The sequence below is a fragment of the Bifidobacterium santillanense genome, from assembly GCF_018555385.1.
Lineage (GTDB): Bacteria > Actinomycetota > Actinomycetes > Actinomycetales > Bifidobacteriaceae > Bifidobacterium > Bifidobacterium santillanense.
This window is the reverse complement of record NZ_JAFEJS010000015.1, coordinates 1-51,154: the sequence shown is the minus strand read 5'-3', so window position 1 is coordinate 51,154 and position 51,154 is coordinate 1. Positions and strand designations below refer to the sequence as shown.

At 67.8% G+C, this 51,154-nt stretch carries 42 protein-coding genes and 1 rRNA gene; 21 read left to right on the top strand and 22 right to left on the bottom strand.

The window, feature by feature from the left end:
* A partial coding sequence (locus JS528_RS10815) for a tetratricopeptide repeat protein (RefSeq protein ID WP_214359049.1) occupies positions 1 to 1,906 on the top strand: 1,906 nt, incomplete at its 5' end.
* On the opposite strand, the gene JS528_RS10810 is transcribed toward JS528_RS10815, so the two are convergent.
* Complete coding sequence (locus JS528_RS10810) at positions 1,860 to 2,444, bottom strand: hypothetical protein (RefSeq protein WP_214359048.1); 585 nt, start codon at positions 2,442 to 2,444, stop codon at positions 1,860 to 1,862. The two genes, JS528_RS10815 and JS528_RS10810, sit on opposite strands and share 47 nt — an antisense overlap.
* An 11-nt stretch (positions 2,445 to 2,455) precedes the next feature.
* The gene (locus JS528_RS10805; RefSeq protein WP_214359047.1) at positions 2,456 to 3,556 is read right to left on the bottom strand and encodes a caspase family protein; all 1,101 of its coding nucleotides are present in this window, start codon (positions 3,554 to 3,556) and stop codon (positions 2,456 to 2,458) included.
* 119 nt (positions 3,557 to 3,675) lie between these two features.
* Here JS528_RS10805 and JS528_RS10800 point away from each other — a divergent pair, with 119 nt between their 5' ends.
* From JS528_RS10800 to JS528_RS10765, 8 genes are all read left to right on the top strand, one after another.
* Positions 3,676 to 5,862, top strand: a complete 2,187-nt coding sequence (locus tag JS528_RS10800) for a hypothetical protein (protein WP_214359046.1) — start codon at positions 3,676 to 3,678, stop codon at positions 5,860 to 5,862.
* The gene (locus JS528_RS10795) at positions 5,859 to 6,593 is read left to right on the top strand and encodes a hypothetical protein (protein ID WP_214359045.1); all 735 of its coding nucleotides are present in this window, start codon (positions 5,859 to 5,861) and stop codon (positions 6,591 to 6,593) included. Before JS528_RS10800 ends, JS528_RS10795 begins: the two co-directional genes overlap by 4 nt.
* 113 nt (positions 6,594 to 6,706) lie before the next feature.
* Positions 6,707 to 7,195 (top strand): hypothetical protein, encoded by a 489-nt coding sequence (locus JS528_RS10790; protein WP_214359044.1) that lies wholly within the window; start codon positions 6,707 to 6,709, stop codon positions 7,193 to 7,195.
* A 13-nt stretch (positions 7,196 to 7,208) separates the two neighbouring features.
* Positions 7,209 to 7,946, top strand: a complete 738-nt coding sequence (locus JS528_RS10785) for a toxin glutamine deamidase domain-containing protein (RefSeq protein ID WP_214359043.1) — start codon at positions 7,209 to 7,211, stop codon at positions 7,944 to 7,946.
* Between the two features lie 44 nt (positions 7,947 to 7,990).
* Positions 7,991 to 10,999: an ATP-binding protein gene (locus JS528_RS10780; RefSeq protein ID WP_214359042.1), complete on the top strand. Its 3,009-nt coding sequence runs from the start codon at positions 7,991 to 7,993 to the stop codon at positions 10,997 to 10,999.
* A complete protein-coding gene (locus JS528_RS10775) occupies positions 10,983 to 11,894 on the top strand; it encodes a hypothetical protein (protein ID WP_214359041.1) in 912 nt (303 codons plus the stop codon). The genes JS528_RS10780 and JS528_RS10775 overlap by 17 nt, the downstream gene beginning before the upstream one ends.
* Positions 11,895 to 12,010: 116 nt before the next feature.
* Positions 12,011 to 12,559, top strand: coding sequence for a YbjN domain-containing protein (locus tag JS528_RS10770; RefSeq protein ID WP_214359040.1), 549 nt, complete (start codon positions 12,011 to 12,013; stop codon positions 12,557 to 12,559).
* A 310-nt stretch (positions 12,560 to 12,869) separates the two neighbouring features.
* The gene (locus JS528_RS10765) at positions 12,870 to 13,067 is read left to right on the top strand and encodes a hypothetical protein (protein ID WP_214359039.1); all 198 of its coding nucleotides are present in this window, start codon (positions 12,870 to 12,872) and stop codon (positions 13,065 to 13,067) included.
* Between the two features lie 69 nt (positions 13,068 to 13,136).
* On the opposite strand, the gene JS528_RS10760 is transcribed toward JS528_RS10765, so the two are convergent.
* Positions 13,137 to 15,410, bottom strand: a complete 2,274-nt coding sequence (locus tag JS528_RS10760; RefSeq protein ID WP_214359038.1) for an ABC-F family ATP-binding cassette domain-containing protein — start codon at positions 15,408 to 15,410, stop codon at positions 13,137 to 13,139.
* Positions 15,411 to 15,615: 205 nt separating this feature from the next.
* Positions 15,616 to 16,380, bottom strand: coding sequence for a type 1 glutamine amidotransferase (locus JS528_RS10755; protein WP_214359037.1), 765 nt, complete (start codon positions 16,378 to 16,380; stop codon positions 15,616 to 15,618).
* 575 nt (positions 16,381 to 16,955) lie between these two features.
* Between JS528_RS10755 and cysS the strand changes: the two genes are divergently transcribed.
* Positions 16,956 to 18,605 (top strand): cysteine--tRNA ligase, encoded by a 1,650-nt coding sequence (gene cysS / locus JS528_RS10750; RefSeq protein WP_214359036.1) that lies wholly within the window; start codon positions 16,956 to 16,958, stop codon positions 18,603 to 18,605.
* A 272-nt stretch (positions 18,606 to 18,877) separates the two neighbouring features.
* Here cysS and JS528_RS10745 read toward each other — a convergent pair whose 3' ends face one another.
* Positions 18,878 to 19,942 carry a cation transporter gene (locus tag JS528_RS10745; RefSeq protein WP_214359035.1) on the bottom strand — a complete coding sequence of 355 codons (1,065 nt, stop codon included), beginning with the start codon at positions 19,940 to 19,942 and terminating at the stop codon, positions 18,878 to 18,880.
* A gap of 483 nt (positions 19,943 to 20,425) precedes the next feature.
* Between JS528_RS10745 and ffh the strand changes: the two genes are divergently transcribed.
* The 5 genes from ffh to rimM all read left to right on the top strand — a co-directional run bounded on the left by ffh (position 20,426) and on the right by rimM (position 24,823).
* Positions 20,426 to 22,066, top strand: a complete 1,641-nt coding sequence (gene ffh, locus JS528_RS10740) for a signal recognition particle protein (RefSeq protein ID WP_214359034.1) — start codon at positions 20,426 to 20,428, stop codon at positions 22,064 to 22,066.
* Positions 22,067 to 22,146: 80 nt separating this feature from the next.
* Positions 22,147 to 23,226 carry an endonuclease/exonuclease/phosphatase family protein gene (locus tag JS528_RS10735; protein WP_420838217.1) on the top strand — a complete coding sequence of 360 codons (1,080 nt, stop codon included), beginning with the start codon at positions 22,147 to 22,149 and terminating at the stop codon, positions 23,224 to 23,226.
* 182 nt (positions 23,227 to 23,408) lie between these two features.
* Positions 23,409 to 23,861: a 30S ribosomal protein S16 gene (gene rpsP / locus JS528_RS10730; RefSeq protein WP_214359033.1), complete on the top strand. Its 453-nt coding sequence runs from the start codon at positions 23,409 to 23,411 to the stop codon at positions 23,859 to 23,861.
* 42 nt (positions 23,862 to 23,903) lie between these two features.
* Positions 23,904 to 24,137 (top strand): RNA-binding protein, encoded by a 234-nt coding sequence (locus JS528_RS10725; protein WP_214359032.1) that lies wholly within the window; start codon positions 23,904 to 23,906, stop codon positions 24,135 to 24,137.
* 68 nt (positions 24,138 to 24,205) lie between these two features.
* Positions 24,206 to 24,823 carry a ribosome maturation factor RimM gene (gene rimM / locus JS528_RS10720; RefSeq protein ID WP_214359031.1) on the top strand — a complete coding sequence of 206 codons (618 nt, stop codon included), beginning with the start codon at positions 24,206 to 24,208 and terminating at the stop codon, positions 24,821 to 24,823.
* A 190-nt stretch (positions 24,824 to 25,013) separates the two neighbouring features.
* Here rimM and JS528_RS11665 read toward each other — a convergent pair whose 3' ends face one another.
* The 5 genes from JS528_RS11665 to JS528_RS10690 all read right to left on the bottom strand — a co-directional run bounded on the left by JS528_RS11665 (position 25,014) and on the right by JS528_RS10690 (position 32,130).
* Positions 25,014 to 26,963 carry a dipeptide ABC transporter ATP-binding protein gene (locus tag JS528_RS11665; RefSeq protein WP_240541463.1) on the bottom strand — a complete coding sequence of 650 codons (1,950 nt, stop codon included), beginning with the start codon at positions 26,961 to 26,963 and terminating at the stop codon, positions 25,014 to 25,016.
* Between the two features lie 249 nt (positions 26,964 to 27,212).
* Positions 27,213 to 28,883 carry an ABC transporter substrate-binding protein gene (locus tag JS528_RS10705; protein ID WP_214359030.1) on the bottom strand — a complete coding sequence of 557 codons (1,671 nt, stop codon included), beginning with the start codon at positions 28,881 to 28,883 and terminating at the stop codon, positions 27,213 to 27,215.
* Between the two features lie 86 nt (positions 28,884 to 28,969).
* Positions 28,970 to 29,971 (bottom strand): ABC transporter permease, encoded by a 1,002-nt coding sequence (locus JS528_RS10700; RefSeq protein WP_214359029.1) that lies wholly within the window; start codon positions 29,969 to 29,971, stop codon positions 28,970 to 28,972.
* Positions 29,968 to 30,924: an ABC transporter permease gene (locus JS528_RS10695; RefSeq protein WP_214359028.1), complete on the bottom strand. Its 957-nt coding sequence runs from the start codon at positions 30,922 to 30,924 to the stop codon at positions 29,968 to 29,970. The genes JS528_RS10700 and JS528_RS10695 overlap by 4 nt, the downstream gene beginning before the upstream one ends.
* Before the next feature lie 225 nt (positions 30,925 to 31,149).
* Positions 31,150 to 32,130 carry a nucleoside hydrolase gene (locus tag JS528_RS10690; RefSeq protein WP_214359027.1) on the bottom strand — a complete coding sequence of 327 codons (981 nt, stop codon included), beginning with the start codon at positions 32,128 to 32,130 and terminating at the stop codon, positions 31,150 to 31,152.
* A gap of 211 nt (positions 32,131 to 32,341) precedes the next feature.
* On the opposite strand from JS528_RS10690, the gene trmD reads away from it, so the two are divergent.
* On the top strand, positions 32,342 to 33,259 hold the full coding sequence (gene trmD, locus JS528_RS10685; protein WP_214359026.1) for a tRNA (guanosine(37)-N1)-methyltransferase TrmD: 918 nt from the start codon (positions 32,342 to 32,344) through the stop codon (positions 33,257 to 33,259).
* 173 nt (positions 33,260 to 33,432) lie between these two features.
* Here trmD and JS528_RS10680 read toward each other — a convergent pair whose 3' ends face one another.
* From JS528_RS10680 to rpmB, 4 genes are all read right to left on the bottom strand, one after another.
* A complete protein-coding gene (locus tag JS528_RS10680; protein WP_214359025.1) occupies positions 33,433 to 34,035 on the bottom strand; it encodes a nitroreductase family protein in 603 nt (200 codons plus the stop codon).
* 277 nt (positions 34,036 to 34,312) lie between these two features.
* Complete coding sequence (gene rsmD, locus JS528_RS10675; protein WP_214359024.1) at positions 34,313 to 34,906, bottom strand: 16S rRNA (guanine(966)-N(2))-methyltransferase RsmD; 594 nt, start codon at positions 34,904 to 34,906, stop codon at positions 34,313 to 34,315.
* Between the two features lie 11 nt (positions 34,907 to 34,917).
* Positions 34,918 to 37,497: an ATP-dependent DNA helicase RecG gene (locus JS528_RS10670; RefSeq protein WP_240541462.1), complete on the bottom strand. Its 2,580-nt coding sequence runs from the start codon at positions 37,495 to 37,497 to the stop codon at positions 34,918 to 34,920.
* 119 nt (positions 37,498 to 37,616) lie between these two features.
* Entirely contained in the window at positions 37,617 to 37,811 is a 195-nt protein-coding gene (gene rpmB / locus JS528_RS10665) for a 50S ribosomal protein L28 (RefSeq protein WP_214359023.1), read from the bottom strand.
* A gap of 423 nt (positions 37,812 to 38,234) precedes the next feature.
* Here rpmB and JS528_RS10660 point away from each other — a divergent pair, with 423 nt between their 5' ends.
* The 3 genes from JS528_RS10660 to JS528_RS10650 all read left to right on the top strand — a co-directional run bounded on the left by JS528_RS10660 (position 38,235) and on the right by JS528_RS10650 (position 41,659).
* Positions 38,235 to 39,425 carry a PfkB family carbohydrate kinase gene (locus JS528_RS10660; protein WP_240541461.1) on the top strand — a complete coding sequence of 397 codons (1,191 nt, stop codon included), beginning with the start codon at positions 38,235 to 38,237 and terminating at the stop codon, positions 39,423 to 39,425.
* A 272-nt stretch (positions 39,426 to 39,697) separates the two neighbouring features.
* Entirely contained in the window at positions 39,698 to 40,978 is a 1,281-nt protein-coding gene (locus JS528_RS10655; protein ID WP_214359022.1) for an MFS transporter, read from the top strand.
* A 126-nt stretch (positions 40,979 to 41,104) separates the two neighbouring features.
* Positions 41,105 to 41,659 (top strand): hypothetical protein, encoded by a 555-nt coding sequence (locus JS528_RS10650; protein WP_214359021.1) that lies wholly within the window; start codon positions 41,105 to 41,107, stop codon positions 41,657 to 41,659.
* Between the two features lie 183 nt (positions 41,660 to 41,842).
* Here JS528_RS10650 and JS528_RS10645 read toward each other — a convergent pair whose 3' ends face one another.
* The 3 genes from JS528_RS10645 to JS528_RS11660 form a co-directional block, all read right to left on the bottom strand.
* Positions 41,843 to 42,904, bottom strand: coding sequence for a helix-turn-helix transcriptional regulator (locus JS528_RS10645; RefSeq protein ID WP_214359020.1), 1,062 nt, complete (start codon positions 42,902 to 42,904; stop codon positions 41,843 to 41,845).
* Positions 42,905 to 43,283: 379 nt separating this feature from the next.
* The gene (locus JS528_RS10640; protein ID WP_214359019.1) at positions 43,284 to 44,303 is read right to left on the bottom strand and encodes a CPBP family intramembrane glutamic endopeptidase; all 1,020 of its coding nucleotides are present in this window, start codon (positions 44,301 to 44,303) and stop codon (positions 43,284 to 43,286) included.
* A 273-nt stretch (positions 44,304 to 44,576) separates the two neighbouring features.
* Positions 44,577 to 45,011, bottom strand: coding sequence for a hypothetical protein (locus tag JS528_RS11660; RefSeq protein WP_240541460.1), 435 nt, complete (start codon positions 45,009 to 45,011; stop codon positions 44,577 to 44,579).
* 229 nt (positions 45,012 to 45,240) lie between these two features.
* On the opposite strand from JS528_RS11660, the gene JS528_RS10625 reads away from it, so the two are divergent.
* Positions 45,241 to 45,606, top strand: coding sequence for a VOC family protein (locus JS528_RS10625; RefSeq protein WP_214359018.1), 366 nt, complete (start codon positions 45,241 to 45,243; stop codon positions 45,604 to 45,606).
* A 51-nt stretch (positions 45,607 to 45,657) separates the two neighbouring features.
* On the opposite strand, the gene JS528_RS10620 is transcribed toward JS528_RS10625, so the two are convergent.
* A complete protein-coding gene (locus JS528_RS10620) occupies positions 45,658 to 46,206 on the bottom strand; it encodes a GNAT family N-acetyltransferase (RefSeq protein ID WP_214359017.1) in 549 nt (182 codons plus the stop codon).
* 67 nt (positions 46,207 to 46,273) lie between these two features.
* The gene (locus JS528_RS10615; protein ID WP_214359016.1) at positions 46,274 to 47,056 is read right to left on the bottom strand and encodes an HAD-IA family hydrolase; all 783 of its coding nucleotides are present in this window, start codon (positions 47,054 to 47,056) and stop codon (positions 46,274 to 46,276) included.
* Positions 47,057 to 47,388: 332 nt separating this feature from the next.
* Between JS528_RS10615 and JS528_RS10610 the strand changes: the two genes are divergently transcribed.
* The gene (locus JS528_RS10610) at positions 47,389 to 48,348 is read left to right on the top strand and encodes a ketopantoate reductase family protein (RefSeq protein ID WP_214359015.1); all 960 of its coding nucleotides are present in this window, start codon (positions 47,389 to 47,391) and stop codon (positions 48,346 to 48,348) included.
* 232 nt (positions 48,349 to 48,580) lie between these two features.
* Here the strand turns inward: JS528_RS10610 and JS528_RS10605 are convergent, their stop codons facing one another.
* The 3 genes from JS528_RS10605 to rrf form a co-directional block, all read right to left on the bottom strand.
* Entirely contained in the window at positions 48,581 to 49,798 is a 1,218-nt protein-coding gene (locus JS528_RS10605) for a MalY/PatB family protein (protein ID WP_240541459.1), read from the bottom strand.
* A gap of 211 nt (positions 49,799 to 50,009) precedes the next feature.
* Positions 50,010 to 50,948, bottom strand: a complete 939-nt coding sequence (locus tag JS528_RS10600; protein WP_214359013.1) for a LysR family transcriptional regulator — start codon at positions 50,946 to 50,948, stop codon at positions 50,010 to 50,012.
* 80 nt (positions 50,949 to 51,028) lie between these two features.
* Positions 51,029 to 51,145, bottom strand: a 5S ribosomal RNA gene (rrf, locus tag JS528_RS10595).
* Positions 51,146 to 51,154: the final 9 nt, after the last annotated feature.

The window sequence follows — 51,154 nt, the reverse complement described above, 5'->3', positions numbered from 1 at the left end:
GCTGCTGGTCCGCTGCCTCGACGCCGGCTCGGGCGTCGAGATCCGCGGCGACGGCGAACGGACCGCCGTCTACCTCGACGGGCGGCGACTGGACATCGACCTGAACCACGTGGCCTCCTACCGGGGGGACGAGCAGATCCAGGAACTCGAGCACCGCTACCGGCAATGCGATCTGGAGTACCGGGTCCTGCGAGAGGCATACCAGCGAAATGGGGACGACGACGAACTGGCCGACCGGTACGCGCGGGTCGCGTCCGAGCATGTCCGGCTGGCCAGACGACTGGCCGAGGCGCAGACGGAGTATCTGGGGAGACTGGCCAGGATCGCCGCCGCCAACGACGGCGGGCGCCCGGTCTCGCCGCGGTTGGCGGACGCCTACCACGCGCTCCAGAACGGCGACGTCCCCCACGCGCTCGAGATCCTCGACCTCGAGGCCATCACCACGGAGGCCGAACACGACGCATCCGCCTACCGGGTCGAGCAGGCGGCCGCCGAACTGCACGCGCGCCTCGCCGAACAACACAGGGACGACCTGCGCGACCGCGTGTCCGAGCTCCTCGCCAGAGACGACGCCCTGCAAGCCAAACCCGACACCCCAAGCAACCGCGAACAACGCCTACGCACCTTGGAGACCGCCGCCGATCTCGAACTCAAATTCCGGTTGGGCGTTACCGCACGAAACCGACTCGCCACGTACTACTACGATCAGGGTGATTACAACAACCAGGAGATCATCCTGACAACCGCCCTCGCCCTTGTGAAGCAGCTCATACAGGACGATTACCAGCGGTGGGCCCCGGATTTCGCCCGGACTCTGAACAACCTCGCCGACATGCACAAAGCCACCAACAAGTTCGATCAGTCGGAGAACGAGTACCAACAGGCACTCGAACTGCGACGTGAACTCGTCCACGACGACCCCGATGCATACGGACCCGACCTCGCCGAGAGCCTGAGCGATCTCGCCGACCTGCACGAACGGCGACACGACTCCCGGAAAGCTGAAAGCGAATACCAGGAGGCACTTGGGCTACGCCGTGAACTCGCCGGGCGCAACCCCGACAAATGGAGTCCCCACCTCGCCCAGACGCTGAATGACCTCGCCTCTCTGCACGCCGCCCGTCCGTCCGACCGCGATCAAGCGGAGACCGAATACCGGGAAGCGGTCAAACTACGCCGTGAGCTCGCCCGACGCAACCCCGACAAATGGAATCCCGCCCTCGCCGAGAGCCTGTGCGGACTCGCCGACCTGAAAGCCTTTTTCGCCGGAGAGGATGCCTCGAATGCGTACGAGGAGGCGGTCGAACTGTACCGTGGACTCACCCAACGGGATCCCGGAACGTGGCGTCCCGGCCTCGTCCGAAGTCTGTGCGGACTCGCCGACCAGCACGAGCGCCTCGCCAGACACGAGGACGCGGAGGCCGAACGTACGGAGGCGATCAGGCTGCTCCGCGCCCTCGTCCGCAACGATTACGAACGGTGGATCTCCGCCCTCGCCGAGAATCTGCGCAAACTCGCGGATCTGCACCGGGACACCGGCAACATCAAGAAGGCGATGACCGAATACACGGAAACGCTTCGGCTCTACCGTCGGCTCGCCCGACAGGAGCCGACACTCTGGAATGGTGAGATCGCCGACGTCCTGTATCGTCTCGCCGGTCTGCACAAGACCGCCGGACGATTCGCACCGGCGGAGCAGGAACTCCGGGAGGCGCTGCAGCTGTATCAGGCGATACCGCACAAGAGCAAGTCCATGCGGGTCACCATCAAGGACATCAACGAGCAACTGAGGTTGGCCGAGCAACTGAAACGGATCAAGAACAGACGGCCGGCGGCCGCGCGACCGGAGGAGGATGCGCCTACTCGTTCAGGGTGGCGATGGTTTCGCTTCCGAGGCCGTCGATGACGAGTCTGGTGCGGCCCTGGGCGTCGGACTTGCGCTTGATGGGAAGCTCCAGTCCGATCGACTGCAGGGACCGCACCACGGCTACCGCGAGTTCGTCGGTCGTGGCGTAGGTGACGGGCTGGATCTCCTCGTCCACGGCGCTCAGGGTGGCGATCGTGTCGAGCAGGAGCTGCAGTTCGGGCGTGCGCGATTCGCCCGGGGCGAGGTCCCTGACGAGGACGGCGACGTGCGGCAGACCGGCCTTGGCCCGTTGCGTGAGCGCCATGTAGAGCTCGTGCATCGTCCATTTGCCGCAGCGGGTGTGGAACAGCAGCAGCACCAGCTCGCTGTCGCGGATGTGGCGATCGTATTCGGCCTGCGTGGAGTCCGTGCGCACGATGCCGGAATCGTACTCCCACTTGTACGGCCGCAGCGTGACGGGCTCCCCATGCGCTCTGGTGATGCCGTTGCGCAACCGGAGGAACAGGCCGCTGATGCTCTCGCGGTCGGCGCGCAGCTCATCGGAGGAGCAAATGCTCACCCTGCGGTCCCGCCTCATGTCGCGGCCGTTCATGCTAGACCCGACTGCCGCTTCATGAGATCGAAGTAGTAGCCGCCGCGCGAGGTGAGACTGATGCGGCCGCCCTTGACGCACGCCCAGTACAGGTCGGTGGGCCTGCCGTTCTCGTCGACGATGTCGATCAGATGGGCGTCGCGCCACGTCTTCATCTCATCCATCAGCCGCTGGTCGGCCGTCAGCTCCTCCGGACGTTCGTCGCCCCTGCGGGAGCGGTTCCCGGTTCCGGACACCGAGGATCGCTCGTCGTCCTCATCGGGTTCGGGGGCCTCCATGTCGGGATACGGCCTGAAGACGGACGTCCGGTCGGCGAACACGGGTCGGCGTCCGCCGTCGCGCGGATCGCGCGCGTCGACCAGACGGCTCATCATCCTCGGCGTGATGCCGGCGCGGGTCTGGTTGAGCACGATGTCGCGGTCCAGGAACGCCTTGAACACCGGGCGCTGGAATCCGCGTCCGTCCATAGCCAGGATCGTGTTCACGTCGGAGTACAGCGACATCACCGACACGTTGCCGTACACGTCGGCGCTGGCGCCGTCGAGGCCCATGAGCAGGGCCGCGGTGAATCTGCCGTGCCCGCCGATCTCCCTGGCCGCCTCGTCGCCGCGGGACGCCGCCAGCACCGCCATGTTGCGCGGCAGCTCGATGTCGGCGATCGCCCCGGCATGACAGCAGTCCAGAATGACCACCATGAAGCGAAGGATGTCCGCATGCCTACGCGTCTCCTCCACCAGTTCGGAGAACCTCAGGCCGCTCCTGTCCCCGTCGGCGGCGGAGGGGTCGTCCTCGTACGTGGCGAGCAGCAGATCGCCGTCCGACAGTCTGCACGCGTGCCCGGAGTAGTACAGCAGCACGGCGTCATGGTCGGCGCCGTCCAGCATCCTCGTCACCTCGTCGCGGAACCGCCCCTCGTCGACGACGTCGGCGTCGCCGTCGACGAGTATCCGGTTCTCCCAGGTCGGGTTCCCGGACCAGTCGTAGCGCAGCGCCCGGGCCATGTCTCTGGCGTCGGCGCGGCAGCAACGCAGATCCTCGTGATGCTCGTAGCGTTGGACGCCCACGTACAGCGCCTGCCCCTGCGTCATCGACTGCATGATGCTGCCCTCTCCTCCTCGTCGAGTCCCGCTGGAGGGACGTACCTGCCGAACACGTCCACTATACAGCGGCTGTATCATGAGACGGAAGGTTCCGGAGAGCGCGAGAGGAGCACACGATGACGTCCACTTCCGGAGGCATCAGGGGAACCTCGACCGGCACGGGGACCGCCATGCGCCGTCCGGTCGGCTGGTATCGGAAGTCCGCCGGATACCGCGGTCTCCCCGAACCGGCACGGCGGTTCGTCGATGAGGTGATCGCCGAACTGGACGCCATCGACGGCGCTCATCCGACCATCTTCAAATACGCCTGCCTGCTGCTGGACCAGGACCGCGGCCCCAGGCCCATCAAGGCACCCGGATTCCCCATCGCCTTAAGGAACGGGACCCGCGGCGCGAGGAGCGGCATCGACGGGTATCTGCGCACCCTCAGGACCGACGACCCGGAGGCGTACCGCAGGGACTGCGAGGTCCGGGATCGGGCGAAGTCCCTGCTGCTCGAACGCGGCAACGAATGGGCGGTCGAATGGTGCGGGGATCGGCTTTCGGCGAACCGCTCCGGGGAGCCCTACGACGATCCGACCAACATGGCCTGCGACATCGCGCGGCAATGGTACGAGGGCATCGCGCGTGACGTATTGGATGAGGCCGTCGGCGAGGACGACCGTCTCATCGTCGGGATCCTGTCCACGGTGCTGTCGCCCGACGGCACGCTGTCCGACGAACGGACCGTGAGGGCGGCGGCCGGCCCGCAATACGGGGACACGCCCGCGCGTCTGCTCGTCGACGTCGGCCGCCCCATCGACTTCGCCGACTATATCAACGGCGCGAAGCTGCGATGGCTGGAGGCCATCGGGAGGAACTTCACGGAGTCGTTCCCGCCGAGCCGCAGGGGCGAGACCAAACCGGATTTCGGTGTGAGGAACACCCCGCGCGCCGTACGTGCCGTACGCGGCTGGATATCGGCCTTCGCCTACTACGACGCGCTGCTGCACCGGTACTGCATCGAGCCGCCGGCGAACGCCCCTGCCTCCGGGAACGCCACCCCGGCCAGAGACTGGGGCAACGTCCTGCGGGCCGCGCAGAGAATATGGGTGGACGGGTATGGACAGTCCCCCGACGACAGGGTCGTCCGCGCCATCGCCTGCGACGCGGCCCAGAGCTCCATCACGAGGTTCGCCAACGCCGCGTCCGAGCGGGGTGATTTCCGGCCCCGCGCGGACGCCGGGGAGCGTTCCGGTACGGACGGGAGGGAGACCCCCAACGTCGCGGAGATACTGAAGTACACGATGAACAAGGACGGGAACGGCGTCCGACATGTGCTGGACGATGCATGCCGGCGGTATCTTCCGGAGCGTCACGCGTATTCCATCGAGAGCATGGAGGACGAGGGGCGGACGTCCGCGCTCGACCGCCGGACGGTCCGGCAGTGGGACGACGACGAGCGCGAGCGCACGGTCATGCGGATCGGATACGACACCCTCGTCGCCCTGTTCGGCTGGATGGACACGGAATCCGCGGAGAGTCACGGTCACTGCGTCCCGTTCCGGCTTACGAAGGACCAATGCAGAACGGTGCGCGATCTGTACGCCGATCTGGACGAGGACCGGATCCCGGACAAACCGGGCGACCTCGCCCGGACCAGGGGGATGCTGCAGCGGCTCATGGACGAGCCGGCCGGAAGGAACGGCCTCGCCCGGGCCACGGAGATGCTGCAACGGCTCATGTACGTGCTCGGCGCCTTGGGCAGGAACCCGTTCGACGACGTTCGGTCCATCGAGCATGACGTCACGCTGTTGGACGGGGCGTACAGAAAAGAGGATCATTCCGTCAGGGACGGTCTGAAGCTGGCCCGCGACGCCGTCGCCGTCGCCGCATCCGGCTTCCGCCCCAATCCCGACGGGTCGGCCATCATATGCCGCATCGACCCGGAGCGATGGCATCGGGCGGACGGCGGCGCGGCGGTCGGCAACAGGGACCGGGCCGTCTCGCTGGCCGCCTCCCTGAAGGCCGTGAGAAGGCAGCTCGACGGTTCGTCGGGCATGCTCGCCGAGACCGAACGTCGGATGCGCGCGGTCAGGGGCGAGGCGGTGGACGCGCTGCGCGTCGACAGCAACGGCGTGCGCCACTCCCCCGCGACCATGTCCGACGAGGACGTGCTGCACATCGCGGAGCATCTGCTCGCCATCATCCAGAGGTCCGCGCTGCCGCCGGTCTGCGTCGAGTACCCCCGCTGCAACCGCCACCCCGCATCCGACGAACGCTCCACCGCATCCATCGATCATCGAGAAAGGCGACGGCCATGAGTGACGATCTGACGCTCGACGAACTGCTGCTCGGCCCGGCGGCCCGGCAGGCCGCGCGGGACGTGTGGCACGGACGGAGGGGCCCGGAGATCTCGGCCTGGACCATCGGCCGTGGCGCGACCGGCGGGTTCGGCGAGGAACTGGCGCGCGCCGTACTGGACGACCCCGAACTGATCAGCCAGGTGAACGGCATCTGGGAGTCCCGTCAGGCGGCCATCGGCGCCGCGAACGAGACGGGCCTGGAGGCGCTGCCGGAGGGCTTCCGACGGGCCATCCGCCGGGAGGAGCGCGACGGCGGCCCCCGGCTCAATCTGGACATCGCGCACGCCGCCGGCCGCGGCTGGACGGACGCCGACTGGGACATGGACCTGTTCAGCCTCGAACTGGAGGCGTGCCCGTTCGACGAGACGATGCTCGCCGCCGTCGGCACGCGCGGCGACGACGCGTCGCGGGAGCCCGGGAAACCCGTCGAGGAGTGGGAGACGCAGTTCCACGCCGATCATCTGACGGTGTACGCCCGCCGCCACGACACGAGGGCCGGCGTGATCATCGTGCAGATCGAGTCGACGACGCGGCCGCGCACCTATCGGGTGACGCTGCACTGGCCGGACGGCACGTCCACGGAGCTGCCGCCCGCCACCACCGGCGTCGCGATGGCGCCCACGAGGTTCGGCATGGTCGCCGCACCCGACGGCGCACTGCCGGAACGCATCAGCATCGCGCTGGCGTGACGGGATTCGGGATTCGACGGTTTTCAACGGGGAAAACCGTCGAATCCGCCCGGGGATACGCCTATGCGGGGTCGGAGGGCGATCAAGCCCCCGACGTCACAGAGGAGGTATCCATGTCCACCCAACACATCGAGCCGTCGCACGCCCGTCATTCCGCCCCGCAGCCCCGATGCGGCGAGAACGCGGCCCGACGCATGGCCCGGGCGCTCGCCCTGTTCGCCGACGCGACCCGCAACGACGATCCCGACCGCCCGCAGACCGGACCGGATGACGCCGACGCCCTGCGCGGAACCGCCGCGCTCGGCGACCTCGCATGGTTCGGCTCCGCAACCGCCGCCATCGACGATCAGGCCGCCGTCGACCGTCTGGGCGAGCTCGCTCTCGAGGACGCCGGCGCGGGCGATCTGTTCCGCACCGTGTTCCATGCGTATTTCCACGTCGAGCTGCCGGCCTCCGCGTCCCTCAGGACGGTCGGCACGCTGATGATGGGGCCCAGGCTGCCCGACGGCGCCGCCATGTCCGTCGACTGGTCGGTGGAGACCCGCGACGGCATCGACGACGTCCGCGTCGAGGCGCTGCTGTTCGGCCGCGACGCCCGCTGACCGGGGCCGGCCGATGACATCGCGGCAACGCTCGAGCGGTCTCGAGCATGCCGGCGCCCGGACGTCGGCCGAGACCGGCTGGTCGCAGCGCGACGGCGAGACCGGCTGGTCGCACGACGCGCACCGCAGTCAGATCATCTCCGTCAACCCCAAGGAGACGAGGCTGCACGGCGCCGAGGAGCCCCGCATCTTCACCGAGAACAAACGGGGCTACATCGAACCGACCGCCCCGCCGACCGGGCCCACCGAACGGTTCCGCGATCCGCGCGCGCTGGTGGAGCACGTCAACCCGCACTTCGGCGAGGGGCCCGAATACAGCAACAACTGCGCCGACTGCGCACGCGCGTTCGAATCCTCCTGGCGCGGCTACGGCGTGGAGGCGGCGGGCCGGCGCGGGGAGCTGACCCACGTCACCGAGCAGTGGGCGCACGAGACGTACGCGCCCACCGACCCGGACGCCCTGTACCGCCAGCTGCGGGAGGCCGGACCGGGGGCGAGCGCCATCGTCGTGACCCACTGGGATACGCCCGGCGGCAGCTCCGGCGGCCATGCCTACAACGTGGTCAACCACGAGGGACGCATCCTCGTGGCCGACGCCCAGCGCCACGAGGTGCTCGACTACTCCCCCGCCACGATCATGCCCCTGCTGGAGGGGCAGACCATCACCTCGCAACGGGCGATGGCCTGGAACGCCGGGGGCGAACGCATCGACGTGAGGGACCCTGACGAGACCCGCGGAGCCGCACGATGAGCCGCGCGAGCAACCACACGAGCAACCACACCGAAGGGAAGATCATGAACGACACCACCGCACCGGCCGCCGACCCGCTGTTCGCCGGCGCCATGTCCGCACTCGACCGCGCATCCGCCGACGACGGCGCCGACGTGAACGCCGAGGCGCGCAGGGGGCTGGAGGTCCTCGACGCGCTGCGCTACGGCGACGTCACCCCGGCGGGCATGCGCCGGATCGCGTTCGACCCGCTCCCGTGGACCGCCGCCGACGAGATCGAGCGGGCGGCCCCGGGACGACCGAACATGTTCGAGCGTCTGCTGCTCGCATGGAACGAGGGCGACGGGCCGATCGACATCGCCATCCGCCGGCGGGGCGACGGCCTGCATCTCATGATCGGCGGCCTCCTCCGCGACGACCTCGTCGACAAGGCGCGCATGGTGCTCGCGCCGACGTGCGCGCTGCGCCGCATCGCCCCGGACATGGCGCCGCCGCGGAACCCGCGATGCTCCCGAGGCGTCGTGTTCCGCATGCAGGAGCCCGGCGGCGCGACCGCACCGGACGCCGGCGACGGCGACGCGACGGACGGATTCCCGCTCATCGAACGCCTGCAGACCGTACCAGGCGACTGGACGCTGGTGCTGCGCTGCACGCCGACGCGCGACGTCATGCGCTCGCGTCTTGCCTGGGAGCTCGGCGTGATCGGCGACGAATCGTCGCGCCGGCTGAGCCGCAGCGTCCGCACCGACAGCACCGTCACCGCCACGGTGACATCCGACCCGTGGCGACGGGTCCACGACTGGGCCGCGGCCTACCGTCGCTGGATGAATGAGGCGCGCGCCCGCGGCATGTGGTCGGTGCGCACCGTCGCGATGTCCGACGACGGGGACGCCGTCCTGCGGCTGACCGACGCGCTGCAGGGCGCGGCGAGGGCCTCGGACGGCACCGCGTACGAGACGTTCTCGGCGCCCGCGACGGACGACGATCGGGCTCCCGAGGCGGAAAGCCTGATGACCGCGCGAGAGATCGGCATCCTGCTGACGCCGCCGTCGTGCGGCATGCCCGGACTGTCGGTGCGCACGCCGCTGCCGGCGTCGCGCCGCCGACCCGAGGGGCGCGGACCCACGGGCGGCGACATCCGTCTCGGCGTCTTCCGCGGCACGTCCATGCGCGCGGGCATCCCCGTCGCGGACCTGCAGGGTCACGCCCTGATCTGCGGCGGCGCCGGCTCGGGCAAGTCCACCACGCTGCGCCGCGTGCTCGCCGAGGCGTGGAACCGGCACCGCATCCCCTTCCTGCTCATCGACCCGCTGAAGGACGAGTACACGCCCATCGTCTCCCGCTTCGACGGCGGTCTGCACGTGGTGCACGGCTCGCAGCTGCGCATGAACCTGATGGCCCCGTGGCCGGGGACCGGCATGGGCGACCATCTCATGAAGGTCACCGAGGCGATCCGCGGCGCGTTCGCGTTCCCGAACCCCACGCCGTTCGTGGTCACGCAGCTGTTCCGCCGTGTTGCCGAACGCTGCGGCGAGGGGACGCGTGCCGTCCCGTCGCTGTTCGACGTGCGCGGCATGGCCGATGCGTTCGTGCGCGGGCTGGGCTACGATCCCGAGGTCGAGTCGAACATCCGCGCGGCCATCGACCTGCGTCTCGACATGCTGCTCGCGCCCGACATGGCGCCGCGTTTCTGCTGGCCCGACTCGTCGATGATCACCGATCTCCTCGATCGTCCCGCCGTGATCTGCCTCGACGACATCCCCGACGAGGAGACCCGGTCGTTCCTCGTGCTGCTGCTCTGCCAGGCCGTGTGGGCGCACGCGCGCGAACGCGGCCTGTCCGACGAGGCGAGGCACCTGTTCGTGCTGGAGGAGGCGCATCGCGTGATGCCCCAGATGGGCGACGACGTGGACGACGATCCGGAGCATGGTTCGGCCAAGCGCAGCGCGTCGCGCATGCTGGCCACGATGATGGCCGAGATCCGTGGCTTCGGCGAATCGGTGATCGTGGTCGACCAGAGCCCCTCGCGCATCGCCCGCGACGCCGTGCGCAACACCGGTCTCAAGATCGCGCATCGTCTCATGGAGACGACCGACCGCAGGCTGATGGCGGACATGATCGGACTACCGGAGTCGTCGTCCCGGACGCTGCTCGAGCTCGCGCCGGGCACGTGCCTGGTGTCCTCCCGATTCGAGCCGTCGCCGCAGGCCGTGTCGATCATCGCGATGCCCGAGGCGGACGATCGGATGCATGACGGCGCGCCGGATGACGGTCCGGTCGCCGCCGCGCGCCGGACGCCGGCCGCCGGGACCGGAACGAACACGGCTCCGACGACGGCGTGGCCATGCTGCGCCGGCGATCCCGCCGCGCACTTCGGCGCATGGGCCCGCGCCGAACGGGCGGCGGGACCGATGGCCCTGTTCCTGGGCGCTGCGCTGTGGGGCGACCCCGACGCGGGGCTGATCCGCGACGTCGAATCCCGTCTGTCCCGTGTCATGGACGGGCGACGGGACGCCATCGACTGTCTGGCCTGGGCCGGTCTGCGGCATCTGCTCGACGGCGGGGACGTCGTCCCCGGGCATGCCGGGGAGATGGGCGACCACGCGTTCCGCGTCTGGCTGCGGTGCCGGCGACGGATCGGCTCAACGGCGGCGGACGGCGGGATGAACGACGATGCGGCCGATGCGCTCGCGCGGATCGCCTCCCGCTTCGAGACGGACGACGCGCTGCGCGACGGCATCGCCGACGCTCTGCTCGCCGAGGACCCGCGTGACGGTCTGCGGCAGCTCAACCTGCCGATGTGGCGCGAGCTGCTGCCCGACATGCGCGCGTATCTGCGCCGCCACCGCACGCAACTGCGAAACCTGATCGGGTCGACCGCGACGGACCGACTGCTCACGACGCTCGTCCGTCGCGCCGTGCGTCGCGCGGACCTGTCCGAGGCCGCGGCGGACGCGCTGCTGATCGCGCTCGAGGATGTGCCGGCGGTTCGTTCGTCGACGACCCACGAGCCGCCGGCGGTGAACGCGCCAGCGAACGATGAGGAGGGAGGGACCGATGGAACGCCCCTGTGACGGATCCGGCGACGCCCCGGACGACGGGCGACGGCACGACACCGACGGCGAGCGCGGCGGCGCCATCGACGCGGCTCCGGACCTGCCCGAGCCGCCGAACCGGCTCACGACGCGTCTCGCGTTGGCGCTCATGAGTCCGGCGGCGCGATGGTGGGCTCGGATCCGGACGGCGATGCGGCTGGCGTTCCTCCTGCTCGTGGCGGAGACGACCCTGATGGCGCTCGCCGACGTCAGGGATGCGATGGCCATCCACGGCGCGGGATTCGACCTGGTGATCCGCGGCGAGGTCTACGGTTCGTTTGCCGGTGCGGCGCTGCTACGTCCGCTGCTGACGCACGGCGACCTCGCCGACATCGACTCCCGCGTGTGCACCGATTCCGGCTGGGGTCTGCTGCTGCTCACCCTGCTGGTCGCCGAATGCACCGCGATGCGCCGCGGAGCCGCGGGCGACGGGAGGTCGAAACGTCGACGGGCGCGTTTCACGAGATGCCTCGCGACCGTGGCGACCGTCCTGCTGATCTCGGCGACGGTGGGGCGGCTGGGCGCGGCCGCCGGGGAGTCGTACCTTCCCCTAGCGCTCCCCGCGAGGATGTGCCTGACGCTGATCGTCCTGTATCTCGCCGTACAGACGGCGTGGCGCATCGCCTATGCGGTGGTCGAGCGCAGTCCGGCCTGGCCGGCGCATCTGTACCTGTGCGGCAACATCGTCCTCGCGGTCTCCTACGGATGCGGGAGGATGCTCTGGCACGCGCACGGTGTGCTCGAGGCGCTGCCGACCGCGGCGGCGATGACGGCGATCGTCTGTCTGCTGCTGCGCATCGACTCCCGGCTCGGCCCCTACGAACCGGAGACGTCGTTCTCGCTGGCGCGCTGGCTGGGGCTGGATCGCGGGTGACGGGAGCGTCGGCGATCGGAATCGCTTCCGGGTTTTCCGTCCGGTTCCGCACGGGATACGCCTATACGGGGCGTCACGACGGTTACAGGAACCGTCCGAACCGAAAGGATCCGATCATGGGCACCGCCATCTCCCCGCTCGCGCGTCGCGTGCGGCAGTACTTCGACGACAACGACATCCACTACTTCTTCGACGGCAAGTCCCGTTTCCGTGTCATGCTGCCCGTCGAGTGCAGGATGCATCACATCGACCTGAGCATCAACACCTGCGAGGAGATCTTCCTGCTGCTCGCGCACCCCTCCATCAAGCCCGACCGCACGGATGAGGCGACCATCCGGAAGCTGGTGATGATGCTCACGCGCGCCAACTACAAGCTGCGCATGGGCAACTTCGACATCGATCCCGACGACGGGGACACGTTCTTCCGCATCTGCGTGCCGTACGGGGACGGCGACCTGCCGTCCGAGAGGATGCTGGACGCCCTGATCGCCACCGCGTGCAGCACCTGGACGGACTACGGTGACGACTACCTGCGTCTCGTGCTCGCCGATTTCATCGACGGCGACGAGGACGGAGCTACGGATGACGAGGACGATCCCGACGAGGATGACGGCGAGAACACGGACGACGTCGACACGGAGTCCTCCTCCGAGCCGGCGGACTGACCTCCTCGGCGCGGCCGTTGGCGTTCGGTATGGGGCCTCCCCTCGTGCCGACGGGCCGAATCCCCGACGTGGTTTCCGTGGTCCCGACGGAAACCACTCCCTGCTCCGCACATCCCAACGTACGGTCCGACCAGAGGCGTTCCGGAAGAACGCAGGAAGCGCCGTCCCTCCCGAACGGGGGAACGGCGCTTCTTTTCGGCCATGCGGCGCCCATGCGCCCCGGAGCCGTGCCGGTTCATCGACTCAGTCGCGTCTGCCTTCGAGTAGCGTCAACCTGCTCAACCCGTCGTGCATCGTCGTCGGCGGGGAATTGTCACACTGCGGCGAATTACTGATGAGCGGCATCCGCGAGCGCGTGTGGGCCCGCACCCAGCCACTCGCCACCTCGTCGCTGCGCATCGAATCGTGCGACGATGAGGCGAGTTCGGGCGTCATCGGCCTGGCCCATGTGGCCATCGACCGGGGGCTGACGTCGCTGGAGTTCCTGCGGGACTTCGCGCGGCGCTAACCGGAGCCGGGAGCCAACCGGGCGACGGCCCACGACCGACCGGGCCGCCCGTCTCCCGGGCCGCACCCCTTACCGGCCGAGCTGTTCGGACAGGTCCATCCATTCCATCGTCAGGGACTCCGATTCGTCGGCCACGGCCTTGAGCTGGTCGTTGAGCTTGTTGAGGCCCTCGTAGTCACTTGGGTCGTGCGCGGCCATCTTGGCCTCGAGATCGCTCTTCTGCTCCTCGAGCTTGTCGAGCTTGCGTTCGATCGCGGCGACGCGCTTCGAGGCGTCGTGGAACGCCTTGCCGGTGAGCTTCGGCGCGGCGGCGTCCGCGGTCTTGCCGGAGGCCGAGTCGGAGGCTGCGGTCGAGCCTCCGGCCGCCAGCGTGCCCGAGGTCGCGGCCGACGCCGACGCGCCTCCCCTGCGCCCGGTCCTGTCTCCGGTGCCGGCGAATCCGGCCTTGTCCTCCGGCAGCCCCTTGCCGCTCTTGACCATCTCGACCATGTCGAGGTAGTCCTGCACGCCGCCGGGCAGGTGGCGCACCTTGCCGCCGATCAGCGCGAACTGCTGGTCGGTGACGCGCTCGAGCAGGTAGCGGTCGTGGGACACGACGATCAGCGTGCCGGGCCAGGTGTCAAGCAGATCCTCCATCACGGCGAGCATGTCGGTGTCGAGGTCGTTGCCGGGCTCGTCCATGATGAGCACGTTCGGCTCGTCGAGCAGGATCAGCAGCAGCTGCATGCGGCGCTTCTGGCCGCCGGACAGGTCGCGGATCGGGGTCATCAGCTGCGCGGACTCGAAGCCGAGCCGCTCCATGAGCTGGCCCGGGGTGACCTCCTTGCCGTCGACGATGTAGCTCGGCTTGTAGCGGGAGAGGACCTCCTTGATCTTGTATTTGCCGAGCTTCTCGAGTTCGTCGAGGCGCTGCGAGAGCACCGCGAACTTCACGGTCTTGCCGATGTTCACGTGGCCGACGGTCGGGGTGAGCGTGCCGTCGATGAGCTTGAGGAGCGTGGACTTGCCGGCGCCGTTCGCGCCGACGATGCCGAATCGGTCGCCCGGGCCGATCAGCCAGGTCACGTCGTCGAGGATCTCGCGCCCGGTCACCGTGACCTTGCGCGCGGCGGACGTGCCCTCGGCCCCACCCGCCACGTCGGCGTCCACGGGGCCGCCGCCGATGGTCTCGCCACCGGTGTTCATGCGGCGCACCTCGCGCTCGTCGTCGGCCGACGCGCCGCTGCCGCCCTCGGCCTCGGCCCTGCGGCGCGCCTCCTCGGCGGCCGCCACGGCCTCGGGCACGCCGGCATCGACGAGACGCGGATCGGTCATGTCGGTGACGGCGACCTCGACCGAGCCGTGCACCTGCGGTTCGGCGTACATCGCGTCGACCACGTCCACGCGCGACGCGGAGTCGGCGAGCGCGGCGACGTCCGGATCGATCTCGGCGGCGACGCCCTGGGGCTTCTCGAAGATCTGGGTCACATCGACGAGATCGACGACCTGCTTGCCGAGACGCGAGGTGGCCATCTGCTTGAGCTCGAGCGTGTTGCGCATCGGCGGCACGTCGGCGATGAGCTCGCGCGCGGCCTTGACGTGGAACTTCTGCTTGGTGGAGCGGGCGCGGGCGCCGCGGGAGAGCCAAGCGAGCTCCTTGCGCGCGAGGTTGCGGCGCTTGGTCTCGCGCACGTCGGCCTGGCGGTCGCGTTCGACGCGCTGGAGCATGTACGCGGAGTAGCCGCCCTCGAACGGCTCGATCTGCCCGTCGTGGACCTCCCACATCGACTCGCACACCTCGTCGAGGAACCAGCGGTCGTGGGTGACGAGCAGCAGCGCGCCCTGTCCCTTGGACCAGCGGTTCTTGAGGTGTTCGGCGAGCCAGTGGATGGTGACGACGTCGAGGTGGTTGGTGGGCTCGTCGAGCGCGAGGATGTCCCAGTCGTGCAGCAGCAGGCGGGCGAGGTCGGCGCGGCGTCGCTGGCCGCCGGAGAGGGATCCAACCTTCGCGTCGAGGCTCATGCCGCCGAGCAGCGCCTCGACGATCTCGCGGGAGGTGTTGTCGGACGCCCATTCGTAGTCGGCGCGGCCCTCGAGCGCGGCCTCGCGGATCGTGGCGTCGTCGTCGAGCGGATCGCGCTGGTCGAGCATGCCGAAGGTGAGTCCGCCGCGCTTCGTCACGCGGCCGGAGTCCGGCTCCTGGGTGCCGCGGAACAGGTGCAGCAGCGTGGATTTGCCGTCGCCGTTGCGGCCGACGATGCCGATGCGGTCGCCTTCGAACACGCCCTGCGTCACGTCGGTGAAGATGGTCTTGGTGGCGAAGGCGAGCGAAACGTGTTCCAGTCCAATATCGTAAGTCGGCATGACTCACCAATGTAGCCCATGGCCGCAACACGCCCGTCCTGCCTTTCCTAGGCACTTTTCGCGTTTCCTAGGCAGGTACCCCGCGCCGCCATACCGCGGAACGCCCTTTCCGAGGGACCGGCCGCGGGACTGGGTGCCTAGGAAGTGACGAATGTGCCTAGGAATTCACTCGAAGGACGGTTCGATGCCGGCAATCCCCGGATTCTCAGGAAATGACCGGATCCTTGGGACGGTTCTCCTCCTCCTGGCGCACGAGACGGCGCGCATAGCTGTTGCAGCGGGCCGCGAAGCCGGTGAACACCTGATCGGCGAGCGGGTGCAGCAGCGGGTTGTACTGGGCGAAGTCCTCGCGCAGCTGCGACTTGGAGCCGCCGGCGGCCTTGAGGTCCTTGACCATGCTCGGCTCGTCGAGCCATTCCTCGAGCAGCGCGGAGCTCACCTCGAGATGGAACTGCAGTCCCAGCGCCGATCCGGCGCGGAACGCCTGCACCTTGGTGGCGGAGGAACGGGCGAGCAACTGCGCGCCCTCGGGCAGGCCCACGACGTCGCCATGCCAGTGGAGCACGTTGAGCTGCTTGTCCCACATGGAGAAGTAGTCGTGCTTGTCCACGCGCTTGATCGGGCCGAAGCCGATCTCCGGGGCGTCGCCGTGACGCAGCTTCGCGCCGAGCGCGGTCGCGATGATCTGGTGTCCGAGGCACACGCCGAGCACGGGCTTGTTCACGGCGATGGCGGCGCGCGCCAGCTTCGCCTCGGCCTTGAGCCCGGGGTACTTGTCGTAGTCGGTGGCGCCCATCGGCCCACCCATGATGACCAGACCGGCCACCTCGTCGAACGACGGCAGATCGGGTTTCTTCTTGTCCGCCACGTTGAGGATCTGATAGCCGAGACCGATCTCGTCGAAGGCGGTGGCGATGCGCCCGGGCTTCTCCCAGGGGACATGTTGCAGAACAAGCACTTGTGGCGTCATGCCTCCTATTGTGGCACGACCCGCGTAAACACGGGACACACGCGTCTCCGTGCCCGCAAACGCCCAATTCCATCTGGGACCTATCCTACGTGGGGCCGATCCTACAGGAACGGACGCCCGGAGCCCGTCCCCGAACGAATCCGCGCTCGATCCTATAGAATCGGACGTTCCAAGCCCATTCCCATGCAAATTTGCGCCTGATCCTATAGGAACGGACGCGAATCATGTCCTTCCATACTCCGGAAACGTCCGATCCTATAGGATCCGACGCAAAGTACATCCCCGCAGACCCCAAATCGTCCGATCCTATAGGAACGGACGTTCCGACGGCCCCTCCACGCGGATTCGTATCCGATCCTATAGGATCGGACGCGGATCCCACCATTTCACACCCGAAAACGTTCGTTCCTATAGGAACAGACGCGAATCATGTCCCTATGCACCCCGGAAACGTCCGATCCTATAGGATCGGGCGCAACCCCGCACACCCCGCACGCGTACGAGCCCAGGGACTGTCCCCGAGCCGATTGCATGGGGGAGGACGCGGGCGGAGGCCGTGGGTGTACTCTTGACGTATGGGAAACAGCCAAGAACCGCATGATTTCAATACTTCCGTGTTGCCGACCTCGCTGACGCCGGCGAAGGTCTCCCCGCTCGCCGCGGGACTCAGGCTCTACGACACCGCCTCGCACACCACGAGCGTGTTCACGCCGATCAAGCCCGGCGAGGTGGGCATCTACGTGTGCGGCGCCACCGTGCAGTCGTCGCCGCACATCGGCCATATCCGCGCGGCCGTCGCGTTCGACATCATCCGCCGCTGGTTCCTCAAGCTCGGCTACAAGGTCACGTTCGTGCGCAACGTCACCGACATCGACGACAAGATCCTCGACAAGGCCGCGGCCGCGGGTCAGCAGTGGTGGGCGCGCGCCTACTACTACGAGCGCGAGTTCACGCAGGCGTACGACACGCTCGGCGTCCTGCCGCCGACGGTCGAGCCGCGCGCGACCGGCCACATGTCCGACATGATCGACCTGATCCAGCGCATCATCGACAACGGCCACGGCTACGTCGTCACCGACGAGCACGGCGAGCCGACCGGCAACGTGTACTTCGACGTCGCGTCCTGGCCGCACTACGGCGAGCTCACGCACCAGAAGCAGACCGCCGAGGTGGACGAGGCGGCGGCCGTGGCCGACCGCATGGGCCCGTCCGTCGACGCCGCGGGCGACGACAAGTACAATCCGGTCGATCCGGCCGACGCCTCCCCCGACAAGCACGATCCGCGCGACTTCGCGCTGTGGAAGGCACCGAAGGACACCGATCCGGAGGACGCCCGCTGGAACACCCCGTTCGGCGTGGGCCGCCCGGGCTGGCACATCGAGTGCTCGGCGATGAGCCACCGCTACCTGAAGGACGGGTTCGACATCCACGGCGGCGGCCTCGACCTGCGCTTCCCGCACCACGAGAACGAGATGGCGCAGACCCGCGCCGCCGGCTACGAGTCGGCCGCGCGCTGGATGCACTCCGCGTGGGTGACCGCCAAGGGCGAGAAGATGTCGAAGTCGCTGGGCACCGGCCTGTCCGTGCCGAGCGTGCTCGCGGAGCACTCCGCGTGGGTGGTGCGCTATGCACTGGGCGGCGTGCAGTACCGCTCGATGCTCGAATGGTCCGACCAGGCCCTCGTCGAGGCGCAGGCCGCGTACGAGCGCATCGCGAACTTCATCGAGCGCGCCGGCGTCGCCCTGGGCGGCCAGCCCGCGCGCGAGGAGATCGTCGCGGTCCCGGCCGAGGAGCTGCCGGCCGACTTCACGTCCGCGATGAACGACGACGTCAACGTCTCCGGCGCGACGGCCGCGATCTTCTCGGCCGTGCGTTCCGGCAACACGCTGCTGTCCAAGCTCGCCGACCACGCCGACTCCGACGAGGCGAAGTCCGAGGTGCGCGACTCCCTGGTCGCCGTGCGCGCGATGCTCGACACGCTCGGCCTGGACCCGCTGGCCGAGCCGTGGGTGTCCTCGGGCGCGGCCGGTGCGGCCGGCGACGGCGAGGACGTCTCCCCGGAGCACAAGGCGCTCGAGGCCCTGATCGGCGAGCAGCTCGACGCCCGCGCCGAGGCCCGCAAGGCCCGCGACTTCGCGAAGGCCGACGCCATCCGCGACGCGCTCGCCGCCGCGGGCGTCGCCATCGAGGACGGTCCGCAGGGCTCCACCTGGTCCCTGAAGTGAGGTAGTCCCGCTCCCCCGCACGGCGACCGGACGCCGTATGACGGATGTTCCGCCCCCATGACGGGTTCCCGTGCGGCATGAACGCGCAACGACGATGAAGGTCCCCCGATCCGCAATGGGTCGGGGGACCTTCATTGTGTCATACGGGAAACCACCGGACTCGTGGTCCCCGATGCGTCACGCCGCTTCGGGGACGACCGGGAGCTCTCTCCGGGAATCCGCACACGTCCCCGAGGAACGAGTCGCCGCCCGCGGCTTCTCGGAACCAAGGCCTAGTCGAACACGAAGTCGACGTCGACGATGTGCAGTCGCCGCCTGAGCTCGCGCTCGAGCGCACGCTTGCACTCGACGAGGTCGGCCACGTCGATCACGTCGCTCACGCCGGCGAGGTACACGTCGACCGTGTAGTTCATGCCGGTCTTGAAGATCAGCGTCCGCTCGTACTCGGTGCCCTTCGGCAGATGCCGCAGCGCGACCTCCTCCACGTGCGCGTTCGTCTCGTCGTCGTCATGGACGCCGCCGACGAGCTCGACGAACGCCTCCCTCAGCACCCCGAACGGCTCCCTGATCGTGCAGGCGACCAGTGCCACGGTGATGAAGAAGTCGCCGGTGTAGTGCAGGAAGCCGAGCGGACCGGAGACCGGCAGCACCAGCAGCGCGACGGCCACCGCGCCGATGCCGGCCGACATCGCGCCGTCGACGAGCGTGCTGTTGCATTCGGCGGCGAGCATCGTGCTGGAGTCGCGGATCGCGCGGTTGGAGCGGCGGTAGAACGCCCACAGCGAGAAGCAGACGACCACGGTGACGATCTCGTAGATCACGACCGGACCGGTCTCGATGCGTTCGCCCTCGCCGAGCACGAACCAGTCGTAGGCGACCTGCGAGACGTCGATCAGGGAGTAAAGGAGCAGGGAGAGCGTGAAGATCGCCTTGGCGATCGCGTAGATCGGCTCGAGCGCGAACAGGCCGTTGGGGAAGCGCTCGGTGGTGCGCACGGTGCGCGTGGAGAGGTACACGGCGACCAGTCCCGACAGGACCGAGATCGCGGTGAACGAGAAGTCGAGGAACATGGCCTTCAGGCCGGTCATGAAGAACACGGCCATGCCGGCGGCGACCTGAAGCGCGTTGACGACGATGCCGACGGTCAGGGCGCGACGCTCGACCTGTTTGTGGTTGACGGTGCCGGAGGGATCGGATACTGGGGACGGACCGCGGCCCGACGGCTCCTCCCGGTCGCCGGGGACGGGGGCGATGCGACGCGCGATGCGGCCGAGAATCCTCCCGGCCGGCGTACGCGCGGCGATATCGGTGACTCCGATGGTATTGGTATCGGTCATATATGGTGGGCCTTCCGTTGCTTGGCTTGTCTGCGTTGGCCTCAACCCGCCACAGGGCACGGCTCACAGCAGTCAAACTCAGGGGTGTCCACGGAAATCGACAGGGAGGGCCGCGCGACGCGGAACGGGCGTCCGATGCGGCCGATAAAGGTCAATATCCACGGAAAATATCTTGTCGTTCCATGGTATCGGACGCCCCTTACCGAGGTTTCGCCCCGGGCCGACGCTCTCAACTCCTCGGCGCGAATTGTTTGCGCCCGGAGGCCCCCAACGCAAACAATTCGCGCATAGAACCGCTGGGAGCGAATTGTTTGCGCCAGACACCCCTCCGGCGCGAATAATTCGCGCCGAGATTCGGTACGCGCGGGAATTTTGCGCCGAGGGACCGTGCAGCGCAAGGAATTCGCGCGGGGGGATGGCGGGTGGGCGGCCGGGCCACGGCGCCGTTCGGTTTTCCCGCGTCGCGGCTAGACTTGACCCATTATGGCAGCATTTAGTTCTTTGACTGACAGGCTCTCGAATGCGTTCAAGCATCTGAAGAGCAAGGGCAAGCTTTCCGAGACGGACATCGACGGCACGATCCGCGAGATCCGCCGCGCGCTGCTCGACGCCGACGTGGCGCTCGAGGTGGTGCGCTCCTTCACCGCGCGCGTGCGCGAGCGCGCGCTGGGCACCGAGGTGTCGCAGGCGCTCAACCCGGCGCAGCAGGTCGTCAAGATCGTGGACGAGGAGCTCACCGACGTGCTCGGAGCCGGCGTGGACCGTCCGCTGAACTTCGCGAAGAACCCGCCGACGATCATCATGCTCGCGGGCCTCCAGGGCGCCGGCAAGACGACGCTCGCCGGCAAGCTCGGCTACTGGCTCAAGGACTCCGGCCACACGCCGCTGCTGGTCGCGGCCGATCTGCAGCGTCCGAACGCCGTCACCCAGCTCCAGGTCGTCGGCGAGCGCGCCGGCGTGCCGGTGTACGCCCCGGAGAAGGGCGTCCAGTCCGACGGCGGCGACGACGTCACCGTGCCGGGCCTGACGACCGGCGACCCGGTCAAGGTGGCGCGCGATTCGATCGCGCTGGCCAAGCAGAAGCTGTACGACACGGTCATCATCGATACCGCCGGCCGTCTGGGCGTCGACGAGGAGCTCATGCAGCAGGCGCGCGACATCCGCGACGCCGTGCAGCCCAACGAGATCCTGTTCGTCATCGACGCGATGATCGGCCAGGACGCGGTCAAGACCGCGAAGGCGTTCGACGAGGGCGTGGACTTCACCGGCGTGGTGCTCTCCAAGCTCGACGGCGACGCGCGAGGCGGCGCGGCCCTGTCGGTGGCGTCCGTGACCGGCAAGCCGATCCTGTTCGCCTCCACGGGCGAGGGCTTCAAGGACTTCGAGGTCTTCCACCCGGACCGCATGGCCTCGCGCATCCTCGACATGGGCGACATCATGACCCTGATCGAGCAGGCACAGAAGCAGTTCGACGAGGCGGAGGCCCGCAAGGCCGCCGAGAAGATCTCCGACGGCTCGTTCGGTCTGGACGACTTCCTCGACCAGCTGCAGCAGGTCCGCAAGCTCGGTTCGATGAAGTCGCTGCTCGGCATGATCCCGGGCATGGCGGCGCACCGCAAGGAACTGGAGATGTTCGACGAGCGCGAGGTGGACCGCACCGAGGCGATCATCCACTCGATGACGCCGGCTGAACGCCGCAACCCGAAGATCATCGACGGCTCCCGCCGCGCCCGCATCGCCTACGGCTCGGGCACCACAGTCTCGCAGGTCAACGCGCTCCTGCAGCGCTTCGAGCAGGCCGCGAAGATGATGAAGCGCATGTCCAACAAGGTCGGCGGCGGCATGCCCGGCTTCGGCGGCCCGGCGATGGGCGGCAAGAAGGGCAAAGGCAAGGGCAAGAACAAGAAGAAGGGCAAGTCCGGCAACCCGATGAAGCGCGAGGCCGAGGAGAGGGCGCTGCGCGACAAGCTCGCCGGCAAGTCCTCCGGCGCCTCGGGCGGCTCGGCGTTCGCCAAGAAGCCGCAGAACCCGGCCCTGCCGGCCGGCCTGCAGCAGGCCCTCGACGCGAACGGCGGCGAGCTGCCCCCGAACTTCGGCGGCGGTCTGGCCGGTCTGCTCCACTGACATCCCCATCCCTCAAGGATCGAGAGGCTCCCTCAAGGGGGCCTCTCGCCGTATTCGAAAGGACCTCGTCCAAGATGTTGATGACGATCATTGCCGCGTGGGTGCTCGTATGCATAGTGTGGATCCTGCTGAGCGCACTTCCCGCGGGTCTCGAGGCGCGCATGCCGATGCCGTATCTGATCGCGCTGATACCGTTCCTGTGGGTGCCGTCGCTCGTTCTCGCCGCGCTGGCCGCGTGGGCCGGCGAGTGGGGCGCGGCCTGCCCGCTGCTCGTGGTCGCGCTCTCCGCGTCGTCGCGCCGCATCGAGTACTGGGGCAAGGGGTTCCGCACGCGTCCGACGCTCGGCGACCGGATCGCCGCGAAGGCGCGCGGCGTCGCCACCGGGGGAACCACCGCCGGCGGCGCGTCGCGTGAGGCCTCCCGCGACGGGGGCCGGGGCGCCGCATCGGTCTGTGCGCCGTCGTCGCTGCGTCTGATGACGCTCAACTGCCGCTACGGCCGCGCCGACGCCGATCAGATCGTGCGCGAGGTGCGCGGGCGCGGCATCGACGTGCTGGCGCTGCAGGAGGTGAGCGACGATCTTCTCGCACGGCTCGACGCGGCCGGCATTGGCGACGTCCTGCCCTACCGGCAGTCGGGCGAGCCGAAGGCGGAGGTCGATAACGGCGGGTACAACGTGCTGTTCTCGGCGTATGAGCCGGCCGCGGCGACGGCGAGCGTCGTCATGATCCCGGCGGCGGACGTCCCGGCGATCACGCTGCGTCTGGCCGACGGGCGCACGGCGACGATCGCGTCGGCCCATCCGCGCTCCCCGATGCGCGGCTGCGCGGACTGGTCGGCCGGCATCATCGGCCTCGGCGAGCTCGCCCGGGCCGAGCACATCGGCGACCGGAACATCGCGGTCGTGATGGGCGACCTCAACTCCTCGACGGAGCATCCGAGCTTCCGCGCGCTGCTCAGGTCGGGCTTCCGCGACGCGAGCCTGACGCAGGGCAGGGGCCCGAACCTCACGTTCCCCCGCTGGACGCCGTGGCCGCGCATCGAGCTCGACCACATCCTCGCCACCCCCGGCGTCTCATTCCGCGGCGTCGAGTCGTTCGTCGTCAACGACACCGACCACCTGGCGCTGACCGGCACGATCGCGCTCAAGCTGAAGTAGCCGCGAAGGGCCGGCGATTCCGCGGCGTGTCGCCCGGTCCCCGGCCCGGCGCTATAATGGGCCAGTTATTCGCGCGCGTGGCGCCCTCTACACCCCGTGTCGCGAGGAACACGTGGGCTCGGCGAGCTGCGCCCCACAATGCGAACCGAAACCACAACCCTAGATATACAAGGAGAGCCGTTTTGGCAACCAAGATTCGTCTCAAGCGCATGGGTAAGAAGTTCTACGCGTACTACCGCGTGGTCGTCATGGATTCCCGTACCAAGCGCGATGGCCGTGCCATCGAGGAGATCGGTACCTACGATCCGAACACCCAGCCGTCGACCATCAAGATCGACTCCGAGCGCGCCCAGTACTGGCTGGGTGTCGGCGCCCAGCCGACCGAGCAGGTCTACAAGCTGCTGAACATCACCGGTGACTGGCAGAAGTTCAAGGGTCTCGACGGTGCCGAGGGCACCCTGAAGACCGTTGAGGCCGGTCCGGACGCCGCCGCCCGCGTCGAGGCCGTCGAGGCCGAGGCCCAGAAGCTCAAGGCCGCCAAGTCCGAAGCCGAGGCGAAGGCCAAGGCCGAGGCTGAGGCCGCTGCCGCCGCCGAGGAGACCCCGGCCGAGGACGCTCCGGCCGACGCCGAGTGAATCCCCGCGCATAGCGCATAAGCACGCATAGGAAGGCTGGTCATGCTCGCACAGGCTGTGGAACACCTCATCAAGAACATCGTGGATTTCCCGGATGACGTGTCCGTCAAGTCCCACGAGAACCCGCGCGGCGAACTGCTGCGCGTGCGCGTGAACCCGGAGGACATCGGCCGCGTGATCGGCCGCTCCGGCCGCACGGCCAACGCGATCCGCACCGTGGTCCAGGCGCTGTCCGACCACAAGGTGCGCGTCGACATCATGGACGTGCGCCGCTGAGCCCGTACGGCCAGACGACGTTCATCGCACGATGACGGTGGTGCCGGCCTTACGGTACACTGCTTGGCATGGCAGATCAGCAGAACATGCAGGACGACCCTCAGCAGCCCGAGCTGCTGAGGGTCTGTCGTATCGGTAGGGCCCAAGGCATGAAGGGCGAGGTCACCGTCCAGATCTTCACGGACGAGCCGGAATGGCGCTTCGAGCCCGGCTCCGTGCTGTACTCGAAGGACGGCGCGACCGAATACATCATCGAATCCTCGCGCACGTTCAAGAACCGTTGGATCATCAAGCTCGAGGGCTGCGACGACCGCAACGCCTCCGAGGCGCTCAACGGCACGGAGCTCTACGGCGAGGCCGAGGACCCCGAGGACATGCTCGAGGCCGACGAATGGTACCCGAAGGACCTCATCGGACTCGAGGCCCGCATGGACGAGGAGAACGCGCTCGGCGCCGAGGCCGGACTCGTGATCGGCAAGGTCGTCGACGTCATCGACTCCCCCGCCCAGTCCCTGCTCAAGATCCGTTTGGCCGAACCGGTCACGGTCGGCACCGCCAAGGACGGCACGCCGGTCATCGAGAAGACCGCGCTGGTGCCGTTCGTCGATCAGATCGTCCCCGAGATCGACCTCGAGGAGGGCTACCTCACCCTCGACCCGCCGGGCGGGCTGATCCCGGGACTCTGATTCCCATTCCGGGCTCTCCCGGACTCCGGAACTTCCCGCCGGGCTCCCCGACTCACGGGCTCCCCGGCCCCTCATACCGGGACGCCCTTCATCCCGGACACGGAACCGCACCCTGATCGTCGGACCGAAGCAATTCAGATCCGATGATCGGAAGGTGCGGTTTCTCATGCCCGGATGAAGGGCGTTCCCGTCACAGGTCGATCTTCGGCGAGGCGTCGAGCAGCGTGCGCGTGTACTCCGCCCGCGGATGGTTGAGCACGCGTTCGGTCGCGCCGCTCTCCACGACGCGGCCGTGACGCAGCACGGTGATCACGTCGGACACCTCCTGCACGATGCCGAGATCGTGCGTGATGAACAGGCAGGCGAAGCCGTGCTCGCACTGCAGACGGTGCAGCAGGTCGAGCACGCGGCGCTGGACCGTCACATCGAGCGACGAGGTCGGCTCGTCGGCGATGAGCAGCGACGGGTTGAGCGCGAGGGCGCGCGCGATGCCGACGCGCTGACGCTGACCGCCGGAGAGCTGGTGCGGGAAGCGGTCGGCCACGTCGGCCGGCAGCTCCACCTGGTCGAGCAGCTCGAGCACGCGCCTGCGCTTCTCGTCGGCGGAGAAGCCACCCTGCACGCTCATCGGCTCGGCGATGCTCCACGCCACGGACTTGCGCGGGTTCAACGCAGAACCGCTGTCCTGGAACACATATCCCATATGCGACAGGATCGTCCGCTTGCGACGGCCGTGGGCGCGGGCAAGGTCCTCCCCCGCGATCAGCACACGTCCCGCAGTGGGCGCGAGCTGGCCGGAGACGACCTTCGCGATGGTCGTCTTGCCGGCGCCCGACTCACCTACGAGCGCGCGCGTACGCCCCGCGACCAAGTCGAAGGAGATACCCTCGACCGCGTACTTGCCGGGCTTGTACGCAACGGCCACATCCTCGACCGAGGCGATGCGCTCGCCGTCGCCAAGCACGGCGCGTTCCTCGTCCGTCCCCGTTACACCGTCCGTTCCTACAGAATCGGACGTTTTGACGGCCGGCTCGCGCCCCGAAACGTCCGTTCCTACAGGATCGGATGTTTGGCGCGCCGGTTCGTGCACCTTGGCGACCGTTCCTGCAGGATCGGACGATTCAGGGGCCGGATTACGCACTGTGGCGACCGTTCCTATAGGATCGGACGTTTCGGCGGTCGGAGTGTTCGCATTTGCGTCCGATCCTGTAGTATCGGACGTTTTGAAGGTCGAATCGTGCGCCTCGACGTCCGTTCCTGCAGGATCGGACGGCACCGCGGCGGGCGACTCCACGTGCAGACGCGGCACGGCGGCGAGCAGCATTCTCGTGTAGTCGTCCTTCGGGGCGCGGAACACGTCCGCGACGCTGCCCTGCTCGACGATCACGCCGTCGTGCATGACGTAGACGTCGCTGGCGGCCTGCCACACGACGCCCATGTCGTGCGTGATGAGCAGCACGGCCAGGTCGAGCTCGGCCGCGAGCCGCGAGATGAGCTTCAAAATGGCCTGCTGGGTGGTCACGTCGAGGGCCGTGGTCGGCTCGTCGGCGATGAGCACCTTGGGGCGGTTGATGATCGCCATCGCGATCATGACGCGCTGCAGCTGGCCGCCGGACAGTTCGTGCGGGTACGACGACCACACGCGCTCGGCGTCGTCGAGCCCGACCTCGCGCAGCTGCTCGAGCACCTTCGCCTTGCGCTCGGCGGCGGACAGGCCCTTCTGGTGGTACTTGAGCGATTCGGCGACCTGCATGCCGAGCGTGAACACCGGGTTGAACGCGGTGGACGGCTCCTGGAACACGGTGCCGATGTACTCGCCGCGGATGCGCTGCAGTGGCGCGTCGGCGGCGAGCAGGTCGATGTCGCGGCCGGTCGCGTCGGCATTCCCGGAGGATGTCCCGGACGTCCCGGTCCCCGCGGCCGCGGTCTCATCGAGATACGCGTGTCCGGTGACGGTCGCGACGGACGGGTCGAGTCGGGGCAGCGCCATCGCCGTGACCGACTTGCCGGAGCCGGACTCGCCGACCAGCGCGGTGATGCGCCCCGGATACAGCTTCAGGCTGACGCCGTGGGTCACCTCCCGCTCGTCGAAACTGACGGACAGCCCGTCGACGGTGACGATCGCGTGCGGCTCGGTCATTGCTGCTCCTTGGGATGGTTCCGTAAAGATCCGTAAAGAATATAGGGCGCGCCCCGGGCCGTCGGGCCGATGGACTCGGCCGGCGGCGGGGCGCACTGCATGGGATGCGTGGGTGTCGCGCGGCATCCCGGCGCGCGTTGGCGGAATCGGACGCCCGGCGCGGACGGGCGGTACATCCGATCGGCCGGACGTATCGGCCATCCGGTCACCCGGCGGACGATAGGCCGACGAAACCGCCGGCCCGGCCCGTCAGTTCGCGCTGGCGAGCGTGACCTGGTTGTAGTCCGGGTACGCCGGGAAGTCGCCGATGACGAAGTTGGTGACGTTCGATCCGTGGATGAACGTGTTCTTCGAGTAGATCAGCGGCACGACGGGCGCGTCGGCCATGATCTTCTTATCGGTCTCGGCCCAGATCTTGCCGGCCTCGTCCTGATCGATCGTCTCGGTGGCCTTCTTGATGAGGGCGTCGACGTCGGCGTTCGCGTAGCGGGCGAGGTTGTAGTTGCCGTTGCCGATCTGCGAGGAGTCGAACAGCGGGGAGATGTTCGCGTACGGCGACGGGAAGTCGGGCTGCCAACCGCCGATGACGAGGTCGTAGTCGCCCTCGTTGTTGGTCTCGGCGTCGGAGAACACGTCGTCGTTCAGGGTCTGGATGTCGACGGTGATGCCGGCGCGCTTGAGGCTCGTCTGGATGGACGACGCCTTCTCGGCCTGGTCGGAGGTGGCGATGAGCTTGAGCTTCAGGGAGGTCTGTCCGGCCTCCTTGAGAAGGGCCTTGGCCTTGTCGACGTCGCCGCTGGAGGACGCCTTGTACAGGTCGTACTTCTCACGGCCGGCGATGCCCGGGGTGATGAGCGTGGTGGCGAAGTTGCCGGCGATCTCACCGCCGGCGGTGGTCTGGTAGGCCTTCTTGTCCACCGCGTACTCGATGGCCTGGCGGACCTTCAGATCCGTCACGCGCTTGGTGTTGATGGCGAGGTATTCGAGGGCGCCGTCGCCGCTGGTGACGAGCAGCTTCTTGTAGTTCGGGTTGGCCTGCGCCTGGGCGAGCTGCGCCGGCGGGACGAAGCCGGAGAGGAACGAGTTCTTGCCCTCGCCGGTGCCCTGCATGATGGACTGGGCGGCCACGGAGGTGTCCTGGCTCATCTTGAAGACGATCTTGTCGGGGCCGGCGGTGCGGACCGGATCGGTCTTCTTGTCCCAGTACTTGTTGCGCACGTAGACGGCCTGCTTGCCGGCCTCGTTGGACTCGACCTTGTACGGGCCGGAGGCGACCGGGGTCTTGCCGTAGCCGGAGGCCGGGCCCTTGCCCACGGGCACCGGGGTGAAGGCCGCCAGGGACGCCACCCACGGCCAGTCGCCGAACGGGGCGTTGAGGTGGAAGATGATGGTCTTGTCGTCCGGGGTCTCGATGGAGTCGAGCTCCTGGCCGTCGAACGGGCCGTGGTAGTCCTGCGCGCCCTCGAGCAGCGTCTTGTGGTAGCTCAGGCCGCCGGTCAGGGAGTCGGCGAAGGAGCGCTCGAGGCCGTACTTGATGTCCTTGGAGGTGATCGGCGTGCCGTCGTCGAACTTGATGCCGTCCTTCAGGGTGTAGGTCCAGGTCTTGCCGTCGTCGCTCGGCTCGCCGGTGGTGGTGGCGAGGTCGGGCACGACCTTCGTCTCGCCGCCCTTGGTGACCTTCCAGGCCGTCAGACGGCGGAAGATGTTGCCGTTCGAGGTGATGGGCAGGCCCTGGCTCTTGGCCGGGTCGAGGTCCATCTCGGTGCTGGACAGCAGGATGTTCAGGGTGCCGCCCTTGACGCCGGCGGACTGGCCGTCGGAGCCGTTGGCGGTGTTGTTGCTCGCGCCGCATCCGGACAGCGCGAGCACGGCCGCGCAGACGCCGGCGACGGCGACGCGCAGTGCGTGCTTCTTGATCATGGTTGGTTTTCCTCTCTATCGCGCCGTCGCCCTCGCGGTCGGCGGCGAACAAATCATGGATGCGCGGTGTGGTGCGCGCGGGTCGCTCAGCTGCGGCCGAGCGTGACCCTCGGGTCGAGCAGGCTGTAGCAGATGTCGACGATCAGGTTGGCGATGATCACCAGCACGGCCGCGAACAGGGTCGCGCCGACGAGCACCTGCAGGTCGAGGTTGGAGACGGAGTCGAGCAGCAGCGCGCCGAGGCCCTGCATCGAGAACACCTTCTCCGTGAGGACCGCGCCGCCCAAGAGGCCGCCCAGGTCGAGACCGAACATGGTCATGACCGGCAGCATCGCGTTGCGCAGCGCGTGCTTGAAGACGATCACCGACTCGGGCACGCCCTTGGATCGGGCGGTGCGGATGTAGTCCTGGCTGAGTTCCCCGATCATCTGCGTGCGCGTGATGCGCGTGTAGCCGGCGGCGCTCAGGATCGCGAGCACCAGCCACGGCAGGATCAGGTGGTAGAACCAGTCGACCGGGTCGTCGGTGAAGTTCACGTAGCCGCCGGACGGGAAGATCTGGATGACCAGCGCGAACGCGATCACCATGAGCAGGCCGATCAGGTAGGACGGCGCCGAGACGCCGACGACGGACAGGCCGAGCAGCGTGCGGTCGACGATCGTGTCGCGCTTCAGGGCGGCCCACACGCCGGTGGCGACGCCGATGACGAGCCACAGCACGGCCGCGCCGACGGCGATCGAGGCGGTGACCGGGAAGCGGTCGGCGATCAGCTGGCTGACCGGCTCGCCGAGACGGAACGAGTAGCCCAGGCACGGCGCATTGCACACGACCGCGCCGCCGCCGGTGCCGAACGTGCGGCCGACGAAGATGCCCGCGATGTAGTTGCCCATCTGCACGTACCACGGCTGGTCGGTGCCCATGAACGCGGCGACGCGGCTGAGCTGCTCGGGCGTGCAGGGCTTGCCGCAGGACAGCTGCGCCGGGTTGGTGGGCAGCAGGAAGAAGATGAGGAACAGCGCGAGCGTGATGAGCAGGATGACGAGCAGCGAGCTCGCCACGCGCTTGCCGATGTATGCGAGGATCTTCATGCGCGCACCCCCTTGCGCGGGTCGATGGCGTCGCTCAGGCCGTCGCCGAGCAGGTTGAATCCGAAGGTGAGCAGGAACAGCGCGCCGCCCGGGAACAGCAGGTACATCGGGTCGACGAGCGCCCACTGCACGGCGTCGGAGATCGAACGGCCCCACGACGGGGTCGGCGGGTTCATGCCCACGCCGAGGAACGACAGGCCGGCCTCGGCGCCGATGCGGCCCGGGATCGACAGCGTCACGTTGACGATGAGCAGGGGCAGCAGGTTCGGCAGGATCTGGTGCCACAGCACGTGCGCGGGGCTGGCGCCCATGACGCGCGAGGCGACCGCGAAGTTGCGCTTGCTTAAGGTGAGCGTCTGGCCGCGCACGAGTCGGGCGATGCCGGGCCATCCGAAGAAGCCGAGCACGAGCGTGAGCAGCAGCGGGCGCGGGAAGCTCTGCGGCACGACGACCGACAGCGCGATCGCGAAGATGAGGAACGGGAATCCGAAGAACACGTCCATCGTGCGCGAGATCAGCGCGTCGGCCAGTCCCGGGAAGTACCCGGCGATGAGGCCCAGCGTCACGCCGATCACCAGGGAGATGACCGACGAGAACAGGCCGATGCCGAGCGAGATGCGCGTGCCGTACGCGACGATCGAGAACAGGTCGACGCCGCGCAGCGGGGTCACGCCGAACCAGTGGCTCGCGCTGATGCCGCCGCCGAAGCCGGTGGGCACGGAGGCCGCGCCGAGCGCCTCGGGGTGCTCGGCGTACGGGTCGTTGCCGGTGATGGCGGACAGCGGCCCGGCGAAGACGGCGAGCAGGACGAAGAACACGACGATCGCGCCGCCGACGATGATGGAGGAGCGCAGATACGGGGACCGGGCCTTGTCGGCCGCACCGGCCCCGCCGGCCGCCTTCCCCGCTGTTCCGCGCGTTCTCGGATTCGCGCGCGACGTCACATCCGTCATGATCGTTTCGCTCCTCTTTCTTGGTCGAACACAAAGCGTAGCCGTTTTCGGGCCACTTCAAGACCCACGGTCATCAGAGAAACTGATGGCAGGCTATTCCTCCCCGCCATTCCGCGGATCGGCGGGGGTATCGACTTTGTCTATAGGCCGTCCCCGTCTCATGGAATCACCACGATACGAGATATTTCGACCTGAAACAAGGGGGATGTGCGGTCGCCTCGGCGTTCAGCGCCCGGCGGCGAGCGCGGTCGTACGCTCCATGAACCGTGCGAGGAAGCGCGGCACGTCCACGCCGACGGCGACCCGCGTGGTCTTGTCGGGGTCGGTCAGGCGCGCGCGGTCGCCGATCGTGCGGCCGCGGAACGGGCCGTCGAGGTCGACCTTGAGGTTGACTCCGATGGTTTCGACGAGGCCCGGGTCAAGGGCGGCGGCGACGGCGAGCGGGTCGTGCAGGCCGCAGCCCCTCACCTCGGGCTGGTGGGCGAGGTAGTAGTCGATGTAGTAGTCGGTCATGTCGGCGAGGAAGTCGCCGGCCGGGGTCTTCAGGGCGCGCCACTGCGCCGTGCCCTCGCGCGTGAGGGCGGTCTGGTGCGTCACGTCGAGGCCGATCATCGTCGTGCGCGCGCCGCAGCGGAACAGACGGTCGGCGGCCTCGGGGTCCTGGCTGATGTTCGCCTCGGTGCAGGGGCTCACGTTGCCGGGGACGGTCAGCGCCCCGCCCATCAGGGTGATGTGAGCGCCGGAGTCGATGACGTCCGGAGCCTTGGCCATGACGGTCGCCATCGTGGTCATCGCGCCGGTCGGTACGATCGTCAAGTTCTCGCCGTAGGTGCGGGCCGCGTCGATGATGAAGTCGACGGCGGAGCCGGGCGCCTCGGGGGCGCGCGGCGAATCGGGGATCACGGCGCCGCCGAGGCCGTTGGGCGCGTGGACGGCGACCGACCCGGCGGACGGGATCCACGGTCCGTTCGCCGCCTCGTCGTAGGTCAGCGGATGGTCGACGCCCGGGTGGACGGGCACGTCGTCGCGGCCGAACAGGTGCAGCACGGCGAGCGAGTTGCGCACGCCGCGTTCGACGGTCACGTTGCCGTACGTGCCGGTAATGCCGATGAGGTCAGCCTCGTCGGCGCTGCCCAGCGCGTACGCGATCGCCAGGGCGTCGTCGATGCCCGTGTCCAGATCCAGAATCAGCTTGCGTTCCGCCATGGTCTCCCCCTGCTCCTTATTTTCCGACTCGTCATGCGCCGTACGCGCATATACCGCCGGCCGTTGCGGCATCCGTGCGTCGGACGCCCCGATCGCCGGTCCGCCGCCTCCCATTATCGCCGCCTCCCCGGCCAAGCCCGGCGGTTCGCCTGCGAGCGGGCGTCCTGTCTTCCCCCCGGACCCCGCACCCCTTGCGATAGGCTGGTTCCTTATGAAGATCGATATCGTGAGCGTGTTCCCCGAGTACTTCGACGTGATGAATCTGTCCCTGATGGGCAAGGCGCAGGACAAGGGCCTGCTGACCATCACCGCGCACAACCTGCGCGACTGGACGCACGACGTGCACCATTCGGTCGACGACACCCCGGTCGGCGGCGGCGCCGGCATGGTGATGAAGCCCGTCGTCTGGGCCGAGTGCCTCGACGAGCTGCTCGGCCTCGAGCCGGGCGAGGTCGCGGCTACGGAGGTCGAGACCGAGACCGACGAAACGGGCGACGCCGCGGAGGCGGGGACCGTCCCCGGAAACGGCGTCCCCGCCGAACCGTCCTCCACGGACGTTCCCGATGCCGGCGACGCCCATGCGCCGGTCCTCATCTTCCCCAATCCCTCGGCGCCGCTGTTCACGCAGGCCGACGCGACCGAACTCGCCGCGACCGACCATCTGCTGTTCGGCTGCGGCCGCTACGAGGGCTACGACGCACGCATCCCGGAGTACTACCGTTCGCGCGGCATCGACGTGCGCGAATATTCGATCGGCGACTACGTGTTGAACGGCGGCGAGGTCGCGGCCTCGGTGATGATCGAGGCGATCACCCGCCTGATGCCGGGCTTCATGGGCAACTCCGACTCCATCGTCGAGGAGTCCTACACGGGCGCCAACGCGCTGCTCGAGCACCGTCAGTACACCAAGCCGGCCGAATGGCGCGGAATCAAGGTCCCGGACATCCTGCTGTCGGGCGACCACGGCAAGGTGGACCGCTACCGGCGCGACGAGGCGCTGGAGCGCACGAACGAGATCAGGCCGGACCTGATCGCCAAGCTCGACTGCAAGGCGCTCGACAAGGCCGACCGCAAGACCCTGATGGCCCTGGGATGGGAGGTCTCGGCCGCGCATCCAAGGAGGATCTGAGGATTCCGGTTCCCGATTTTCACACCGGAAAAATCGGGAACCGGAACCGCACGGAAACGCACAAGCCCGGAATCAGGCTTCCGCTTGATTCCGGGCTTTCGCATGTTCATATGCACAGGTCTCCGGTTCCCGATTCCGACACCGCGGAAATCGGGAACCGGAGACCTTGTGATTTACAAACCAAACACCTTGACGCGATCGTCGGCCGGCTTCTTCTCGACCGGGCCGGCGGGCTGGGCGACGACGCCGAACGGCATCTGGGCCTGGAGCTTCCAGCTGGTCGGCAGACCGAACTCGGCGGTGACGGCCTCGTCGATCAGCGGGTTGTAGTGCTGCAGGGAGGCGCCCAGACCCTTCTCGGCGAGGGCGGTCCACACGGCGAGCTGCAGCATGCCGGCGGCGTCGCGGGCGAAGCCCGGGAAGTTGGCGGCGTAGGCCGGGATGTTCTCCTGCAGCTGCTTGGTGACGTCCTCGTCGTCGTAGAACAGGACGGTGCCGTGGCCCGCGGCGAAGGCGTTGATCTTGGCCTCGGTGGACTTGAAGGCCTCCTCGTCGCCCACGACCTTGCGCAGGGTCTCCTTGACGATGTCCCACAGCTTCTGGTTGGCGTCGCCGAACAGGACGACGGCGCGCTGCGGCTGGGAGTTGAAGGCGCTCGGCACCTCGACGGTGACCTTCTTGACCAGATCGGCGATCTCCTGATCGCTGATCGGGGAGGCGTCGGTCAGGGCGTACTGAGAGCGGCGCTTGGCGAGTTCCTCGACGAAGTTCGACATGATTCGTGTCCCTTTCACATGCTCACGCCCGAATCGGGCTGACACCGGTCGATCCCGACATCATGAAATATCTCGATTCGAGCTATCGTTTCCGCATACCACGATACGAGGTATCCACGACGACACGCAAGCGGCCATGATTTCAGCCCACAGCGAAATAAAGGGGCAACACGAACGGCGCGCGGCGGAATCGCACCGAGATGCCTGACCGCTCCGCTCTCGGCCTGCAGGTCGATGAGCAGTCGATGGTCTGACGCATCCCGGGCCGCGAGAACCCTCAGTCCTTTTCGATGTAGAACACGGCCGTCTCGCCGTAGTCGCGCCGGTCGGTGACGCCCCAGCCGGACGGCGGGGTCGGATCGTCGGACCGGGTCGAGCGCTCCAGCACGATCACCGTGCCCTCGCCGGCCATGCCCGAGGCCGCCAGATCGGCGAGCAGCCTCTCGCAGTCCGACGTCTCGAACGCGTAGGGCGGGTCGATGAAGATCACGTCGTACGCGTCGGCCGTCGGGCCGCCGGCCGCGTCATGCGCCGGCGCGGCGAACTGCTCCGCCCTGGCCCTCACCACGCGCGCCCGCATGTCCGCCTCCCACGCGCGGTTGCGCTTGAGCGCGCCGAGCGTCTTCGCGATCAGCGCGGCGGCGGGACCGTTCGCCTCGACCGCGACGAGCTCGCGGGCCCCGCGCGAGAGCGCCTCGACGCCCAGCGCGCCGGTGCCGGCGAACAGGTCGAGCACGCGCGCGTCGTCAAGCACGCCCCACGAGTCGAGGCGGGAGAAGATCGCCTCCTTGGTGCGGTCGGTGGTGGGGCGGGTCACGCTTTTCGGCGTGGTCAGCGCCACGCCCTTGAATCGTCCGGAAATCACACGCATGGGGATCGACCTTAGTTGGAGGTGAGGAAGGTTTCGTTGCCGCGCGTGAAGTCGAGCACCGCGCCGGCGAGCTGCACCTGCCCGGCCAGGTCCGGATCGTCGGCGAGCAGCCGTTCGGCGCGCGAGCGGGCGTCGCCGATGATGTCGGCGTCCTTGACGACGCGCAGCAGCTTGAGTCCGGACTTGGCGCCCGACTGGGCGTCGCCGAGCACGTCGCCGGCGCCACGCAGCTCGAGGTCGGCCTGCGCGATCTCGGCGCCGTCGAGCGAGCCGCGGATGACCTCGAGCCGCTGCGCGGCGACCGATCCGGCCTCGGCGCGCGAGACGAGGAACGCCCAGCTGTCGGTGCCGCCGCGGCCGACGCGGCCGCGCAGCTGGTGCAGCTGGGACAGGCCGTACCGGTCGGCGTCGAAGATCACGATGCAGCTGGCCTGCCTGACGTCGACGCCCACCTCGATGACGGTGGTCGCGACGAGCACCGGCGTCTCGCCGGACGCGAAGGAGGCCATGACGGCGGTCTTGACGTCGTCCTTGTCGCGGCCGGTCAGCGTCGCGAACTCGACGCCCGCGAACTGCGGCAGGGACCTCAGGCGCGCGGCGATCTCGGCGACCGAGTGCAGCGGCGGACGCGCGACGGCCTCGCCGTTCTCGTCCAGCGTCTCGAACAGGTCCTCGATGCCGTCGGACACGCGCTCGTCCGCGGCGGCGCCCTTCGGGCGGGACCGCCCCGCCGCGCCGGCATCGTCGTCGTCCGCCCCGTCCGCGTCGATGCGCGCGCACACGACGTACGCCCGCTCCCCCGCGTCGATGCGCTGGCGGATGTGCGCGAACATGCTCCCCATCATCGCGCCGTCGGATTCGTCGATGACGAACGTGCGGATCGGCTTGCGCCCGCCGGGCAGCTCGGTCAGCCACGAGATGTCGAGGTCGCCGAACCAGGTCATCGCGGCGGTACGCGGGATCGGGGTGGCGGTCATCACCAGCAGGTGCGGCGACGTGCCGTCGACGGACGCCGCGTTGAGCGACTCGCGCTGCTCGACACCGAAGCGGTGCTGCTCGTCGATGACGACGAGCGCGAGGTTCGGCGCCTGGAACGTCTTGGAGAACGCGGCGTGCGTGGCCACGATGATGCCCGGCTCGCCGCCGGCCGCGGCCGCGAGCGCCCTGCGGCGCACCGCAAGCCGCATGCCGCCGGTGATCAGCGTGACCGGCACCGACGCGGGCGATGCCGCCGCGCCGTCCCCGATCCCCGGCTTCCCGGCGTCGGCGGCCCCGTCGGCGTCCGACATGCCGCCGTCCATCGCCCCCACCATCCGGCGGATGGTGTCGTAGTGCTGTTCGGCGAGCACCTGCGTGGGCGCGACGAGCACGGCCTGACGCCCCGCGCTGACGGCCTGCATCATCGCGGCGAGCGCGACGACGGTCTTGCCGGAGCCGACCTCGCCCTGCAGCAGGCGGCGCATCGGCCGGTCGCCGGCCATGTCGCGCGCGATGTCGTCGACGACCGCGCGCTGCCCGTCGGTCAGCGTGAACGGCAGCGACGCGAGGAACCGGTCGCGCAGCGTGCCGTCGACGCGCGCGGCGTCCCCGTCCCCGGCCGCACCTTGCGCGGGATCGCGCGCCTCCAGCGGACAGGGGTGCGCCTTCGACTGGTGCACGGAGTCGCGCGCCCGAAGCAGCGCGGTCTGGCAGACGAACGCCTCCTCGTAGCGCAGCGTGTCGATGCCCCCGCGGAACGATTCGACCGAACTCGGATCGTGGATCGCGCGGAACGCCTCGGCGCGGTGCATGAGCCCGCGGCCGACGCGCACGTCCTCGGGCAGCACGTCGGGGATGGCACCGGCGAGCGTGCCGGCGAAGCGCTCCTCGTCGTCGTGCGACTGCAGGGCGATGTCCTCGACGCCGGGGGCGACCATGTCGCGCCCGCCGAGCGCCCACATGAGGTTCAGGATCGTCTCGTGGATGCGTTCGCTGGACAGTCGCGCGGACGCATGGTAGACGGGCCGGGGCCGGCAGACGCGCGCGAGGCCCTCGGCCGCCGACGGCGCGTCGTAGGACGCGGCGGGACGCGGCGACGCGGCCGCGGGGACGGCGTCGGCCGCGAACGCGACCCACGGGTCGGCCCCCTGCACGACGGCCGGCGCGGACGGGGCGACGGTGAGGATCTGCGGATGCGTGAACTGCAGCTGCCCGCCGAATTCCCCGGCCTGGCCGGCGACGACGACGCACGCGCCGCGCACCAGACGCCCGGAGACCCAATCGATGTACCCACGCTTATGGGAGAAGAACACCAGACGCGCCTGGCCGGGGGCCACACCGCGCGATCGGGCGAAATCGGCGTCGTCGACGATCACCTCGAGCCGCAGCATGCGTCCGGTCATCACGCGCGACGAACGGACCGTCGCGACGAACGCCATCGGCTCGCCGATGCGGGCCTCGCGCAGGGCGCGGGCGGGCACCGGGCTCGTCACGCGGAACGGATAGTAGGTCAGCGCGTCGCCGATGGTCTCGATGCCGAAGGATTTGAGCGCGGACACGCGCCGCTTGTTCGTCAGCAGCGAGGCGACCCGGGTATCCATCGTGATGCTCATGACATTCCATTGTTCCCGGATACGCGGACGCGGGGCCGCCGCGCACCGGCCGAACCTATAGCAAAAGCCCCCGTCGGCGAACCGATGGGGGCTTCGTAACGCTTATGCTATCGCGCACTTCACGCAACCACGCGCTGGACCTTGCCGGCCTTGAGGCACTTGGCGCACACGGAGAGACGAACGTTCTGGCCGTCGACGGTGGTGCGCACCGGCTGCAGGTTCGGGCGGAAGCGACGCTTGTTGCGGATATGCGAGTGAGACACGGTGTATCCGACCTGCGGACCCTTGCCGCACACTGCACAACGAGCTGCCATGATGGACTCCCTTTAACCTTGACTATCAAGTCTTTTTCGCGTTCCGGCCGGACATGTCCGCGCACGTCAGACATTCTCAGACATACGCCGATTGCGTCTAGCCGAACACACAACTTCACGAATATATCCTGAAATGACGACAAACGCAACCGCGGCGTGGTATGCTACCCCGTTCCGGGCCATTCCGCCCCGTTCCGGGCCGCAGCCGGGCCGAAGCCGCCCGCGCGAAAACCGGGCCGCCCCGGCCACATTGCCCCATTTCGCTTCCAGCGTTTCTTCCGGCAATCACGGTACAACTGAACCAAGGGGACGTCCGACGTCCGTCGAACCGCACGCGCACCGTAGCGCAGGCGTCGCGGAAGCCGCATCCCAATCAACGGAACGGCCACGCACGGCCGGATCCACGGGCGCAAGGAGGACATCATGCTCGGATTGACCGTCAACGAGGAGACCATGCTCGGCAGACTGATCGCGAAGCGGCGCGCGGAGCAGGAGGAGGAGCAGCGCCGCCGCGAGGAGGAGCAGTGGGACCGCGACTCCCGGGAGCGCACCGACGGGGCCGAAGACGCCGACGGCGAGCCGCCCGAACACATCCCCGCCGTGATCTCGCTGGGACAGGTGTGGGTCGACATCATGATGGACGTGGACGCACTGCCCGCAAGCGGCGGGTTCGCGGTCGCGGACGCCGCGCATCCGGCGGTCGGCGGCAGCTACCGCGTGCTCGACGCGGTCAGCCGCATGGGGGTTCCGGCCGAGCACGCGGGCGTCGTCGGCAACGGCGTGTGGGCGTCGATGATCCGCAAGGCGTACGAGGAGGACAACATCGCGCACGTGGGCCCGAGCCGCCTCGATCTGGACTCCGGCTTCCGGCTGGTATTCCACGACGGCGACGGGCACAAGACGTTCGTCGCACACTACGGAGCCGAGGCGCGCGGCGACGAGCACACCTTCGACGCGCTCGAACCGGGCGCGGGCGACGTCGTGCACATCTCCGGCAACACGCTGCTCGACCACACGGCCGCCGGCATCGACGAGTTCATGGCCGCCGCCGGCAGCGACCCCGGCAAGCGCCCCTACCGCCTCGTCATCAACCCGACGAACACCCTCAAGCTCGTCAACGACCACCTGCTCGAGGACCTCGTGCTGGCCCGCCCGACCTGGTCGTGCAACCGCCAGGAGGCGACCACCCTGGCCGAACGCCTCGGCATCATCCTCGACGAGGGCGACACCCTGACCGTCGGCGGCGGCTTCGACAAGGCGATGAAGTCGCTGTGCGACGCGCTCGGCAACGCGCTGCGCGCCCCGCTCGTGGTGCGCGCGGGCTCGCGCGGCGCATGGGTGCGCGAACCGGGCGGCGAGGTGCTGCACGTCGAGGGGTACCCGACCAAGGGCGTGCACACGCGCTCCGCCGGCTCCTGCCACACCGGCGCGATGTGCGCGATGCTGGCCAAGGGCTGGTCGCTCGCCGACGCGGTGAACATCGCCAACGCGGCCGCCTCGCTCGCGATCCAGCGCTCGCGCGCCGGCGTGCCGGTCTGCCCGACCGCCGAGGAGGCCATCGCGCTCGCCGGCGTCGCGCCGGAGGGACCGTCGGAGACCGACGCGACGGAGTGATTCCGCTTCGGTTCCACTTCCTAGGCACTTTTCGCGTTTACTAGGCAGGTTCCCGTGGACATGCGCGTCGGAATCCCCTGTTTCCCGGCCGCGCTACGGGCCGATACCCGCACTCACCTGCCTAGGAAATGCGAAAAGTGCCTAGGATTTGCACCCGGAGGCACCATGACGGCCCGCATCGGCATAATTCACCCTGCGTTCACCGGAAACCGTTCCCCCGGCGTTCGGAGCATCCGTACGATTGCAGGTAGTTTCGAACGTCAGGAGTCATCATGTCCGAAAACACCGTCATCGGTGTGCAGCCGCTTGCATCCGCGAAACTCACGGCCCGCGAGAAGAAGTGGATCGTCTACGACGTGGGCAACTCCGCGTTCGTGCTGCTGTCGACCGCCGTCATCCCGATCTACGCGAAGTCGCTGATGCCGGCCGACGGCAACATCGTGTCCGCGTGGGGCTACGCGCAGACGATCGCCTCGCTGGTGATTGCGCTGCTCATGCCGCTGCTCGGCTCGATCGCCGACGTGCAGGGCATGAAGATCAAGTTCTTCCTCGGCTTCTTCGGCACGGGCGTGGTGATGTGCTGCGCGATGGCGCTGCCGCTGACCTGGCTGCCGTTCCTCGTCGTCTACGTGCTGGCGACGATCGGCCTCAACGGCTCGCTCACGTTCTACGATTCGATGCTCATCGACACGACGTCGAACGAGCGCATGGACAAGGTCTCCTCGCACGGCTACGGCTGGGGATACGTCGGCTCGACGGTGCCGTTCATCGTCTGCATCGCGCTGATCTTCGGCGGTCCCGCGCTCTTCGGATGGTCGACGGTCGCCTGCACGCGCGCCTCGTTCGTCATCACGGCTCTCTGGTGGGTCGCGTTCACGATCCCGCTGCTGACGAGTTACCGTCAGGTCCACTACCGCGCGACCCGCGACCACACGCGCGAGGCCGTGCGCGGCACGTTCACCGAACTCGCCGGCACGCTGCGCAAGCTCGTGAAAAACAAGCCGCTGTGGATGTTCATGATCGCGTTCTTCTTCTACATCGACGCGGTGAACACCGTGATCTCGATGAGCACGTCGTACGGCACGCAGCTCGGCATCGACTCGACGCAGCTGGTCGTGGCGCTCCTGGTCACGCAGTTCGTCGCGTTCCCGTGCGCGATCCTCTACGGCCGTCTCGCCGGCCGGTTCGGATGCAAGCCGATGATCATGGCCGCGGTGATCGCGTACATGGGCATCGTGTTCTTCGCGACGTTCTTCCTCAAGTCGGCGCTCGAGTTCTGGGTGTTGGCGATTCTGGTCGGCATGTTCCAGGGCGGCATCCAGGCGCTGTCGCGCTCCTACTACGGCAAGATCATCCCCAAGGAGCACGCCAACGAGTACTACGGCCTGTACGACATCTTCGGCAAGACGGCCTCGATCCTCGGCACGTTCCTCGTGGCCACGACCACGTCCCTGACCGGCAACGCGTCGCTCGGCGTCCTGTCCATCGCGATCCTGCTCGTCGTCGCCCTCGTCTTCCTCACCCTCCAGAAGGACCCGGCCAAGACGGCGTGACGGCGGCACGTTTCGCCGTCCGTACGGGTACACAGATGTCCACCTGTTCCTCTGCCGCCGGTTGCGGACTGATACATTGGGCCGCATCGGACCGTTGGGAATCATCGATCCGACCGGAAGGAGGGGATGCCGATGCACGGCGACGATTCGGAGGACCGGCCTCGATACGGCCATATGCTCGGCGGGCATCTGGCGCTGGACACGATCGTCTCGTTCCCGATCAGTCTGCTGGCCGCGTGGCTGGGATTGCGGCTCATCGCGCACGCCGCGTTCGACGCCGGCGAACTGGCCGCATCGCTGGCAATCACCTGGCTGGGCGTATCGCTGATCGATTCGCGTCTCGACTACGAACTGCAACGGGCGACGAACCGCACCGCGCCGCCGATGCCGCGGCCGATGGTCGCCGTCAAGATGGCGCTGCCGTTCGCTCTGCCGTGGCTCGCGGCCATATGGCATGCGGACATGACGACCGTCGCGGCCGCGAGCGTCGCCGCCGGAGCAATCCGTCTGGTGGAGATCATCGGACTCGAACGACCGTGGCGGGGCGAGGATCAGGAGACGATCGACCGGCGGCGCCGGGAGCTGCAACGCATCACCCGCGAGACGGCCAAGGAAATCCGCGAGGAACGGCAACCCCGAACCGACGCCTACGACCCCTACAACCTGCGCGGCAAGCACTGAACACCGCGCAGAGAATCGTTCTCAATAGTAAACGTGCGAGCCGAACGCACATTCCCGCACAACCGAACATCGCGCGGAACCCCGGAATATCAGCGCATCCGGGCTGGCGACTGTTCGATTCGCCCCTCGGCATGGCGCACACGTTTGTTATTGAGAACGATTCTCTGCGCCACCATATGACGACTACCGGTCCAACCGATCCCGGAACAGCCAGACGACGACGCTGACGACGCCGCACAGCAGTCCACCGATCGGCCAAGGAATCCAGAAGAACCGGTGGCCGACGTCGAGAAACAGCAGCGTGAGTCCGATGATCGTGGCCACGAGCATGATGATGCCAGACACCGCCCCGGACAGCCGCTCGGAGAACGGCAGATCGCCGTCACGCTTCCCGCGTTCGATCCGAGTCTCCTTGTTGTAGCGGGCGATGTCCAGCATTCCGTACCGCAGGCCGCCGTACACGAATCCGAACACGGCCGCCGCGGACAGCAACAGCATGACGGCGTTCGGCCATCCCGCGCCGATGCCCCTCACCTCGTCCATGTACACGACGATCGCGATGCCGACGAGAATCGCCGCGACGCCCGCAATCACGCCGACCGTCAGTACACGCGCCTCGCGGCCGCGGTCGTCCTCGGTGTAGAAATCCTCGACGTACGGATGACGCCGCCTGAAAGCGACATGCGCCATGCCGCCCGGAATCAGCAACGCGAGTCCGACGACCACACCCACGCAGATGCAGACGAACATCAGGAAGTCGTTGAGCGGGTTGGGCCCGATGATCGACCGCTCCGAGTCGAACAGGTTGGCGATGCCGACCGACGCGATGATCGTCGAGACACCGGACGCGATCAGCATCGAGAATCGCAACCGATGAGCGTCGTATCCGGTGATGTCCTTGGGCAGCGCGGTGGCCGGCGCACTCGTGGGAGATACGCCCTTGGCCGGTGCCCCCGAGGCCGGCATGCCCGTCGGAATCGACGCACCGTCCGCGGGCACGGCACTCTCTCCATCCGTCGATGCCGACGTGACGGACCCGGGCCGGTTCACATCGCCGAGCACGAGGTCATCGAGCGTGCAGCCGAACAGGTCGCAGATCGCCAACAGCTTGTCCATTTCGGGATACGCCTTCTCGGATTCCCATTTCGAGATCGCCTGTCGCGAGACGCCGAGCAGCATCGCGAGCTGCTCCTGCGTCATGTTGCGTTTCGCGCGCAGCGTCTGCAGGTTGGTGCGGAAAGTCATCGTCATCATCCCCCTTCAATCGGTGGTTTCATCTCGCCACATCCGAACGATGATTCCACTGTGGCACGGCGGTGCCGTCGCCGCCACCATCTTCCGGTTGCAATACCGAAACGCAACCGAACAACGCCCGAATCTCAACGCAACCAGTGGTTGCATCGGCGACATTCCGCCGTTCCCGACACCATCACCCACCTCCAATGGCAAATACATGTCGATTCGTATATCAATTGCAGTCATAATCGACCACAAATGACATCAAGCAAGATGGGAGCGCTCAGGACAGCGAGCCACAAGTCCCGACAGGGGAACATACGCTCGTCGAGACCGCATCGCATGCTTCATCGTCGACGCCGACCGCCGCTGCGGCACCGACCGACGGCTACCGGCGGCGAGACGTCTCGGGAACGCCGAGACGACGTTTGCGGGCACCGATGGGTTCGATCATCAGGCCGAGGTGCTGCAGATGCACGAGCAGCGCGACGGCGATGCCGCCGAGCAGGATGACCGGTACGATGCTCGCCTCAAGGCCGAACGCGCCGCCGGTGAGGATGTCGGGGCCGCTCCATTGCGCGACGAACCACGACTGCTGGTCGCCGTTGCCGGAGACGACGGAACCGAAGATCGGTCCCTCGGCGATGTTCCACATGAAGTGGAAGCCCATGCACCACCACAGCGACCGCGTGGCCAGATACACCGCGCCGAACAGCAGCCCCGCCTCGATCGCGATCGCGAGGCCGCCCCATACGGTGCCGTCCTGATTGGCCAGGTGAGCCAGACCGAAGATCAATGCGGACAGGATCACCGCACCCCACGAGCCGAGACGTTCCTCGGTGAGTCGCAGAAGCACGCCGCGCATCATGATCTCCTCGGCGATGCCGGCCGTGAATCCCAGACGCAGCAGGTCGCCCCACGGACTGTACCCGGCGTTGAATCCGACGATGCGGTAGCCGCCGAACAGGGCGATCACGCCGATGCACACGCTGATGCACACGAAGGCGGCGACGATGCCGCGCACCGCGTCGAACGCACGGCGCGGCGCCAGTTCGATCGGCGCACGACGCCCCTCCATGACGCGCACGACGATCGCATACGCCACTATGGCGGCGATGAGCTCCACGATGGACGTCAGCGCCTTGACTGCCGGCGTCATGGAGGACATCACGATTTTCCCGCCCTCGAACGACGGCTGGTGGAAGACATCCGACGGCAGGGCGAACGCCATGATGACGCCGACGACGATGCCCACGACGATCATGCCGCCAAGCAATAGCCCCACGAACGCCAGGCCCCTCGCCCACGGTCTAAATCGCTTGGGCTCCCGCGGGTCGTACCGGCGCAGGGGATGATCGTCGGTCAGCAGATCATCCCGTCGGATCGACGGCGCCCGCCCCAGCAGCATGCGATGGACATTACGGAAATCCGGCGACCCGGATGGTCCTGACGACGAGGTGACGTTCATGGCAGGCTCCCTTCACTGCGATGCTGCGATGTCCTTTCAGTACAGCACAACGGCCGCGACCGGCACGTCGAAGGGCGCCTCCCCTCGATGAACCGCACATGAATATCGAATGAACCCGCGATGAATGCATCCTGCTCATCACCGGCCTGATCGCCTGCGTCGTGGGGCTCAAGCTCGTCGATTGACGGCCGAGGCGCGGAGGCGCCCGGTCAGCTAGCGTCCCAGCAGCCCGGAGATCTGTCCGATGACGTCGGTGGGCAGCCCCATCCGTTCGGCGATCGACCCCAGATCGAGGTTCTCGCCCTGTTCCCGGATCGCACCGGCGACCGCGCCGATCTGATCGGCGGAGACGTGCTCCTCGGCGAGCGCGGCGAGGTCGTCCACCTGCACCGCGTTGAGATGATCGCCGGCGACCTGCGCGATCTCGCCGAGCTGGTCGGCGTTGAACCGTTCGCCGATCACGGCCGGCAGTTCGCCCACCGCGCCGAGGTCGAATTGCCTGAGCGCCTCCGCGGCCCGTCCGGCCACGTCCCCCGTCAGGTTGCCGGCGGCCTCGCCCAGTACGCCGGACGCATTGTCCGCAAGCCCGCCGAGCGCGTCGCCCAACGCGCCGGACGCAAGATTCCTCAATCCGTCGAACAGTCCCATATCCATGTCCCCTTTGTCATGCCGTCATATGCCGCCGCGGCCGCGCCGGACGCCGGACGCGCCCGATGCGCGCCGATTGCTCAATCGTACCGTTTCACGGCTCTCGACGCCGGTCCGACATCTGTGAGATTCCTCAAACCCGACCGACCGCCCCACGTCCCGCCGACTAGACTGGGAATCGATGGGGCCGCCGAAAACACGGCGGCTCCGCCGATGCAAGGAGGTCATCATGATCGATCATGTCGGATTGTTCGTCAAGGACGCGAATGAGCGCGCGGACTTCTACGCGAAGCTGCTCAAGCCGCTGGGATACGCGAAGAAGCATGAGTTCCCGGGCGCGGTCTGCTTCGAGAACACGGAGGACGGCGACAGCGTGTGGATCCAGTCGCCGAAGGACGGCAACCCGCTCGTCCCGGCGCATCTCGCGTTCCGCGCCGCCGATCAGGACGTGGTCAAGGCGTTCCACGCGGCCGGGCTCGCGGCGGGCGGCGTCGACAACGGCCAGCCCGGCCCGCGTCCGAACTACGGCCCGACCTACTACGCCGCGTTCATCCACGACCCCGACGGCAACAACATCGAGGCCTGCCTGCAGTAGCAGCACGTCGGCTGTGGTGGTGGAGACGCTCCCCACCACCACAGCAACAAGTCACATTCGCTGAAACTCTTCGTTCAGTATCGCGTATTCCAGCTCGTCTTCCCAATGCGTTCCGGCGTCACCCACATATTTCACCTTTTGGACGTAATGGGCCTCTTTGCGTAAACCGCATTTCTCCATCACCTTCCACGAGCCGATGTTGTCCGGATGGCACAGCGCGCACACGCGATGAACCTTCATCACGTCGAAACAGTATTCGAGCAACGCCCTGGTGATTTCCGTGGCGTACCCCTTGCCCCATTCAGGTCGTACGAGCAGCCACCCGAGCATCGCGGTATCGTTCTCATAATCCATATGGATTCGCGCCCGTCCGATTTTTCGCGAATCGGATTTCGCGATCACTGCCATCTCGTAATTCACCTGCGGCAGCGCATCCCAGTCGGACACCACCTGCCGCACATGGTCCCGAATTTCCTCATCCGTCAAACGACCGCACGGCATATACGTCATGATCTCCGGGTCGCCGTACAGCGCGGCGATGATATCCTCATCGTCAAGCGCGAACGGGCGCAGGACCAGCCGTTGCGTCTCCACTCTCATTCCCGATTCCTCTCTGTTTTCCGATTCCGTCGAAGTCCGCACCTTCCCGACCGCCTCCCGACCACGATCAGCCGAGCAGCAGCGGGCGCAGCGACGCCTCGCCGATGAACCTGATGCCGGTCAGACCGGGCACGGCCGCGGCCGCGGCGTCGGCGTTGCGCTGCTTGTCGTCGACGAACGCCGTATGCGCCGGATCGACGCCGAACCGCGCGACGGCGCGGCGGTAGATCTCCGCGTCGGGCTTGTGGATGCGCTCGGCGCTGGAGACGACGACGTCCTTCAGGATGCCGAGCGCCGGAAACAGCTCGCGCGCCGCTTCCACGTACTTCACGGTGAAGTTGGTCAGACCCCAGCAGCGCACGCCCGCCGCGTCGAGATCGCGCAGCAGCTCCGCCATGCCGGGCAGCATGCCGGCGAGCGCGAGCCGCTGCCGCGCGAAGTACGTCGCGAACGCGCGCAGCCGCCGCACCGCGTCCGATTCGGCCGGTTCGTCCGACGTGCCATGCGATCGGAGCCCGTTCGCCCTGACCGCATCGACCGATACGACCCCGACGTCCGATGCGGCAGCCGAACCGGCATCGCCGACACCCACGACCTCATCGATGATGCGACGCGACTCGTCCGCCCCGATATCGTGCCGAGCCGCGTACTCGGCGAGGATCCGCTCCTCGCTCCAGCCCAGGTCGGACAGGATGTCGTAGTGCCAGAACCCGAACGGGTCCGACTTGTCGAAGAGCCGGTCGAGCACGTCGTCGGGGAACAGCCCGTCGACGGCCCGGCGCGGTCTCCAGTCGACCAGCACGTCGCAGAAATCGAAGATCACATCATCATAGGCGGATACGGCACTCATACGCGCCACTGTACGCCGCGGCATGCGCGTGGCCGGACGGTCTTCTCGAGGACCGGCACGGCGGGACCTCGGATACTTGCGATTCCACCGTTTCCGACGCCCTGTCCATACGCCTGACCATATGGAGAGACGCGTCTCGAAAAGACGAGGCGCGATGCTACGGTGTGATGCCGTCAACCGCGGTGACGCCCCGAACGGTCCCCGGAATCAAGGAGGGGCGTCGCCGCAGGGCCGCGCCCACGTTCGATGACCGCACCAATCGAATCGTTTCGAGCATCGCGCGAGTGCGGCGATCGTCCGAAAACCACATCATCATCCCAAGGAACGAAACCATGAAATACACCGTCATCGGCGCTGGCGCCATGGGCCTGCGCTACGGCATCCTGCTGCAGGAGCACACCGACGCGCACGTCGACTTCATCGACGCGTGGGCGCCGCACATCGACAAGATCCGCGAGCAGGGCGGCGTGTACGTCAGCCGCGACCACGAGAACCGCCGCCTCATCCCGATCAACCTGTACACCCCCGAGGAGTACGAGGGCGATCCGGACGTGTGGATCATCTTCATGAAGCAGATGCAGCTCGAGGAGATGCTGGAGCGCTGCGCCCACCTGTTCAAGGACCACCAGGTCGCCTTCAGCGCGATGAACGGCTGGGGCCACTTCGAGAAGATCGCCAAGTACTTCCCCGAGGACCGCATCTACGGCGGCACCGCGCTCGTCGCGACCGTGCTCAACGGCCCGGGCGACGTGGACTTCATCGGCAAGTCCGGCGCCGGCACGATGCACATGTGCGCGATGACCAACGAGGTCACCGACATCGAGAAGGCCATCTTCGCCGACTTCCAGCAGGCGAACCTCAACCCGGAGATCTCCGACGACTTCAAGGGCATGTGCATGGCCAAGATCGTGTTCAACTCGGTGGTCAACACCCTGTGCACGATGTACCAGATCACGATGGGCCAGTTCATCAGCTACCCGGGCGCCCGCGAGATGGCCATGCAGCTGATCAACGAGGCGTACGACGCGTGCGACCGCGCCGGCATCAAGCTCATCAACACGCGCGCCGAGGAGCTCGAGTCCGTCGACTACGTCAGCCGCACCGGCAACCCGCTGCACTACCCGTCGATGTACCAGGACATGAGCCGCGGCCGCAAGACCGAGGTCGACTTCATCAACGGCTACATCGCCAGGCTGGGCCGCGAAAACGACTACGTGTGCCGCACGCACGAGTTCCTGACGCACGGCGTGCATCTGGCCGAGCTCGCGTTCCAGTACCATCATCAGAAGTAGCGCGCAGAGAATCGTTCTCAATAGCAAACGTGTGAGCCATCCGCACGGAACCGCACAACCGAACATCCCCCGTTTTCCCCGGAATTCCAAGGGAAAACGGGGAACAGATGTTCGTTTGGTGGCCCGTCGGGGCCCACACGTTCGTCGTGGGGTGTGATTCCGTGCGCGCCCCGACGCCGCCTGTGGCGCCGCCTCCCCCGTCATCGGGGCGAGCCGCGAGGAAGAGCGCGCCTCACACCAGGCCGTCGGCCTCCAAAGCCGCGTGCATGCGGTCGAAGCACTCCCCCAGCAGCGGGTAGGGCATCGCGAAGTTCATGCGCACGCATCCGGCGCCGCACTCACCGCACTCGCGCCCGTCGGTCAGCGCGACGCCGGCCTTCTCGAGGAAGTATCCGGCCGGATCGTCCAATCCGAGCGGCGAGAAGTCAAGCCACGCGATGTACGTGCCCTGCGGCGGCACGTACCGCACGCGGGAGAATCGCGTGCGCATCTCCTCGTTGACGAGCGCGATGTTGCGTTCGATGTACCTGAGCACGCCGTCGAACCACGCGCCGCCGCCGTCGTACGCGGCGGTGGTCGCGATGGCGCCGATGGTGGCGGTCTGGTGCTCGGACCATTCCGCGTTGCGCATCCACATGTCGAGGTCGTCGGGATTGGTGAGGATCACCTGCGCGCACTTGGTGCCGGGGATGTTGAACGATTTCGAGGCGGAGGTGGAGGTGAACGCCTGCATCGCGGTCCGCTCGTCGATCGACGCGAACGGCACGTGCCGGTAGCCCTGGTAGACGAACGGCGCGTGGATCTCGTCGGAGAAGATGCGCACGTCGTATTTCGCGGCCAGATCGGACAGGCGCAGCATCTCGTCGAGCGTCAGCACCTTGCCGATCGGGTTGTGCGGGTTGCACAGCGTGAACGCGCGGCAGCCGCCGGCGAACGCGCGCTCGATCGCGTCGAAGTCGAACAGCCAGCCGTCGCCGGCGCGCAGCATCGGGATCTCGATGACGTCGACACCGTACAGGCGCGGCACGCTCAGGAACGGCATGTACGCGGGAGTCGGCACGACGATCGCGTTGCCGGAACGCACGATCTCGCGCAGGAACACCTCGAACGCCTCGAGCACATCCGGCACGGGGCGGATGACGGCCGGGTTCACGGTCCAGTCGTAGCGCAGCTGCCATGCGGCGCAGGAGCGCGCGACCTCCCTCTTCCACGGGTCGGGGATGTAGCCGAGCGCGCCGCGCGCGGTCGCCTGCTCGATGGCCTCGGCGACGCACGGCGCCAGGCCGTAGTCCATTTCCGCGATGAACGCCCCGATACAGCCGGGGTGGCGGGTCCACTTGTCCGACCCGATGCGTTCGAGCTCCTCGATGCTCTCCGCGTCGATGCGCGCGGCGTCGAAGCCGCCGTCGAGGGTCCTGTCGAGTGTGGTTGCGTATGCGGTGCCGTTCATATCCATGACGCCCATTGTTCGCCGTGCGCTCCGGCCGCTCAACGCCACGGCTCCCCGGAATCGTGATGGCGTGCGCAACATCGCTTATCGCCCGCCGGCCATGCCCGGGATATTCCGTCGGCCGCCTCGACCGGTCTTCCGCAAATCGCGAATCGGACGACGACCGCTCTTCCGACCGGAGTCCCGTCGCCCCGCACTATGTCTGCCGGGCCTACACGGTCAGATAGGTGCGTGACGTACGCCGCAGCTCCTCGATGAGCGGTGTCAGCGCCGGCCTCTCGTCGCCCGCACGCGTGACGACGCCGATCTCGCGCGACGCGTAGTCGTCCGCGACGGGGCAGGCGATCAGATCGTCCTGAAGATTGATGCGCGTGTCCAGTTCGGGCACGAGGGAGACGCCCATGCCGACCTCCACGAGGTTCTGCGTCGCCCAGTAGTCGTCGGTCGCGTGCCGGATGTCCGGGGTGAAGCCGGCGCGGGACGCGAGTTTGACGAGATTGGCGCGGCAGGTCGCACATCCGGCGATCCACGGTTCGTCCCGCGCCTCGGACAGCGGCACCGGCTCGCCATCCGTCTCGAACCGTCTGGCGATCGTGCCGGACCGCCGCACGAGCAGCCGCAGCGGATCGTCGCCGAGTCTGTGGAAGACGAGGTCGTCGCCGATCGGCAGGAACGCGGGGATGCCGCTGTAACGGAACACGACCGCCGCGTCGGCCTTGCCCTGCGCGATCAGGGCGATGGCCTCCGGCGGCTCCATCTGGGTCAGACTCAGTTCGATGTCGGTGACCATGCCGAGCCGGACGACGGCGCGCGCGGCGATCGTCGAACAGATCGACGGCGGAGCGACCAGCGTGAGATGGGTGAAGCGCTGTTCGCGATAGTCCTTCAGCTCGCGCGTCGCCCGTTCGAGCCGGTCCGCGATGGCCTCGCCGTGACGAGCGAGCATCGCGCCAGTGGCGGTCAGCGCGACGCCGTGCGGCGTGCGCGTGACCAGTTCGGCGCCACACTGCGTCTCGAGTTTCTTGATCTGTTGGCTGATGGCCGGCTGCGACCATCCGGTCGCCTTGGCCGTGGCGGAGAACGACCCGTACTGTTCGATGCGCCACAGCGTGACCAACGACTGCGGATTGAGATCAGGATTATCCGCCATGGCCGGCTCCTTCGCTCGTGGTTTTGAGTATGGGAAACCCCCGGGAGCCGTGTGGCTCGACCGGGGGTTTCGTGCGTGTGTAGCGGCGACGTGCTACTCTCCCACATCCTCTCGGGTGCAGTACCATCGCCGTGCAAGGCCTTAGCTTCCGGGTTCGGAATGGGACCGGGCGTCTCACCTTGGCTATGGTCGCCGCAAATCTTCTG

Excerpts from the sequence above, each read along its gene's own strand:
- JS528_RS10810 (WP_214359048.1), bottom strand. The coding sequence starts at position 2,444 with ATGAGGCGGGACCGCAGGGTGAGCATTTGCTCCTCCGATGAGCTGCGC.
- JS528_RS10805 (WP_214359047.1), bottom strand. The coding sequence starts at position 3,556 with ATGCAGTCGATGACGCAGGGGCAGGCGCTGTACGTGGGCGTCCAACGC.
- JS528_RS10800 (WP_214359046.1), top strand. The coding sequence starts at position 3,676 with ATGACGTCCACTTCCGGAGGCATCAGGGGAACCTCGACCGGCACGGGG.
- JS528_RS10795 (WP_214359045.1), top strand. The coding sequence starts at position 5,859 with ATGAGTGACGATCTGACGCTCGACGAACTGCTGCTCGGCCCGGCGGCC.
- JS528_RS10790 (WP_214359044.1), top strand. The coding sequence starts at position 6,707 with ATGTCCACCCAACACATCGAGCCGTCGCACGCCCGTCATTCCGCCCCG.
- JS528_RS10785 (WP_214359043.1), top strand. The coding sequence starts at position 7,209 with ATGACATCGCGGCAACGCTCGAGCGGTCTCGAGCATGCCGGCGCCCGG.
- JS528_RS10780 (WP_214359042.1), top strand. The coding sequence starts at position 7,991 with ATGAACGACACCACCGCACCGGCCGCCGACCCGCTGTTCGCCGGCGCC.
- JS528_RS10775 (WP_214359041.1), top strand. The coding sequence starts at position 10,983 with ATGGAACGCCCCTGTGACGGATCCGGCGACGCCCCGGACGACGGGCGA.
- JS528_RS10770 (WP_214359040.1), top strand. The coding sequence starts at position 12,011 with ATGGGCACCGCCATCTCCCCGCTCGCGCGTCGCGTGCGGCAGTACTTC.
- JS528_RS10760 (WP_214359038.1), bottom strand. The coding sequence starts at position 15,410 with ATGCCGACTTACGATATTGGACTGGAACACGTTTCGCTCGCCTTCGCC.
- JS528_RS10755 (WP_214359037.1), bottom strand. The coding sequence starts at position 16,380 with ATGACGCCACAAGTGCTTGTTCTGCAACATGTCCCCTGGGAGAAGCCC.
- cysS (WP_214359036.1), top strand. The coding sequence starts at position 16,956 with ATGGGAAACAGCCAAGAACCGCATGATTTCAATACTTCCGTGTTGCCG.
- JS528_RS10745 (WP_214359035.1), bottom strand. The coding sequence starts at position 19,942 with ATGACCGATACCAATACCATCGGAGTCACCGATATCGCCGCGCGTACG.
- ffh (WP_214359034.1), top strand. The coding sequence starts at position 20,426 with ATGGCAGCATTTAGTTCTTTGACTGACAGGCTCTCGAATGCGTTCAAG.
- JS528_RS10735 (WP_420838217.1), top strand. The coding sequence starts at position 22,147 with ATGACGATCATTGCCGCGTGGGTGCTCGTATGCATAGTGTGGATCCTG.
- JS528_RS10725 (WP_214359032.1), top strand. The coding sequence starts at position 23,904 with ATGCTCGCACAGGCTGTGGAACACCTCATCAAGAACATCGTGGATTTC.
- rimM (WP_214359031.1), top strand. The coding sequence starts at position 24,206 with ATGGCAGATCAGCAGAACATGCAGGACGACCCTCAGCAGCCCGAGCTG.
- JS528_RS11665 (WP_240541463.1), bottom strand. The coding sequence starts at position 26,963 with ATGACCGAGCCGCACGCGATCGTCACCGTCGACGGGCTGTCCGTCAGT.
- JS528_RS10705 (WP_214359030.1), bottom strand. The coding sequence starts at position 28,883 with ATGATCAAGAAGCACGCACTGCGCGTCGCCGTCGCCGGCGTCTGCGCG.
- JS528_RS10700 (WP_214359029.1), bottom strand. The coding sequence starts at position 29,971 with ATGAAGATCCTCGCATACATCGGCAAGCGCGTGGCGAGCTCGCTGCTC.
- JS528_RS10695 (WP_214359028.1), bottom strand. The coding sequence starts at position 30,924 with ATGACGGATGTGACGTCGCGCGCGAATCCGAGAACGCGCGGAACAGCG.
- JS528_RS10690 (WP_214359027.1), bottom strand. The coding sequence starts at position 32,130 with ATGGCGGAACGCAAGCTGATTCTGGATCTGGACACGGGCATCGACGAC.
- trmD (WP_214359026.1), top strand. The coding sequence starts at position 32,342 with ATGAAGATCGATATCGTGAGCGTGTTCCCCGAGTACTTCGACGTGATG.
- JS528_RS10680 (WP_214359025.1), bottom strand. The coding sequence starts at position 34,035 with ATGTCGAACTTCGTCGAGGAACTCGCCAAGCGCCGCTCTCAGTACGCC.
- rsmD (WP_214359024.1), bottom strand. The coding sequence starts at position 34,906 with ATGCGTGTGATTTCCGGACGATTCAAGGGCGTGGCGCTGACCACGCCG.
- JS528_RS10670 (WP_240541462.1), bottom strand. The coding sequence starts at position 37,497 with ATGAGCATCACGATGGATACCCGGGTCGCCTCGCTGCTGACGAACAAG.
- rpmB (WP_214359023.1), bottom strand. The coding sequence starts at position 37,811 with ATGGCAGCTCGTTGTGCAGTGTGCGGCAAGGGTCCGCAGGTCGGATAC.
- JS528_RS10660 (WP_240541461.1), top strand. The coding sequence starts at position 38,235 with ATGCTCGGATTGACCGTCAACGAGGAGACCATGCTCGGCAGACTGATC.
- JS528_RS10655 (WP_214359022.1), top strand. The coding sequence starts at position 39,698 with ATGTCCGAAAACACCGTCATCGGTGTGCAGCCGCTTGCATCCGCGAAA.
- JS528_RS10650 (WP_214359021.1), top strand. The coding sequence starts at position 41,105 with ATGCCGATGCACGGCGACGATTCGGAGGACCGGCCTCGATACGGCCAT.
- JS528_RS10645 (WP_214359020.1), bottom strand. The coding sequence starts at position 42,904 with ATGACTTTCCGCACCAACCTGCAGACGCTGCGCGCGAAACGCAACATG.
- JS528_RS10640 (WP_214359019.1), bottom strand. The coding sequence starts at position 44,303 with ATGCTGCTGGGGCGGGCGCCGTCGATCCGACGGGATGATCTGCTGACC.
- JS528_RS11660 (WP_240541460.1), bottom strand. The coding sequence starts at position 45,011 with ATGGGACTGTTCGACGGATTGAGGAATCTTGCGTCCGGCGCGTTGGGC.
- JS528_RS10625 (WP_214359018.1), top strand. The coding sequence starts at position 45,241 with ATGATCGATCATGTCGGATTGTTCGTCAAGGACGCGAATGAGCGCGCG.
- JS528_RS10620 (WP_214359017.1), bottom strand. The coding sequence starts at position 46,206 with ATGAGAGTGGAGACGCAACGGCTGGTCCTGCGCCCGTTCGCGCTTGAC.
- JS528_RS10615 (WP_214359016.1), bottom strand. The coding sequence starts at position 47,056 with ATGAGTGCCGTATCCGCCTATGATGATGTGATCTTCGATTTCTGCGAC.
- JS528_RS10610 (WP_214359015.1), top strand. The coding sequence starts at position 47,389 with ATGAAATACACCGTCATCGGCGCTGGCGCCATGGGCCTGCGCTACGGC.
- JS528_RS10605 (WP_240541459.1), bottom strand. The coding sequence starts at position 49,798 with ATGAACGGCACCGCATACGCAACCACACTCGACAGGACCCTCGACGGC.
- JS528_RS10600 (WP_214359013.1), bottom strand. The coding sequence starts at position 50,948 with ATGGCGGATAATCCTGATCTCAATCCGCAGTCGTTGGTCACGCTGTGG.